Origin of the sequence: Pseudohongiella sp., assembly GCF_040877505.1 — a bacterium.
Classification (GTDB): Bacteria; Pseudomonadota; Gammaproteobacteria; order Pseudomonadales; family Pseudohongiellaceae; genus Pseudohongiella.
The window spans coordinates 115,343-173,013 of record NZ_JBBDNQ010000045.1 but is presented as its reverse complement, the minus strand read 5'-3'; the positions used below and the strand labels follow the sequence as shown (position 1 = coordinate 173,013).

The 57,671-nt window shown below is 55.4% G+C and carries 52 protein-coding genes and 1 tRNA gene (2 of these 53 running past the window's edge); 17 read left to right on the top strand and 36 right to left on the bottom strand.

Features of this window, described 5'->3' with window-relative positions; genetic code table 11:
• Positions 1 to 1,531, bottom strand: partial view of a DUF6351 family protein gene (locus tag WD071_RS16725; protein ID WP_368049543.1) — the 5' portion only. 809 nt of this gene lie to the left of the window's left edge; only the first 1,531 of its 2,340 coding nucleotides appear in the window; the start codon lies at positions 1,529 to 1,531; its stop codon lies beyond the left edge, outside the window.
• A gap of 362 nt (positions 1,532 to 1,893) precedes the next feature.
• On the opposite strand from WD071_RS16725, the gene WD071_RS16720 reads away from it, so the two are divergent.
• The 3 genes from WD071_RS16720 (at position 1,894) to WD071_RS16710 (ending at position 5,997) form a co-directional block, all read left to right on the top strand.
• The gene (locus tag WD071_RS16720; RefSeq protein WP_368049542.1) at positions 1,894 to 2,259 is read left to right on the top strand and encodes an energy transducer TonB; all 366 of its coding nucleotides are present in this window, start codon (positions 1,894 to 1,896) and stop codon (positions 2,257 to 2,259) included.
• 515 nt (positions 2,260 to 2,774) lie between these two features.
• The gene (locus WD071_RS16715; protein ID WP_368049541.1) at positions 2,775 to 4,640 is read left to right on the top strand and encodes a hypothetical protein; all 1,866 of its coding nucleotides are present in this window, start codon (positions 2,775 to 2,777) and stop codon (positions 4,638 to 4,640) included.
• A 202-nt stretch (positions 4,641 to 4,842) separates the two neighbouring features.
• Complete coding sequence (locus WD071_RS16710) at positions 4,843 to 5,997, top strand: hypothetical protein (protein ID WP_368049540.1); 1,155 nt, start codon at positions 4,843 to 4,845, stop codon at positions 5,995 to 5,997.
• 309 nt (positions 5,998 to 6,306) lie between these two features.
• Here the strand turns inward: WD071_RS16710 and WD071_RS16705 are convergent.
• From WD071_RS16705 to ffh, 15 genes are all read right to left on the bottom strand, one after another.
• A tRNA-Ser gene (locus WD071_RS16705) sits at positions 6,307 to 6,396 on the bottom strand.
• 115 nt (positions 6,397 to 6,511) lie between these two features.
• On the bottom strand, positions 6,512 to 6,727 hold the full coding sequence (gene csrA, locus WD071_RS16700) for a carbon storage regulator CsrA (RefSeq protein ID WP_368049539.1): 216 nt from the start codon (positions 6,725 to 6,727) through the stop codon (positions 6,512 to 6,514).
• 258 nt (positions 6,728 to 6,985) lie between these two features.
• Positions 6,986 to 8,215 carry an aspartate kinase gene (locus WD071_RS16695; RefSeq protein WP_368049538.1) on the bottom strand — a complete coding sequence of 410 codons (1,230 nt, stop codon included), beginning with the start codon at positions 8,213 to 8,215 and terminating at the stop codon, positions 6,986 to 6,988.
• An 85-nt stretch (positions 8,216 to 8,300) separates the two neighbouring features.
• On the bottom strand, positions 8,301 to 10,910 hold the full coding sequence (gene alaS, locus WD071_RS16690; RefSeq protein ID WP_368049537.1) for an alanine--tRNA ligase: 2,610 nt from the start codon (positions 10,908 to 10,910) through the stop codon (positions 8,301 to 8,303).
• A gap of 179 nt (positions 10,911 to 11,089) precedes the next feature.
• On the bottom strand, positions 11,090 to 12,154 hold the full coding sequence (locus tag WD071_RS16685; RefSeq protein WP_368049536.1) for an AI-2E family transporter: 1,065 nt from the start codon (positions 12,152 to 12,154) through the stop codon (positions 11,090 to 11,092).
• Positions 12,155 to 12,205: 51 nt separating this feature from the next.
• On the bottom strand, positions 12,206 to 14,470 hold the full coding sequence (locus WD071_RS16680; protein WP_368049535.1) for a protein-disulfide reductase DsbD family protein: 2,265 nt from the start codon (positions 14,468 to 14,470) through the stop codon (positions 12,206 to 12,208).
• A 124-nt stretch (positions 14,471 to 14,594) separates the two neighbouring features.
• Complete coding sequence (gene recJ / locus WD071_RS16675) at positions 14,595 to 16,310, bottom strand: single-stranded-DNA-specific exonuclease RecJ (RefSeq protein ID WP_368049555.1); 1,716 nt, start codon at positions 16,308 to 16,310, stop codon at positions 14,595 to 14,597.
• 82 nt (positions 16,311 to 16,392) lie between these two features.
• Positions 16,393 to 17,781 carry a threonine synthase gene (gene thrC, locus WD071_RS16670; protein WP_368049534.1) on the bottom strand — a complete coding sequence of 463 codons (1,389 nt, stop codon included), beginning with the start codon at positions 17,779 to 17,781 and terminating at the stop codon, positions 16,393 to 16,395.
• Positions 17,782 to 17,790: 9 nt separating this feature from the next.
• Positions 17,791 to 19,134, bottom strand: coding sequence for a homoserine dehydrogenase (locus WD071_RS16665; RefSeq protein ID WP_368049533.1), 1,344 nt, complete (start codon positions 19,132 to 19,134; stop codon positions 17,791 to 17,793).
• A gap of 103 nt (positions 19,135 to 19,237) precedes the next feature.
• Entirely contained in the window at positions 19,238 to 19,999 is a 762-nt protein-coding gene (locus WD071_RS16660) for a DsbC family protein (protein WP_368049532.1), read from the bottom strand.
• A gap of 199 nt (positions 20,000 to 20,198) precedes the next feature.
• Positions 20,199 to 20,564, bottom strand: a complete 366-nt coding sequence (rplS, locus tag WD071_RS16655; protein ID WP_368049531.1) for a 50S ribosomal protein L19 — start codon at positions 20,562 to 20,564, stop codon at positions 20,199 to 20,201.
• A gap of 60 nt (positions 20,565 to 20,624) precedes the next feature.
• Positions 20,625 to 21,404, bottom strand: coding sequence for a tRNA (guanosine(37)-N1)-methyltransferase TrmD (gene trmD, locus WD071_RS16650; protein WP_368049530.1), 780 nt, complete (start codon positions 21,402 to 21,404; stop codon positions 20,625 to 20,627).
• 48 nt (positions 21,405 to 21,452) lie between these two features.
• On the bottom strand, positions 21,453 to 21,980 hold the full coding sequence (gene rimM / locus WD071_RS16645) for a ribosome maturation factor RimM (protein ID WP_368049529.1): 528 nt from the start codon (positions 21,978 to 21,980) through the stop codon (positions 21,453 to 21,455).
• A gap of 35 nt (positions 21,981 to 22,015) precedes the next feature.
• Complete coding sequence (gene rpsP / locus WD071_RS16640) at positions 22,016 to 22,276, bottom strand: 30S ribosomal protein S16 (RefSeq protein WP_368049528.1); 261 nt, start codon at positions 22,274 to 22,276, stop codon at positions 22,016 to 22,018.
• 195 nt (positions 22,277 to 22,471) lie between these two features.
• On the bottom strand, positions 22,472 to 23,854 hold the full coding sequence (ffh, locus tag WD071_RS16635; protein ID WP_368049527.1) for a signal recognition particle protein: 1,383 nt from the start codon (positions 23,852 to 23,854) through the stop codon (positions 22,472 to 22,474).
• A gap of 213 nt (positions 23,855 to 24,067) precedes the next feature.
• Here ffh and WD071_RS16630 point away from each other — a divergent pair, with 213 nt between their 5' ends.
• Positions 24,068 to 24,868, top strand: a complete 801-nt coding sequence (locus WD071_RS16630) for an inner membrane protein YpjD (RefSeq protein WP_368049526.1) — start codon at positions 24,068 to 24,070, stop codon at positions 24,866 to 24,868.
• 62 nt (positions 24,869 to 24,930) lie between these two features.
• Complete coding sequence (locus WD071_RS16625; protein WP_368049525.1) at positions 24,931 to 26,226, top strand: HlyC/CorC family transporter; 1,296 nt, start codon at positions 24,931 to 24,933, stop codon at positions 26,224 to 26,226.
• A gap of 24 nt (positions 26,227 to 26,250) precedes the next feature.
• On the opposite strand, the gene WD071_RS16620 is transcribed toward WD071_RS16625, so the two are convergent.
• From WD071_RS16620 to pspF, 3 genes are read right to left on the bottom strand one after another with little or no spacing between them, the layout of a single operon-like run.
• Positions 26,251 to 27,084, bottom strand: coding sequence for a 4'-phosphopantetheinyl transferase superfamily protein (locus tag WD071_RS16620; RefSeq protein ID WP_368049524.1), 834 nt, complete (start codon positions 27,082 to 27,084; stop codon positions 26,251 to 26,253).
• Complete coding sequence (locus tag WD071_RS16615; protein ID WP_368049523.1) at positions 27,084 to 28,175, bottom strand: histidine kinase N-terminal 7TM domain-containing protein; 1,092 nt, start codon at positions 28,173 to 28,175, stop codon at positions 27,084 to 27,086. Before WD071_RS16615 ends, WD071_RS16620 begins: the two co-directional genes overlap by 1 nt.
• Positions 28,176 to 28,216: 41 nt before the next feature.
• Positions 28,217 to 29,272, bottom strand: a complete 1,056-nt coding sequence (pspF, locus tag WD071_RS16610; protein WP_368049522.1) for a phage shock protein operon transcriptional activator — start codon at positions 29,270 to 29,272, stop codon at positions 28,217 to 28,219.
• A 223-nt stretch (positions 29,273 to 29,495) separates the two neighbouring features.
• On the opposite strand from pspF, the gene pspA reads away from it, so the two are divergent.
• From pspA to WD071_RS16585, 5 genes are read left to right on the top strand one after another with little or no spacing between them, the layout of a single operon-like run.
• On the top strand, positions 29,496 to 30,152 hold the full coding sequence (gene pspA, locus WD071_RS16605) for a phage shock protein PspA (RefSeq protein WP_368049521.1): 657 nt from the start codon (positions 29,496 to 29,498) through the stop codon (positions 30,150 to 30,152).
• Between the two features lie 15 nt (positions 30,153 to 30,167).
• Positions 30,168 to 30,404: an envelope stress response membrane protein PspB gene (pspB, locus tag WD071_RS16600; RefSeq protein WP_368049520.1), complete on the top strand. Its 237-nt coding sequence runs from the start codon at positions 30,168 to 30,170 to the stop codon at positions 30,402 to 30,404.
• The gene (locus tag WD071_RS16595; protein ID WP_368049519.1) at positions 30,388 to 31,128 is read left to right on the top strand and encodes a PspC domain-containing protein; all 741 of its coding nucleotides are present in this window, start codon (positions 30,388 to 30,390) and stop codon (positions 31,126 to 31,128) included. Before pspB ends, WD071_RS16595 begins: the two co-directional genes overlap by 17 nt.
• Positions 31,129 to 31,134: 6 nt before the next feature.
• Entirely contained in the window at positions 31,135 to 31,488 is a 354-nt protein-coding gene (locus WD071_RS16590; protein WP_368049518.1) for a DUF3135 domain-containing protein, read from the top strand.
• 52 nt (positions 31,489 to 31,540) lie between these two features.
• Positions 31,541 to 32,122 (top strand): NUDIX hydrolase, encoded by a 582-nt coding sequence (locus WD071_RS16585; RefSeq protein ID WP_368049517.1) that lies wholly within the window; start codon positions 31,541 to 31,543, stop codon positions 32,120 to 32,122.
• Between the two features lie 12 nt (positions 32,123 to 32,134).
• On the opposite strand, the gene WD071_RS16580 is transcribed toward WD071_RS16585, so the two are convergent.
• The 3 genes from WD071_RS16580 to tadA form a co-directional block, all read right to left on the bottom strand.
• Positions 32,135 to 32,446 carry an NGG1p interacting factor NIF3 gene (locus WD071_RS16580; protein WP_368049516.1) on the bottom strand — a complete coding sequence of 104 codons (312 nt, stop codon included), beginning with the start codon at positions 32,444 to 32,446 and terminating at the stop codon, positions 32,135 to 32,137.
• A gap of 30 nt (positions 32,447 to 32,476) precedes the next feature.
• Positions 32,477 to 36,403, bottom strand: coding sequence for a phosphoribosylformylglycinamidine synthase (purL, locus tag WD071_RS16575; RefSeq protein WP_368049515.1), 3,927 nt, complete (start codon positions 36,401 to 36,403; stop codon positions 32,477 to 32,479).
• Between the two features lie 95 nt (positions 36,404 to 36,498).
• Positions 36,499 to 37,020: a tRNA adenosine(34) deaminase TadA gene (tadA, locus tag WD071_RS16570; protein ID WP_368049554.1), complete on the bottom strand. Its 522-nt coding sequence runs from the start codon at positions 37,018 to 37,020 to the stop codon at positions 36,499 to 36,501.
• A gap of 423 nt (positions 37,021 to 37,443) precedes the next feature.
• On the opposite strand from tadA, the gene WD071_RS16565 reads away from it, so the two are divergent.
• Together WD071_RS16565 and WD071_RS16560 are read left to right on the top strand one after the other, a co-directional pair.
• Complete coding sequence (locus WD071_RS16565) at positions 37,444 to 38,034, top strand: PRC-barrel domain-containing protein (protein WP_368049514.1); 591 nt, start codon at positions 37,444 to 37,446, stop codon at positions 38,032 to 38,034.
• Positions 38,035 to 38,068: 34 nt separating this feature from the next.
• Entirely contained in the window at positions 38,069 to 38,407 is a 339-nt protein-coding gene (locus WD071_RS16560) for a GlsB/YeaQ/YmgE family stress response membrane protein (RefSeq protein WP_368049513.1), read from the top strand.
• 30 nt (positions 38,408 to 38,437) lie between these two features.
• Here the strand turns inward: WD071_RS16560 and WD071_RS16555 are convergent, their stop codons facing one another.
• Positions 38,438 to 38,941 carry a DUF421 domain-containing protein gene (locus WD071_RS16555; protein ID WP_368049512.1) on the bottom strand — a complete coding sequence of 168 codons (504 nt, stop codon included), beginning with the start codon at positions 38,939 to 38,941 and terminating at the stop codon, positions 38,438 to 38,440.
• A 359-nt stretch (positions 38,942 to 39,300) separates the two neighbouring features.
• Here WD071_RS16555 and WD071_RS16550 point away from each other — a divergent pair, with 359 nt between their 5' ends.
• The gene (locus tag WD071_RS16550) at positions 39,301 to 39,480 is read left to right on the top strand and encodes a CsbD family protein (protein ID WP_368049511.1); all 180 of its coding nucleotides are present in this window, start codon (positions 39,301 to 39,303) and stop codon (positions 39,478 to 39,480) included.
• Between the two features lie 101 nt (positions 39,481 to 39,581).
• Positions 39,582 to 39,734: a hypothetical protein gene (locus WD071_RS16545; RefSeq protein ID WP_368049510.1), complete on the top strand. Its 153-nt coding sequence runs from the start codon at positions 39,582 to 39,584 to the stop codon at positions 39,732 to 39,734.
• On the opposite strand, the gene guaA is transcribed toward WD071_RS16545, so the two are convergent.
• Both guaA and guaB read right to left on the bottom strand, forming a co-directional pair.
• Positions 39,699 to 41,276, bottom strand: coding sequence for a glutamine-hydrolyzing GMP synthase (gene guaA / locus WD071_RS16540; protein ID WP_368049509.1), 1,578 nt, complete (start codon positions 41,274 to 41,276; stop codon positions 39,699 to 39,701). The genes WD071_RS16545 and guaA overlap by 36 nt on opposite strands.
• A 34-nt stretch (positions 41,277 to 41,310) precedes the next feature.
• Positions 41,311 to 42,780, bottom strand: coding sequence for an IMP dehydrogenase (gene guaB / locus WD071_RS16535; RefSeq protein WP_368049508.1), 1,470 nt, complete (start codon positions 42,778 to 42,780; stop codon positions 41,311 to 41,313).
• A 99-nt stretch (positions 42,781 to 42,879) separates the two neighbouring features.
• Between guaB and xseA the strand changes: the two genes are divergently transcribed.
• The gene (xseA, locus tag WD071_RS16530) at positions 42,880 to 44,130 is read left to right on the top strand and encodes an exodeoxyribonuclease VII large subunit (RefSeq protein WP_368049507.1); all 1,251 of its coding nucleotides are present in this window, start codon (positions 42,880 to 42,882) and stop codon (positions 44,128 to 44,130) included.
• Positions 44,127 to 44,831 carry a DsbA family protein gene (locus WD071_RS16525; protein WP_368049506.1) on the top strand — a complete coding sequence of 235 codons (705 nt, stop codon included), beginning with the start codon at positions 44,127 to 44,129 and terminating at the stop codon, positions 44,829 to 44,831. Before xseA ends, WD071_RS16525 begins: the two co-directional genes overlap by 4 nt.
• Positions 44,832 to 44,847: 16 nt before the next feature.
• Here the strand turns inward: WD071_RS16525 and WD071_RS16520 are convergent, their stop codons facing one another.
• Together WD071_RS16520 and rodA are read right to left on the bottom strand one after the other, a co-directional pair.
• The gene (locus WD071_RS16520) at positions 44,848 to 46,566 is read right to left on the bottom strand and encodes a methyl-accepting chemotaxis protein (RefSeq protein WP_368049505.1); all 1,719 of its coding nucleotides are present in this window, start codon (positions 46,564 to 46,566) and stop codon (positions 44,848 to 44,850) included.
• A 137-nt stretch (positions 46,567 to 46,703) separates the two neighbouring features.
• Entirely contained in the window at positions 46,704 to 47,849 is a 1,146-nt protein-coding gene (rodA, locus tag WD071_RS16515) for a rod shape-determining protein RodA (RefSeq protein WP_368049504.1), read from the bottom strand.
• A gap of 126 nt (positions 47,850 to 47,975) precedes the next feature.
• On the opposite strand from rodA, the gene WD071_RS16510 reads away from it, so the two are divergent.
• Positions 47,976 to 48,416 (top strand): DoxX family protein, encoded by a 441-nt coding sequence (locus tag WD071_RS16510; RefSeq protein ID WP_368049503.1) that lies wholly within the window; start codon positions 47,976 to 47,978, stop codon positions 48,414 to 48,416.
• 11 nt (positions 48,417 to 48,427) lie between these two features.
• On the opposite strand, the gene der is transcribed toward WD071_RS16510, so the two are convergent.
• The 9 genes from der to WD071_RS16465 form a co-directional block, all read right to left on the bottom strand.
• Positions 48,428 to 49,831, bottom strand: coding sequence for a ribosome biogenesis GTPase Der (gene der / locus WD071_RS16505; RefSeq protein WP_368049502.1), 1,404 nt, complete (start codon positions 49,829 to 49,831; stop codon positions 48,428 to 48,430).
• A 56-nt stretch (positions 49,832 to 49,887) separates the two neighbouring features.
• Positions 49,888 to 51,024: an outer membrane protein assembly factor BamB gene (gene bamB, locus WD071_RS16500; RefSeq protein ID WP_368049501.1), complete on the bottom strand. Its 1,137-nt coding sequence runs from the start codon at positions 51,022 to 51,024 to the stop codon at positions 49,888 to 49,890.
• 38 nt (positions 51,025 to 51,062) lie between these two features.
• Positions 51,063 to 51,731, bottom strand: a complete 669-nt coding sequence (locus tag WD071_RS16495) for a YfgM family protein (protein ID WP_368049500.1) — start codon at positions 51,729 to 51,731, stop codon at positions 51,063 to 51,065.
• Positions 51,732 to 51,848: 117 nt separating this feature from the next.
• Positions 51,849 to 53,147, bottom strand: coding sequence for a histidine--tRNA ligase (gene hisS / locus WD071_RS16490; RefSeq protein WP_368049499.1), 1,299 nt, complete (start codon positions 53,145 to 53,147; stop codon positions 51,849 to 51,851).
• Between the two features lie 8 nt (positions 53,148 to 53,155).
• Positions 53,156 to 54,289 (bottom strand): flavodoxin-dependent (E)-4-hydroxy-3-methylbut-2-enyl-diphosphate synthase, encoded by a 1,134-nt coding sequence (gene ispG / locus WD071_RS16485; protein WP_368049498.1) that lies wholly within the window; start codon positions 54,287 to 54,289, stop codon positions 53,156 to 53,158.
• 17 nt (positions 54,290 to 54,306) lie between these two features.
• Positions 54,307 to 55,200: a helix-turn-helix domain-containing protein gene (locus WD071_RS16480; protein ID WP_368049497.1), complete on the bottom strand. Its 894-nt coding sequence runs from the start codon at positions 55,198 to 55,200 to the stop codon at positions 54,307 to 54,309.
• A 9-nt stretch (positions 55,201 to 55,209) separates the two neighbouring features.
• On the bottom strand, positions 55,210 to 56,379 hold the full coding sequence (gene rlmN, locus WD071_RS16475; protein ID WP_368049496.1) for a 23S rRNA (adenine(2503)-C(2))-methyltransferase RlmN: 1,170 nt from the start codon (positions 56,377 to 56,379) through the stop codon (positions 55,210 to 55,212).
• A 57-nt stretch (positions 56,380 to 56,436) separates the two neighbouring features.
• A complete protein-coding gene (gene ndk, locus WD071_RS16470; protein ID WP_368049495.1) occupies positions 56,437 to 56,865 on the bottom strand; it encodes a nucleoside-diphosphate kinase in 429 nt (142 codons plus the stop codon).
• A 149-nt stretch (positions 56,866 to 57,014) separates the two neighbouring features.
• A protein-coding gene (locus tag WD071_RS16465; RefSeq protein WP_368049494.1) for an IscS subfamily cysteine desulfurase crosses the window boundary here: on the bottom strand, positions 57,015 to 57,671 show its 3' portion. Its footprint extends 510 nt past the window's final position; only the last 657 of its 1,167 coding nucleotides appear in the window; its start codon lies off the right edge, out of view; its stop codon occupies positions 57,015 to 57,017.

Genomic DNA, 57,671 nt, shown 5'->3' with positions numbered 1-57,671 from the left:
CGGTAATGACGCCTTCGCGCAGTGCCTGCAGGCCGTATTGCACCCCCACATTGTCCCAGGGCACACGCGCCCAGCCACGTTCATCAACGCCGTAGATATTGCGCAGATCATCATAGTGGGTCCACTTCACATCATTCATGATGCCGGGCGGGTGCATCTTGTCCTGCTCGCGCACCTGGCCATAATGCGGATTCATGGTCAGTGGCGTCAAACCGCGCCAGGCCGGAATACACTCATTGGAACCGGGCGCCGAACTGTAACCCAGCGCACGTTTGGCCTCTGCCAGCGGATCAGGCACGGCATCGGTGGAGTTGAACCCCAGCAACAGACTGCGCGCACGCGTCTCCTGCCAGCGCGGGTTATCACGATCAGTGACATCCATATAATGCTCAAGCAACTCACAGTCGCCAACATGAATGGTCTGGGTAACCATGTCGGGGTAGGAGTACTGCGGCACGCCGGCATCAATCAATCCGGGGTGGTTCTGCTGATAAACATATTGCTGAATGGCCCCGCCGGAACCCCCGATGGCAACCGTGTAATCGGGCTCACCGAAACGCTTGATGAAATGCTCTTTCACCATCAATGCGGTTTCACCGCCCAGTTGCAGGTTGTAATGCTCGCCGGTGCGGTTGCCTGACGAATACGCCACGGCATAACCTTGCGCCAGAGCCGCTGCCAGACGGGCGCGCTCCTCGCTGACCCGGCCCTGGAAATGTCCGACGCCAACTCCGCCCTCAAAGTGATACAACAGGCGACCGTTCCAGTGCGTGGTGCCGGTATCGTTGACATCAACAACACTGCCGTCGGTATCCGCTAGCATTGCGTAGCTGTACAAAAAGCGGTTAATGGTGCCGCGCTCCCAGCGCACAATAAACTCCACATCACGGCCATCGGACAAAACCGCGCGGGCCAGATCAGCCGGTCGGGTGCCGTCAGCAGGCATGGGGTGGTATTCACCGTCCGTGCTCAGGTAATGGTATTCAATGATGGGTTCAATCGAGCAATCTTTGCTGTAGCCAGTGACTGTCCCTTGGTCATCGTAGACCGGAAATCCCCATGGCTCATCATGGTCGACCAGAGGCTGCACGCCCCATTCCAGCACACTGCTGCAGACAAAGGGATACTGTTGCGGACCCGAGAACATCGGGCCGGTAATTGGGTGATTGACCAGTTCGATACTGCCGAGTTCGTCGCCTGCCGGGTTCGTCACCGTCACCTGATTGGCACCTGTCTGCAAGCCTTCAAGTAGCACCAGCAGATCATTGTCCGCTGACTCCTGACGCCGAACATACAATTGCTGCCCATTGGCTATGAACATGAGTTCAGATTCAGCCGGAGACGTAACCTTGAGCAGTACATTGCCGCCACTTACCTGGTCGGGGGCACTGGACACAACGGAGAGATGAAGTGGAACCGGTGTGTCTTCAACAATGGGAATGGCTGTCGGCGCGTCATTCGTTTCTGAACAGGCAACCAGGGTGGTGAAGGCTGCGATGCATGCAGCCAGAGGCAAGCGGCGTAACCTCATGACAGTTCTCCAGATTATTATTGTGCTTGTTTTTCTTACACTACCATGAATGCATTCATTATTGGAACGCTACTTTCATCAGTCCTAAATCAGTTGCTCACAACGGAATTCATTAAATCTTCAAGCTAATGACACGATCCTGTCAAATGGCTTTGGTAATATGCTGTCACTGATGAGTCATTGTTGTGCAACATGCATCTTTCTAGCGCACAGCCATGCATCACGGTACCCAGAGATAAATGCTAAATATTTGATATTTAAACAATAAAATAGTTGGCATTGCTTTTGCTTTATCTCTCATGCAAGTGAGTGACACCAGAAAACTCCAAAATCTACTTTAACTATATACCCGAGGTGAAAAAATGAAATTGATCTCTAAAGCCGCTTTGATCGCTGTTGTTGCCGGTAGCTCCATGATTGCTGGTGCAGCACACGCCCAGGAACCCGCCCTGTACAGCAGCAAAAACCTGCGTGCCATTGCCGAGTCTGTCCCTGAGTATCCCCGTCGTGCCGAGATCTCCGGTATCGAAGGTTACACTGTCGTTGAATTCACTGTGATGCCTGATGGCAGCGTTGCTGAACCGACTATTCGTGATTCAAGCTATCGTGAATTCACTCGCGCCACCATGGATGCAATCGAAGGCTGGAAGTTTGAGCCAGTTGTTGCTGATGCCGGCGAAGCCATTTCAGTTCGCTCTGCACTGCGTTTCAGCTTTGTTGGTCAGTGATCCTACCGGATCAAAACCAATGTAAAACCAACGACTGTCGCTTAAAACCCGTATCCGACAGTGCGTAATGGCCACAAGCCATAAAATAGTTAAATAACAACAATGACATTACGGGATTATTATGAAAACAACAGTAAAAAACGTAGATGAATGAGCCGGTAAACTGAAGGATCAGTTCCGGCTCATTTCATTACTGCCGAGCCCATCATCAACCACCCTGCTCCCTGCTCCCTGCTCCCTGCTTCCCCCTCTTTGCGCTCCCTCCCTGCCGCACCGGCTGAAATATCCTTATCCTGCTCCGTTTTCTCGCAACGTTCAAAAACACAAAATCCTGCCATCACTATGTGATCTGGCTCACGCCTCTCCCATCGTTACATAAACGTTACCCTGGACAGGTGAAACTTTTCCAATGCTCCGGCTTAATGACACCCCAGTCAGGTATATACCTGAGGCGATAGACAAAAAACAGTCAATGTAAATTGATGCAATAGTGTCATTACCTGGAGCAATATCAAATGCTTAATCAAAAATATGTTGCCGCAAGCATGTCTTTACTTGTTTCCGCCCTGTCCCTTCCTCTTTCAGCCGCTCCCGGCGCAGAAGGCATCCTTGAAGATGCCGGCGCCGCGTCGACGAGACCTGCTATGGACCAGAGCGCCATTCAAGCCTTCATGCCAGAACGCGGACTGTTCACCTTCCCGGCCCCTTACAATACGCAGGCCGTCAGATTGACTAACAGCAGTCACTGCGCCAATCAGGATTGCGTGAATTATGCAGGTTATTCATACTGGCGCAACATGAACAACCACGTGGGCAGGCAGTCCATGCTCATTTTTCTCGGCCTGGACCAAAGCCGGGGCGGTCAGGGACCAAGCCTGTTTGAACTCAACAAAAGCAGTGGCGAGATCAAAGACCTGGGGGCACTGTTTCCGCCAAGCAACCATCTGAGCTGGGCGACCGGGGAAGGATGGTATTTCAGCGCTACGATGCCAACAAAACTTTATATCAATGACGGCCCACGTATCGTTCGCTTTGACGTGATGACTGAGCAGATGGAAACAGTCGTCGATATCACCGACCAACTGGGTGACGGGTTCTATCTGACACAGATGCACTCCAGCGATAACGACCGGTCTCACTCAGCAACAGTGCGCGACGACAGCAATTATCAGGCGCTGGGCTGTATGGCCTACGAAGAAAACAATAACCGTTACCACTTCTACCCGATCGAGCAGGATTTTGATGAATGCCAGATCGATCGCAGCGGAGAATGGCTGATCATCAAAGCCAACCTGGACGGCAAGTACGGCGAAGACAACCTGATCGTCAATCTGCAGACCGGCCATGAGCGCGTGTTGCTTGACCAGGATGGTGCCGCCGGACATTCCGATGTTGGTCACGGCTACATGATCGCAGCCGACAACTGGGCTGAAAACGCGAATACCTGGAAGCTCTGGGATTTTAATCAAAGTGTGCTGCAGGGCAAGCGTGTTTATCACAACAGTGACTGGACAGTCACCGCCCCAAACCACCTGTCTCACACCAACGCCCGCCCAGGTACGCCGGCTGAGGAGCAACATGCCTGTGCCAGCAGCGTCAATCGCAGCGTGGGGCCTCACGCCAATGAAATCATCTGTTTTAACCTGGACGGCAGCGGAACTGCGCTTGCGGTAGCGCCAGTGATGACCGACCTGAATGCTGCCGGAGGCGGTGACAATTATGCCAAGGCGCCCAAGGGGAATCTTGATGTCACCGGCCGTTATTTTCTGTGGACAAGCAATGCCGGCGGCTCTCGTCTGGATGCCTTTATTGTTCAGATACCGGACGAATTTTTAAAAGTCGATAACGGTAACAGCCAGACGACTGGGACGCTGTCCCCATCAGTACCGGAAACGGCACTATCAGACGGCTCGATGCTTTGGCATGAGACTCGCAATGTACAGGTCTCAGCCAACTCTCTGGTCAAATCATCAGGGTGCAATGGTTGTGCTGACGCCGGTGCAATCTCGGCACAACGTGTCTCTCACGGCACGGCACGCCTGGAATTCACCCCAAGCGCATCTGAGCCGTTGTTGTTTGCTGGTTTGACCCGCAATCAGTCCATTGTGCCCGGCAAGAACCTGGACTTCAGTTTACGCTTCCAGCAAGGGGTCGCTGAGGTCAGGGAACTGGGTGTGTACAGGGCTGATACCCGATTTTCTCCCGGGGATCGATTCATGATCGTCGTAAAAGACGGTCACGTGCAGTATTTGCATAATGACCGTGTTTTTCACACCAGCGCGGTGACTGCACAATACCCACTGGCCGCGGGTGTGGCCTTGAACAGTTCGGGTGCGACACTGACAGATCTGCGATTTATTGTCGCTGAATCACCCAACTAACACCATGATGACCTGCAGCCTGTAACCGGTCAGACTCGAGATCAACTGGAGAACTGACCGGGCGGGCTGACATGCCCTGCTTTGCAGGGCGCCCATATCACCCCCTGTGCACCATGTCGCAAAATATTGGGTCATTGTATACAGCTGCGTCAATCTCGTGTTTGAATAAGACTCATATTCAATTCACGGAAAAACGATCACCATGACACGGAATATCAACAAGCAAGTCGCAATAAAGGCCATGCTGTACGGCGCTGTTTTTTCAACAACAATCCTCTCCGCCCATGGCGCAGAAAGCACTTCCATCGAACACTATGCCAGTTTCGAAGAGACCACCGGCGAATTATCAGTTCCATGTATATCATTTCTCGGCGACGCGTTCCGCGGCACCCTGCAACTGGGCTTTCGGGAAGGGTTTGGCGAATACGTCCGACCAATTGCGGCAGATTCGATTACCGGCAATATCCCTGACAACGTCACCTGCGTGGAAACCCAGGCATCACTGACATCAGATAATTACCGTGCCGACTACAAAAGCCTTCCCCTGTTGCAGAACGGTGTTGATACCGGACTGCGCTTTGATGTGCAGACACTGGTCGACACCAGTGACCCCTTTCTGGATTTTCGTATCATCGGACTGTATGACTCTGAATGTGTGGTGACGGCGCCGCCGACAGCGCTGGAACTGGATCCGTTTTATACCAAGTACTGCAACGCCAACGGATTGCCGGTGATTTCCTCAGACCTGGTACCCGACGCAGCTCTGCACTCGGTAAGACGGGAAGTCCTGGAAATGACCTCTGCGCGCCCGGATGTGCTGGCTGAGATGATCAAGAATAAGGTCAGGGTCGCGATCATGGCCACCACGGAAGTGACAACGGACATCCCGGAACATTCCGATCTGAACGAGGCGGCACCGGCTACTGACTGGGACAACCGGGCACGGGGATTGGGGGCAACAGTGTTCCGCCCGGCCAGCTCGGCGGCAGAAGAGAATGTCATGTGCTACAGCAATGATCGTTATCTGGGCGAAGACATTAACATCCATGAGTTTGCCCATTCAATGGACCTGACCGGGCTGCGTCTCGCGGATAATTCCTGGGAACAACGGCTTACTGACACTTATCAGGCCGCCATGAATGCGAACCTGTGGCAAAACACATATGCCGCGACCAATAAGGAGGAGTACTTTGCCGAGGGCGTGCAGTCGTGGTTTGATGTCAATCTTCAGGCCATCCCCAGTGACGGTATCCATAATCAAGTGAATACCCGTGCGGAGCTGGAGGATTATGACAAGGGGCTTTATGACCTGGTGGCGAGCGTGATGCCTGCAAACTGGTCGCCGTCCTGCCCTTAATAAGCAGCAGCTTGCTGCGCAAGCTGTCGACCCTCTGATCGGGTTCGCATCCCTCTCCGTGTTTTAACGTGGATACATTTTTGCTGGTTGTGCCACGAACACGGGTGGGGATCTTTAATATGGCGGAGAGAGGGATTAAGAAAAACAGCTTAGGGCTGTTTTTCCCCTGTCGGGCTTCGCGCTGGCGCGCTCGTTGCAGCTTGCTGCGCAAGCTGTCGACCCTCTGATCGGGTTCGCATCCCTCTCCGTGTTTTAACGTGGATACATTTTTGCTGGTTGTGCCACGAACACGGGTGGGGATCTTTAATATGGCGGAGAGAGAGGGATTCGAACCCTCGATAGGGATTAACCTATACGCCCTTAGCAGGGGCGCGCCTTCAGCCACTCGGCCATCTCTCCAAAATCGGGCGCAATCATAGCACAACTCGGAAAAAATGGCAGGGCTGAAACAGGTTTTTCAGACTTGAATTTCCAATTGCTTGTATCACTGCAGCTTTTGCGCTTGAATCAGGACTTATTCCGTGTCCGAGCTGCGACTGTCATTGGCTTCACCACTGGCAGCATCTTTCTCTTTCTGAATGCGCTGGTAAATTTCTTCGCGATGCACGGCAACGTCTTTGGGCGCATTGACGCCGATTCTTACCTGATTACCCTTTACACCGAGCACGGTAACAGTGACATCGTCACCAACCATCAAGGTTTCACCAATTCGGCGAGTCAAGATCAACATGATGTATCTCCTTTTCCATTCATGATATCCATGTAACATCCCTTTCAGCTGAATCAGCTCTCTGTCTTCGCGCTGCCTGAAAAGTATTCACGGAAATGCTTTATTTCACTGCACTGTAAACACCGTTTGTCACCCTCCTTACCAGAGACCGGCAAACGAACCATTTGCAGTCATTTGCCCCAAAACAAATCACCACCGTTCTTTCCTGGCGTCGGCCTGACCTCAGAGCCAGACCGGCGCCTCAAAGCGCTGCGCCATCTAAGCCGCAGCGTCACCCCCAAGCCCGAATGCCGCGTGCAGCGATCGCACGGCCAGCTCCAGGTATTTTTCCTCTATCACCACCGAAATCTTGATCTCGGAGGTTGTTATAATTTGTATGTTGATCGATTCATCAGCCAGCGTCTTGAACATCTTGCTGGCGATACCGGCATGTGACCGCATACCGACTCCAACCAGCGATACCTTGGCGATTTTCTTGTCGAAGGACACGTTTTTCGCGCCAATTCGTTCAGCGATTTCCGCCACCAGGGTTCGAGTCTGTTCGCTGTCCTGACGTTTCACGGTAAAGGTAATATCTGTTGTGCCATCGGCCGATACGTTCTGCACGATGACATCCACCTCAATACCAGCATCGCTGACCGGGCCCAACACCTGATACGCCACACCGGGCACATCAGGCACGCCGGAAACAGTGACTTTGGCCTCATCGCGGGTGAATGCAATACCAGAGATAATCGGTGCTTCCATTTCTATGTCATCCTCCAGACTGATCAGTGTTCCCGGATCATCTTCAAAACTCGACAGCACCCGCAGCGGCACTTTGTACTTGCCGGCAAACTCAACAGACCGTATTTGTAGTACTTTCGCTCCAAGACTGGCAAGCTCCAGCATCTCTTCAAACGTGATACTTCGTAACAACCGGGCGTCTTCAACCACTCTGGGATCTGTTGTATATACGCCTTTCACATCGGTATAGATCTGACATTCATCTGCCGCCAGGGCCGCCGCCAGGGCCACAGCCGAGGTATCCGAACCCCCGCGCCCCAAGGTGGTGATATTGCCGTTTTCATCCACGCCCTGGAAACCGGCCACGACCACGACAGATCCGCTGGCGAGCTCACCCTTGATACGCTCGGAGTCAATCTCGCGGATGCGCGCGCGAGTGTGCGACTCGTCGGTCAGAATTCTGACCTGAGACCCGGTAAATGATCGCGCCGGGCAATTCCGTTTGTGCAGGGCCATGCACAGCAGAGCAATAGTCACCTGCTCGCCGGTCGACACCAGGACGTCCAGTTCTCGCGGTGTCGGCCGGGTCTGAATTTGTTCGGCCAGCGCAATCAGGCGGTTAGTCTCGCCACTCATGGCCGACACCACCACAACGATATCGTGACCGGCTGCGCGGCTGGCGACTATCTTGTCGGCCACCGCCTCGATACGCTCAACCGTGCCGACCGAGGTACCACCAAACTTCTGAACAAAGAACGCCATAGTTGCTGTTTATTGGAAAAGTGCGTGATTAAACAAAATCGGCCCGCCGAATGCAATAGCTGAAACCGTTCAGAATTAAAAAATGTCAAGTGAACTTGGTCACAAAATCCGACACCGACTTCAGTGCCGCTGGCAGACCCGCGGGTTCAGTGCCCCCGGCCATCGCCATATCCGGACGTCCCCCGCCTTTGCCACCGACCTGTTGCGCCACCATATTGACCACATCACCGGCTTTGATCTTCGCGGTCAGGTCCTGTGTTACACCGGCAACCAGACTGACTTTGTCGCCTTCAACACTGGCCAGTACCACCACAGCGCTGCCCAGCTTGTTTTTAAGCTGGTCAACCGTGTCGCGCAAGGTCTTGCTGTTGAAACCGTCCATTTGCTTGACCAGCAGCTTGATACCATTGATCTCTACCGCTTCCGCCGCCAGATCGCTACCGGCCGCACTGGCCAGCTTGCCTTTCAGCTGCTCAAGTTCCTTTTCCAGCGCACGGTTGCCGGCAACCAGTTGCTGAACGCGGTCAACCGCGCCGTCAGCACCGGTCTTGAGTGTTTCGCAGATCTGGCGCAAAACGGCTTCTTCACGTTCGACATAGGTCAGTGCGCCCATACCGGTAAGCGCTTCCACTCGGCGAACTCCGGCAGCAATGCCTGTTTCTGCCACCAGTTTGAAAAGGCCGATATCGCCGGTGCGCTGCACATGCGTGCCACCACACAATTCGGTAGAGAACTCACCCATGGTGACCACACGTACCTGATCACCGTACTTCTCACCAAACAATGCCATGGCGCCTTTTTCCATGGCCTGGTCAATAGACATGACTTCTTTTTGCACCGCATGGTTCTGCAGAATCTGGGCATTAACCAGCATCTCGATACGACGCACCTCATCATCGCTCATCGGCGCACTGTGCGAAAAATCAAAGCGCAGACGCTCAGCATTAACCAGCGAGCCTTTTTGGGTGACATGATCCCCCAGCACCGTACGCAGCGCAGCATGCAGCAAATGCGTTGCCGAGTGATTGAGCATGATGGCATGACGATTCTCCGCCTCAACACTGGCCGCCAGGCGGTCGCCCACCTTGATGCTGCCTTGTTTCAGCACACCCTTGTGCAAAACATGTTCGCCCTGCTTCTGCGTATCGGACACCTGGAACAGTGCCAGAACTTTGTCTGCCTGCCGGATTTCCAGCACCCCGCGATCGCCGACCTGACCACCGGACTCACCGTAAAACGGACTGGTGTTCAGCAGGATTACCGCTTCGGTATTACCAATGAGGGCATTAACCGACTTTCCGTTCTGATATATCGACAACACATCGGCTTCGGCAAGCAGTTTGTCATAACCGACAAATTCGGTACCCGTATCACTGTCAATACTCAGTTTTTCTACTGCGTTGAACTGACTGGCGGCACGCGCCTGCTGACGCTGCCCTTCCATCGCCTTGTTGAAACCGTCCATGTCCAGTGTCAGTTCGTGCTCACGCGCCACATCAGCGGTAAGATCTACCGGGAATCCGTAGGTGTCGTACAGACGGAACACGGTATCACCGGGCAACACCGTACCCGACAGTTGAGCAATCGCCTGATTCAGAATCTGCATGCCGTTCTCCAGCGTGCGGGCAAACTGCTGCTCTTCTTCTTTCAGGACTTTTTCAACTCGCGTCTGTTCTTTTTTCAGCGCCGGATAGGCAGCGCCCATCTCCTTGACCAGAGCGGCGACCAGGCGATAGAAAAACACGTCCTTGACGCCCAACTGGTAACCATGTCGGACTGCTCGTCGGACAATACGGCGCAAGACATAACCGCGACCTTCATTGGATGGGGTCACCCCATCAAGTACCAGAAAGGCGCAGGAGCGGATGTGATCGGCGATCACGCGCAGAGAAGTATTGCCGGTGTCGGTAATGCCGGTGACATCGCCGGCCGCTTTTAACAGATTCTGGAACAGATCAATTTCATAGTTGCTGTGCACGTGCTGAAGCACTGCCGCCAGACGTTCCAGGCCCATGCCGGTATCCACCGACGGCCGGGGCAGCGGAATCAGTTCGCCACTGGGTTGCCGGTCGAATTGCATGAATACCAGGTTCCAGATTTCGATATAACGATCGCCATCTTCATCCGGGCTGCCCGGCGGGCCACCTGCCACATCAGGGCCGTGATCGTAGAATATCTCACTGCATGGACCACATGGGCCGGTGTCACCCATAGCCCAGAAATTGGATTCATCGCCCAGCCTGACCACACGCGAGGGATCAACACCGACTTCATTAATCCAGATGGCAGCGGCTTCATCATCGTCTTTGTAGACAGTGACCCAGAGCTTGTCCTTGGGCAGACCCAGTTCCCGGGTCAGAAACTCCCAGGCAAAGGCAATGGCATCGTTCTTGAAGTAATCGCCAAAACTGAAATTACCCAGCATCTCAAAAAATGTGTGGTGACGCGCCGTATAGCCGACATTCTCCAGGTCATTGTGTTTGCCCCCAGCGCGCACACAGCGCTGCGAACTGACGGCGCGTTTGTATGCCCGTTGATCGGCGCCCAGAAAACAATCCTTGAACTGGACCATGCCCGCGTTGGTGAACAGCAAGGTAGGGTCATTGCCTGGCACCAGCGAGCTGCTGTCGACAACTTCATGCCCACGGGACTTGAAGTAGTCAAGGAATGTCTGGCGTATATCATTACTTTTCATCGGGGCTTCCGTTAACAAATTCATTGATCAATAACCGGGATCGTCGACAGCCATGAGCGCGCTGGCAACAAACAGCCTTGAGCGCACTGAAAACCAGCCATGAGCGAAAGCCCACAGCCTGAGACGACCACATATGGCCGCAGATTATACTCTTATAGCAGCTTATTTACAGAACCGTGTTATTCCTCGGTAATATCTATTTTACCGTTACTGGACAACAGGATAGCAATCGGGCGCGTCTTCGGGAAATGCGATAAAACTATGGTGGTGATAATCAGAAACGGCACGCACAGAAACATGCCCGCCACACCCCAGATATAACCCCACAAGGCCAGATTGAACAGGATGACCACCGGACTGAGGTTCAGGGATGTGCCCATCAAGCGGGGCTCCAGAATATTGCCAATACACACCTGCAGGGCACCAATGGACAACAGCACGATCAGTGACAGCGCAATGCCTTCATTGGACTGAGCCAGCGCAATCGTGGCCGGGAAGATAGTGGCTATGATGGAGCCCACGGTAGGAATGAAATTCAACAGGAAAATCAGCACTCCCCAGACCTCGGGGAAGTCAACACCCAGTGTTCGCAGCACCAGATAACTCAGCACACCGGTCAGCAGACTGGTCAACATCTTGATGCTGATGTACTTCTGCACGTCCTTACGCACCCGATTGATAATGCGCCGCACGCTGCGCTCGCGCGCTTCGTTGCCGACCAGCGCGGACAACTTGGCGTTAAAATTGCCCTGCTCCAACAGCAGGAAACCAACATAAATGATGATCAGCACACCGTCGGCCGCCAGTCCGGTAAAGGTCAGTGCGGTGGCGGTAATCAGCGCCGATATATCCAGCCATTCGGTGACCATTTGCGCCATGCCGCCAGCCGGCAGACTGTCAGCAAACGGGAATGCGAGCCAGTACGCCCTGAGGTTGGCTTCATAGTCCCTGGCGACACTGCCCAGATCGTTGAGGCTGCCGCTGATGAACTGCACGATAACCGACACGGCGACAAGAAACATCAAAATGGAGGCTATGAAACATAAAGGGCGCGGTATGTAGAAGCCCCTAACTTTGATACGGGCGAAGCTGGCGGCCAACACATTAATAAGGAACCAGAATACGATGGCGATTACCAAGGGCAGAAACAGGTTCTGCCCCACCACCAGCAGGTAGATGGTCAACGCCACCAGCGCGGCGCTGAAGGTAAAGTTCATCAATGATCGTTGCGGCTTGACGTCCATTCGGCGCTCCCTGGCACAATGACAAGCATCAGGCTAACCATAGCCGCAACATCATAAACTGGCAAAGGCATCCAGTACGATAGTGGGTGTCAATAACTGCGGCAAAATCATCGGTTCGGCCGACGGATCACCCGGATACAGGATATAGAGCGGAACGCTGGGCCGGTCGAACTCATCCAGCACCCGACTGATTTCCGGGTCCTGGTTGGTCCAGTCACCCTTCATGTAGGTGATCCCACTGTCGCGCATGGCCTGTTGCACTCGTTGCGTGCTCAAGGTGGTCTGCTCGTTGGCCAAGCAGGTAATACACCAGGCTGCTGTCATGTTAACCAGTACGGGGGTGCCAATGTTGCGCAGTTCTTCCACGCGAGCCGAAGCGAACGGTTCGAAATCGGCCTCATAGTCGTTGCCACTCATGTCCACGCCTGAGTCGGGGTTGCCCATGCGCGGTTCCAGCAATGGCATACGGAGCACTGACAGCGCCACTACGATCAATACCAGGCCCACCACGGTATTGGCACGTCGCCAGCCATCAGACGCGTGACTGCCTTTTTGCATTAACCATAACGCCAGCGCCAGTAACAGTGCCGCCGAGGCGACCGCCACCATGCCATTGACACCAACCTGCACGCCCAGCACCCACAACAACCACAACGCCGCCGCGTACATCGGGAACGCCATGAACTCTTTGAAGGTCACCATCCAGGGGCCCGGCTTGGGCATGTGCTTCATCAGTGCCGGGCTAAAGGCCAGCGCCAGGAATGGCAACGCCATGCCCAGGCCGAGGAAGGCAAACACGATCATCGCCACCAGCCATGACTGTGCCAGCGCAAAGCCCAGCGCGGCGCCCATGAACGGCGCCGTGCAGGGACTGGCAACCACCGTCGCCAGCACACCGGTAAAGAACGACGATTTGTAACCCTTTGAAGTGGTCAGACTGTCACCGACTCCCATCAGGCGCGTACCAAACTCGTAGACACCGGACAGACTCAGGCCCATGACAAAGAACAGGAAGACCAGCAGCGCCACAAACCAGGGTGACTGCAGCTGGAACGCCCAGCCCACCGCCTCACCGCCTGCCCGCAATACCAGCAGTACTGAGGCCAGCGCCATGAAGGTCACGACAATACCGGCGGTGTAGGCCAGACCATGCATTTTTTTCTGAGCGCTGCTGGCGCCGCCCTTGGCCGTCAGATTCAGTACCTTCAACGACAAGACCGGGAACACACAGGGCATCAAGTTCAGGATCAAACCGCCCAGCATGGCAAATACAATGATGGTCAGCAGGCTGCGCTCACCACCCACAAGGTTGCCCGGACCGGCCTGTTCGCTGGCCACTGCTGCTATTGCGGCCAGACCTTCCGGGGTAGCCACTTCGGCAGTGATACTGTAACCAGTGACCTGACCATCCGCGTGTTGCACCGCCAGCAGACCATCGACCTGTTCGAGATCAGTGAGGACCCGGCGCGGCTGCTCATGGGTTATCTGCACGACGCCCGGCATGATGCTGACATCGCGCAGCGGGCCCGGATCCAGCACCCTGCGCTGCTCCGGGAAGAACCAGACTTCCTCAGCGTCGGCAAAGGCCTGATTATTGGAGTTGAAGGAAAAACTGACCCGGTCACCCGCCATGGCAAACAGGCCTTCAATGGTGTGCTCGTCAGTGGGCAGCGTGTCACGGGTCGCTGCGAACCGGTCGGCCCATTGTGGATCAGGGCGAAGCTCACCCTGTGTCACTGGCACAGCCAGGCTGATTTCCGCATCTTCGATCAGGCAGATCAGGTCACAGACCTGCCATTCGACGTGGGCGGTCATCGCAAATTCATCGCCAGCGAAATCGGCAGGCACCTCAACGGGCACCATCAGCAGCACTTCACCTTTATAGGAAAAAGTGACCAGGTCACTGCCGGGGAACGGCAACCAGGTCGGGATTGGCCAGTGAATATCGCCGGCCTGCGCACCGTCGGGCAAGTCCCAGCTGTGGATGAAGGTTGCATCACCGCTGTCACCGGGCCACTTCGAGTAAGTATGCCAGCCTTCAGTCGGGTCCAGACGAATGGCGGTCCACAAGGTTTCACCGGGGACTACGTTCTGTGACTCAGCAATCAGTTCGACATCAATCTCGTCACCCTGATATACACCGTCGACATACTGGGGCTCACCGCTGTCGTTCAGGCCACTTTCCTGCGCCTGCGCGGTTGCCTTCAGCGCGGGCCACGCAGCCACTAACACCAGCAAAAACGCCATGACCAGGAGCCGTACCCGTCGTACGTCTGAATCTGACAGATTGCCTAGCCACTGAAACGTATGCACCATGTGAACTCTCCGGACAGGTGATTATTTTTTTAACATTATCAAATTGTTGTTGCCCGATTGTAGCGCCTGTCACACGCCGATGGCAGCCCTGATTGTGATAAAAAGTAACAAACTGTCAATAGGGTCAGGTGGCGGGCTGCAAATGCTCGACCAGCAACTGTAGCTGCCGCTGCCCTCTGAATTCATTTACGTCCAGTTTGTACACCAGTTGTACCCGCCTGATGCCCGGATCCGGCCATACTGCAGTGTCTACATTGAAGGCAATCGCATCCAGCAATATCTGGCTGCCTTCGGGCATCAGAGTCATTTTTAAATGCCTCTCGCCTACCACACGCTGACTGACCAGCTCAAATTTGCCGTCGAACATGGGCTCTGGGAACCCCTGGCCCCAGGGGCCGGACTCGCGCAATATTTCCGCGGTCCCCAGGCACATCTGCTGTTCATTTATGGCGCCATCGGTCAGCATGCGTTTCTGCAGGGCTTCAGCATCGAGCAGGATGTCTGCGGCAGCAACAAATGCCGCCTCGAACTCAGCCAGCCGGGACTTGTCCAGACTGAGCCCGGCCGCCATGGCATGACCGCCAAAACGGCTGATGAGTCCTGGATTCTGCGTCGCAATCTGGTCCAGCAGATCCCGGATATGCAAACCGGGCACCGAACGCGCAGAGCCTTTGATTTCGGTATTGGCCTCTGTTGTGGTGTCGGCATCGGCGAACACAACGACCGGGCGGTGGAACTGTTCTTTCACCCGTGAGGCCAGTATACCGACCACACCCTGATGCCATTGGGCATCATACAGACACAGCGCCGCAGGCATGTCCTGTTCCGCCGCCAGCTGTTCCTGCATCAGCTTCAGCGCAACCATGGCCTGCTCGCGCATATCGCCTTCGATACGCTTGCGCTCATCATTGATCCGGTCCAGCTGCGCTGCCAGTTGCTGCGCCGACGCTGGGTCGTCGCTGAGCAGGCAGGCAATGCCCAGTGACATGTCTTCCAGGCGACCGGCCGCATTCAATCGTGGCCCCACGGCAAAACCCAGATCGGCAGCAACCAGCGACCGGTAATCGCGGCGCCCCTGCACCAGCAGAGCCAGAATGCCATGACAGGCCCTGCCTTGCCGTATGCGCCGCAGCCCCTCACTGACCAGAATCCGGTTGTTGTGATCAAGCGGTACCAGATCGGCAACCGTGCCCAGCGCAACCAGGTCCAGCAAATCAGCCAGTCGGGGTTCGGGTATGGATCGGGAAACAAACCAGTTTTTTTCGCGCAGCACAGCGCGCAAACCCAGCATCAGGTAAAACACCACGCCGACGCCGGCCAGGGCTTTGCTGGCAAACGGACAGCCGGGCTGGTTGGGGTTGAGAATGGCATCGGCAGCAGGCAGGGTCTGCCCTGGCAGGTGGTGATCGGTAATCAACACGGCAATACCGGCAGCCTTCGCCATGGCGACGCCTTCATGGCTGGAAATGCCATTGTCCACGGTAATGATCAGACGGGGTTCACGGGCTATGGCCAGCGGGACTATTTCCGGGCTGAGCCCGTAGCCGTAAGTAAAGCGGTCGGGCACGATAAAGTCGAGGTTGGTGAAGCCCATCAGACGCAGCGCCCGCAATACCACGGCGCAGCTGGTGGCACCGTCGGCATCAAAATCTGACACCACCAGAATACGACCCTGTTGCTGCAGTATCTGCCACAAAAGCTGTGTGGCCTCATCCATGCCCTTCAGACTGGACGGGGGCAGGAGCCCGGCCGGCGTCAGTGTCAGCTGCGCGGGATCACTGATGTTGCGACTGGCAAAGATCCGGGCCAGCAAGGGATCAGCCGCAGCACCCGGTCCCATCAATGCCGTGAGTGCAGCATCAGAAGGAGTCGGGCGTCGCTCTATCAGCATCGGTTAAACCTTGCCTGAGGTACCAGGTGGATCACAGTTGTGACTGCATGAAACCGGTCACGGCATTAATATCGTTATCCAGCACATCGTAGCGTTCTTCGCGCTCCATCAGATCCTGCAAATGTTCAGGCAAGGCTGGGTATTCCAGGCCGGCTTTTTCAACAGCGTCCGCAAACTTCACCGGGTGTGCTGTTGCCAGCGTAATCATCGGCACGCTACGGTCCTTGTTGCACTGGCGTGCGGCGTGAACACCAATGGCGGTATGCGGGTCGATCAGAAACCCGCTGTCAGCGAAGACTCCGGCGATCACCCTGCAGGTGGTTTCGTCATCGACGCCCAGGCTGCTGAACAGCTCGCGGGCACGCTGCCACTGTTCCGGCTTGAGGCTTTGCGGCTTTTTGTCCAGTCCGGTAACAAAGGCGGTGACCGCATCGGCATCTCGGTCAAACAGGTCGAACAGATAACGCTCGAAGTTGCTCGATACCATGATATCCATGCTCGGCGACAATGTGTGTTCGAGCTCACCCAGAGAATACTCATTGTCACTGATCAGACGATGCAGGATATCGTTGCGATTGGTGGCAATCACCAATTGCTTCACGGGCAGTCCCATTGAGCGCGCCAGGTAACCCGCATAGATATCACCAAAGTTTCCGGTTGGCACCGAAAACGAAACCGGCCGCAGCGGTCCACCCAGGTTCAGAGAGGCATAAAAATAATACACAATCTGCGCCATGATTCTGGCCCAGTTGATCGAGTTGACTGCCACCAGTTGGCGATCGGAAGGCAGGAAGGACTGGTCGCCAAAGGCCGCCTTGACGATGCGCTGACAATCATCGAAATTACCGCGTACAGCAATATTGTGCACATTGTCGCCAGGGATGGTTGTCATTTGACGGCGTTGCACATCTGACACCCGTTTGTACGGATGCAGAATAAACAGATCAATATTCGCACAGTGCCGACAGCCTTCCAGCGCCGCTGACCCGGTATCACCGGAAGTAGCGCCCAGTACTGCAACCTTCTTGTTGTCGCGGGTCAGTACATAGTCCAACAACCGACCCAGCAGTTGCAAAGCGAAATCCTTGAACGCCAGCGTTGGACCACAGTACAACTCCAGCACCCATTCATTGGCATCGAGCTGACGCAATGGCGCCACTGCTTTGTGAGTAAAACCCTGGTAACTTTCGGTGATGATGCGCTGCAGAACATCATCCGGAATTTCACCGTCAATAAATGGCTGTATAATTTTGAATGCCAACTGGTCATAGGGCAAACCGGCCCAGGAAGCTATTTGTGCTGAGGAAAACTGCGGCAGCGATTCCGGCACATAAAGGCCTCCATCGGGCGCCAGTCCGGTCAACAGCACCTGCTCAAAGTTGCAGGCCGGCGCTTTACCGCGTGTACTGATGTATTTCATTGTCCGACCTCAACCATGCTCGCCATCGAACTGTTCCACGCGTATGCGCATGATTTTTCCGTCTATCTCGTCCAGCCCTTCAAGCACGGCGAGCGCCACATCCATTGTTGCTTCATTGATTCGACTGGTCAGCAACACGACTGGCACAATGCCTTTTTCGAAATCGCTGCCGTGCGGCTCTTTTTGAATGACCGCCTCAATATTAATGCCGTAATTGGTCAACACCTGGGATATTTTTGCGAACACACCGACGCGGTCGCGAGCAGAAATTCGCAGATAATACTCGGATTCGATTTCGGTGATATCAAGAATCTTCAAGTCACTGCGCAAGGCAGTAAAGGCCAGTGGCGGAATGCTGGCGCCCTGACTTTCATCACGGCCGGCGCGCGCGATATCAATAATGTCAGCCACCACAGACGAAGCCGTAGCTTCGGCACCGGCGCCCGCGCCGTAGTATAGCGTGCTGCCCGCTGAATCGCCTTTCACCACGACGGCATTCATCACGCCGTTAACACTGGCAAGCAGAACCTGCTCGGAGATCAGCGTCGGGTGAACACGAAGCTCAATGCCGGTTTCAGTGACGCGGGTGATGCCCAGATGTTTAATGCGGTAGCCCAATTCCTCGGCATACTCGATGTCGGCAGTCGTGATGTGGCTGATGCCTTCAGTAAATACCTGCTCAAACTGCAAGGGGATACCGAAGGCATTGGAGGCCAAGATGGCAAGTTTGTGCGCCGCATCAATGCCCTCGACATCAAAGGTTGGATCGGCCTCTGCGTAACCCAGTTGTTGTGCCTCTTTGAGCACCTCCGGGAAATCACGTTTGTGCTCACCCATTTCAGTCAGGATGTAGTTGCTGGTGCCATTGATGATACCGGCCAGCCACTGTATTGAGTTGGCCGCCAGGCCTTCACGCAATGCTTTGATGATGGGGATACCACCGGCCACCGCGCTCTCGTAAGACACCACAACACCTTTTTTGCGGGCGGCTTCGAAGATGGTATTGCCATGCACCGCAATCAGGGCCTTGTTGGCAGTGACAACCTGTTTACCGTTCTCAATGGCCAGCAGCACCAGTTCCAGTGCCGGCTCGTAGCCGCCAATCAGCTCTACCAGAATATCGACTTCGGGGTCATTGGCAACGTCAAATACATTGGTACTGACCCGGATGCCACTTTTCGCCAGTTCGGCTGCCGGATGACGGGTCGCCACGTGGACGATCGTCAGATCCATGCCGACACGGCGGGTAATCTCTGCCTTCTTGCTGTTCAACAAATGATAGGTGCCGCCACCGACAGTACCCAATCCACAAATACCAATACGCAAAGTCTGTTTGCTACGATCCTGGCTCACATGTCCCTCTCACTGGCTGTACCCCGCACACGTTCATGTACGGTGAATTTTTAATTTATTAGAATGCCGGACGCTGATGTCCCGGTCGTTATTGGCCCGGCCGTTACTGTCCGAGGACCGTCGCTGTCAGGCGATCCACGTCCATGTAACCAGGGATTACCGTTCCGTCGGGCAGCACGATGGCCGGTGTACCGGTAATGCCGATGCGGTTACCCAGGCTATGGTGGTTCAGGACCGGGTTCTGACAATCACGCTCGGGCAGGTTCTGACCGTTTTTGGCTTGCGTGATAGCGCGATTGCGATCGTCAGAACACCACACGGAAATCATCTTGGGATAGGCTGTCGACTCCAGCCCGCCTCGCGGATACGCCAGGTAGCGCACGCGGATACCGTTGGCATTGATGGCCTCGACATCATGATGCAGCCGGCGACAGTAGGTGCAGTCTACATCGGTGAACACGCTGATGGTGGCCCGGGTCTCACCGTCGGGCGCAAAAATCACCATCTGATCCTCGGGCACACCGGCAAGCAGGTCCCTCACCTGGCCTTTGCGGGTTTCCGCTGTCAGGTTGACCAGGCCTTGCGGCTGGGTCATGTACATTTCACCGGCAATCATGAAGCGGCCGCTTTTGTCGCTGAACAGAATCTCACCGGAACTGAGAATAACCTCAACCACATTCGCCATCGGCGTTTCAGTGACACGCTCCACACGCAACTGGCCCTGTGAGGCTGCGCCCAGACTCTCATTGATGGTCTCGCGCAGGCTGGTTTCCCAGTCGCCCTGTGCCTGCGCGCCTCCGGTAACAGCGATGCTCAGAACCAATGCAAATTGAGACAGCATACGCCGGGCCGAAATTATGGTCATACCTGTGTTACTCCGCTATGCGTGTATGTTAGCTGTGAAGATACCAAGACTTTACCATGACCGGTCACCGACAATAAACTTCCGGACCCTTTTGTGGCCACGCGTTGGCAAAAAAAAAGGGGCGCTAAGCTCCCCTTTTTTTGTACTGCTCTGGTATCGCCCCGATCATGGTCATGAACTGACCGCGATCGTCGGCAAATCAGCTGACTTTCTTGTCCAGCTTCTCGGCGATACGGGCAGAACGACCTGAACGCTCACGCAGGTAGTACAGTTTGGCCTGTCGCACATCACCACGACGCTTCAGAGTCACACTGTCGATCAGCGGGCTGTAGGTCTGGAAGGTACGCTCAACACCAACGCCGTGAGAAATTTTACGAACCGTGAATGCTGAGTTCAGGCCGCGCTTGCGAACAGCAATAACAACACCTTCATAGGCCTGCAGACGCTCACGATCACCTTCTTTGATCTTGACCTGAACAACAACGGTATCACCCGGTGAGAACGCCGGCATCTCCTTGTTCATCTGCTCGTTTTCAATCATCTCGATAATTTTGCTGTTGCTCATTGCCGTACTCCCGGTTATTGATACCCCTCAAGCCTGCTTCACGCCGCGTTTCGCGGTCAATCAGTCAGCTGAGGTACCGTATTCACTGATAAATTCATTCAACAAAGCCTGCTGTTCCTGATCAAGTTGCTGTTGCTCGATCATGTCAGGCCGTTTCAACCATGTCCTGCCCAGTCGCTGCTTTAACTGCCAGCGCCTGATCTGTTCGTGGTTGCCGCCAACCAGTACCTGCGGTACCGGCAAGCCCGCAAACTCCTGCGGACGCGTAAAACGCGGACAATCCAGCAAACCAATGCCTTGTTCTCCCGGCCCTTGCGCCAGTGGGGCAAAAGAGTCCAGTCCTGCCGAATCCTCATGTCCCAACGCGCCGGGCTGGTACCGGATAATCGCATCCAGCATCACCATGGCGGGCAATTCACCGCCACTGAGGACGTAGTCTCCAACTGACCACTCCTCATCAATCTCAGTCTGCAGCACGCGCTCGTCAATGCCCTGATAACGGCCACACACCAGTACCAGATTGGTTCGCGCGGCCAGCTCTGTCACCCCGGTCTGATCCAGTCTGCGCCCTTGCGGGGACAGGTAAATCACCGTGGGTGCGGCCGACTGCCAGGCTCTTGCCTGTGCTATCGCCGCACACAGCGGGCCGGTTTTCATCAACATGCCGGCACCGCCACCAAAAGGCTTGTCGTCCACGGTACGATGCCGGTCTGTCGCGAAGTCACGAGGACTGTGACACGACACCTGCATCAGACCGTTACGACAGGCCCGACCGGTTACACCATACTGCGTAACCGCCGTAAACATTTCCGGAAACAGCGTGACAATGCCAACCTGCATGTGCGCGTCTCCGTGCTGGTCAATCAATTTCCTTTACTTTCCTTTACTTTACACAAGGTAATCTGCTTCCCAGTCGACCACGATTTGGTCAGCTGCCAGATCTACCTTGATCACCACCCGCGCCGGCAGCCAGGGGATGAGACGTTGCTCGTCGTCCACACTGCCGGTATCAGGCGCTACCACCATGACATCGTTGGCACCGGTCTCAAACAGGCTTTCCACCCGACCCAGCACAGTACCGTTCTGGTTGACTACCTGCAGGCCGATCAACTGATGCCAGTAATAATCATCACCGTCCAGGTCCGGCAGCGCATCCGGGGTCACGCTCAACTCCAGACCGGTCAGTTCTCGCACAGCCTCGGGCGTATCAAACCCGATAAAATGGGCGATCAGACCTTTACCCTGGGGTTTGCCGGCATCCAGTTCCAGTTCAACTTCTTCGCCGTCGCGTATGGCGAAAAAGCGCTTGTAACTGAATATGTTTTCTCTGGGCTGCGTAAAAGAAACCAGTTTTACCCAGCCTTTAACGCCAAAAGGCGACGCCACACGACCCAGCCGGATGCCTGACTTGTTCAAGGCCACCGCCTCTCGACTCTTATCGAAACCGTCGATCAGGCCTGAGTGCTGGCAGCCTGGGCTGCTTCACTGATCAGCTTGGCAACGCGCTCACTGGGCTGTGCACCCTGACCAGACCAGTAACCAATGCGATCCAGATCGATACGCAGGCGCTCTTCAGCCCCACGAGCTGTCGGGTTAAAAAACCCTACGCGCTCAATGAAACGACCGTCACGTGCATTACGCGAATCAGTAACCGTGATGTGGTAAAAAGGCTTTTTCTTGGCGCCGCCGCGAGCCAGTCTGATTGTGACCATAGACTACATTTCCTAATGTTAGCTTCGTACAAAAATAGAGTATTCCCGACACAGTGCCGGAAAAAGTGCGGTATTCTAAGCGAAATGACCGCTTGTGGGAAGGAATGTTTGCAGTATTTTTACTGAAAGACCATCGATTCTGCGCTTCCGGTCCCGCGTCCGGCTTTGACCATCACACTTGCCTGGTCGCCAGCATCAGAACCGGGGCGGCCCTCCGGCACCGGGAAACCCACCCTGCCCACGCATACCGCCCAATCCGCGCATCATATTGGCCATGCCGCCGCCTTTCATTTTCTTCATCATCTTCTGCATTTGTTTATGCTGCTTCATCAGACGATTCAGGTCCTGAATCTGTGTCCCCGACCCCTGACATATGCGCCGTTTGCGCGAGCCATTGAGCATATCGGGATTGCGCCGTTCACGCGGGGTCATGGAGTTTATAATGGCTTCCATGCGCCCGAACTGGCCGTCATTGACTTTGGCTGCCGCACCGGGCGGTAACGCGCCCATGCCAGGCATCTTGTCCATAATGCTGGCCATGCCGCCCATGCTTTTCATCTGCTGCAACTGTTCACGGAAGTCTTCCAGGTCAAACCCTTTACCCTTCTGAAACTTGCCTGCCAGTCTGGCTGCCTTGTCCTTGTCGACCTTGCGCTCGGCCTCTTCAATCAGCGACAGCAGGTCGCCCATGCCCAGGATGCGCGAGGCAATCCGGTCAGGGTAGAATGGCTCCAGGGCATCGGTTTTTTCACCCATACCGATAAATTTGATGGGCTTGCCGGTTATATGACGCACCGACAGGGCCGCACCACCACGTGCATCACCATCGGCCTTGGTCAGCACCACACCGGTCAGTGGCAGAGCATCATTAAAGGCGCGTGCAGTGGTGGCAGCGTCCTGACCCGTCATGGCATCCACCACGAACAGGGTCTCAATCGGGTTCAGCAAGCGGTGCAGATCACCGATTTCCGCCATCATCTCGGCATCAACCGCCAGGCGACCGGCGGTATCCACCAGCAGCACATCAACAAAACTCTTGCGCGCTTCCTTTACCGCTGCCTGCACGATGTCCTGCGGTTTCTGTGACACATCCGAGGCAAAGAATTTAACGCCCACATCGCTGGCCAGCGTCTCCAGCTGCTTGATGGCAGCCGGGCGATAAACGTCAGCACTGACCACCATGACTGACTTTTTACGCGACTCCTTGAGCCAGCGCGCCAGTTTGGCGACCGTTGTGGTTTTACCCGCGCCCTGCAGGCCGGCCATCAGCACCACGGCAGGCGGCTGCGCACTGAGGTTCAGCTCTTCATTGGCCGACCCCATGACCGCTTCCAGTTCGGCCTGCACGATCTTGATAAAGGCCTGCCCGGGGCTGAGGCTCTGGGACACTTCCTGGCCAACCGCACGCAGTTTGACCCGCTCGGTAAAGTCCTTGACCACGGGCAATGCCACATCGGCCTCGAGCAAGGCACGGCGTACCTCACGCAACGCTTCTTCAATGTTGTTTTCGGTCAGGGTGGCTTTGCCGCTGATCTTGCGGAGCGCCCCGGAAAGGCGTTCGGTTAAGCTATCAAACATCTGTGATATGCCCCCAGGTAATCACGGTCTGCAAAACAACAAACCGGTTGGCAACTGTAAAGCCCGCTATTATCACCCTGATGGCGGGCAGCTACAATAGCCAGCTCACTGGCAGGGCCACGGGCGGTAGCGGAAAAAACACTTCAACGCATGCACCAGTTGTGCGACACTTTGCGCGTCAACGCACACCACGTGGAGCCATACAGAGAACTCATGCCAATTACGACGCTGTCAGGATTAGTTGCCGTCGCGCTTTACCTTATCAGCCTCATGTTCCAGGGACAGGCGATCAAAGCCAGAACCGCGCGCTCCAGACTTCAAGGCCGGGTACTGGTAACCGGTCTTGCGGCAGTCATCGCTCATACTGCCAGTGCCTGGACGCTTATTGCGCGCAGCGATGGTTATCACTTTGGCATTATCGAAATCAGCACCCTGATTTTTGCTGTCATAGCACTGTTTGCCATCACCAGCAGCGCGCGGCGGCCATTGGGGAACCTGATTGTTGGCGTATTTCCGTTCGCAGCGCTGGTCATCGTTCTGTCTCTGCTGATCGACAGCACCTACCCGCCGCAGGCGATTGGTGCCGGCATTGCCAGCCATATTCTGCTCTCCATAGTGGCATACAGTCTGTTCACACTGGCCGCCGTACAGGCTGCATTTCTGGCTTTCCAGAACTACCAGTTGCGCCATCGACATGCCGCCAGCGTCATCAAGCGTTTCCCCCCGCTGCAGGACATGGAGCGCTTGCTGTTCGAGCTGATCTGGGTTGCGCAGGGCCTGCTGAGCCTGGGCATTGTCGCCGGTTTTGTATTTGTAGAAGACCTCGGCGCTCAGGGCCTGCCCCACAAAATGTTCTTTTCGTTGCTGGCCTGGGTGGTATTTGCAGTGCTGCTGTGGGGGCGCCACCAACTGGGCTGGCGTGGCAACACCGCCATTCGCGGCACCCTGGCGGGCTTCATCTGCCTGTTACTGGGTTTCTACGGCTCCAAGTTTGTGCTGGAATTCATTTTATAGTTACGGCCACAATCTACGCTTACCTACACATCTCAACTTAACCCAAGGAGGTCACCGTCCTGATGGACGCTGAATCGTCGCCCGTTCCATTCCTCACCGGCCTGCTGATTTTTCTGGTCATTGCCTCGGCCTACTTCTCCAGCTCGGAAACGAGCATGATGAGCCTGAACCGCTATCGCCTCAAACACCTGGCGCGACAGAAGCACGCCGGTGCCCTGCGGGTCAGCAAACTGCTGGAGGCTCCGGACAAACTGCTGGGCGTGATTCTGATCGGCAATAACTTTGTCAATCTTCTGTCCGCCTCTATCGCAACCACAATCGCCATTCAGCTCTTCGGCAACCCGGAAACGGTGCTGACCACAATTGTGCTGACGCTGGTGATTCTGATTTTTGCTGAAATCACACCCAAAACCATTGCCGCGCTGCACCCCGAGCGCATCGCTTATCCGTCAAGCCTGCTGTTGCTGGTTTTGCTCAAAGTCCTCTACCCGCTGGTGTGGATGGCGAACCGGGTGTCCCATGTATTGATCAGGACACTGGGCATCAAACCAGAAGCATCGTCAGACCACCAACTGAGTCCGGAAGAGTTACGCACGGTGGTGCATGAATCCGCCCAGCTGATTCCCAAACAGGGCCAGGGTATGCTGCTTAATATTCTGGATCTGGAAAAAGTCACGGTCAACGATATCCTGGTACCTCGCAGCGAGATTATCGGCATTAACATTGATGATGATGTCTCTGACATTCTCGATACCATCAGCAACAGTCAGCATACCCGCATGCCCATCTACCAGAAGGAAATCGATAACATTGTTGGCGTGCTGCATATGCGCAGCCTGGGCAAATTCCTGCGCAGCACTGAGATAGAGCGCGAAGACTTTCTCAAAGAAGCGGATGAGCCTTATTTCATACCCGAGAGCACCCCACTGCATACACAGTTGTTCAATTTTCAGTCGAGCAGAAAACGGCTGGCGTTTGTTGTGGACGAGTACGGCGTTATCAAGGGCATTGTTACCCTGGAGGATATTCTTGAGGAAATAGTCGGCGAGTTCACTACTGACATGGCCGACAACAGCCGCGACATTCATCCGCAGACCGATGGCAGTTTTTTGATCGATGGTACTGCAACCCTGCGCGACATCAATCGCACACTGGACTGGGATCTGGACTCGGAGAATGCCAAAACCCTCAACGGCCTGTTGGTCGAAGCACTGGAAACGATTCCCGAGTCGGCCACCGGCATTCAGGTTGGTCAATATTATGTTGAAATCATGCAGGTCAAAGACAACCTGATCAAGACCGTGCGTATGTGGCGCGCGCAGGAGCGCACCGACAGTCAGGACATAGACGAACAATAAATTCCGGGCAGACGACCCAGAGACCTAGAGCGCACAATCATATTCCGGCGTACAGTCCAGCGCGCTCACCTGGTCGGGCCAGGACAATTGGCGTACCCTCAGCTCAGAACTGCTGCAGGGCTTTTCTGCACAGCGCCAGGTTACTGCGATACGCAACCCGGACAGCGTGGCTGACCACAGTCGCCAATGGCGGTGCGGAGGCGCCTCCTGCGGCGCGGGATAGAATCTCAGGCCTTCTTCAAAATCAAATTCAAAATCACGCAGAGCCCGCGCCAGCCCCTGACCATTGGCTTTGACACAGGCCTCTTTCAGGGTCCAAAGACGCAAGAACCGATCCTGCCGCTGCACCGGGGGCAGTGCCTGCAATGCCTGGAACTCCGCCCCGGAAAAAAACCGTTCCGCTAAAGCAATGGCATCAAGCTGCCGATCCAGCGATTCGATGTCAACACCCGGTTCCCCGTTGGCGGTAAACACCAGCACCAGCATGTCATCAGTATGCGACAAATTGAATGCGGGGGCGGAGACCGGCCCCAGCACACAGGGTCTGCCCTCAGCACTTCGCCCGATCTGCCACTCAGCCGGTCCGATGTCGGGCCGGTAGGCTGACAGCAAGCGCCGGAGCACAGCGCGGGTCAGCAAAAACATGGCACGGCCTTTCGCGAGTCGACGGCCATTCAGGCGCTCCCGTTCCGCCACACTTAGCCAGGCACCCGCAATCCGTTCCACATCAGATTCTTCCGTCACTGCCGGGACCAGCCAGACATCAACCCGGACCGGCGGCAGATCAAGACCGGACAGTATTGTCGACCCGGAATTGGCACACGAAGAAACTGCGTCCGCAGCCGACTGTTGCGGCATCACACGTCATCCCGTTCGCTGTCGGCATCCCCGATCAGGCGAGTGATTTCATCCAGTGCTCGTTGTACCTGCGTGACATCATTAAGCAAAACCAGGTAACCAATCTCTTTGTGGCCAGCGCTGCGAACCGGCATGCTGGTCACATCGTACTGACGGTCACCGGCCCGCGCCGTCAACCGCCCCTGCCAACCGGTATCAATCACCGACACATCCACACCGCTGAAATACTTCAGCAGCACGTCCGCGACCTGAAGCCCCTCCAGATCCGCCAGGGTCTCACCGGTCATCGCCATAAACGCCGGATTCACATCAGATATCTGATGGTTCTCGTTGGCGACAACCACCGCGATGTTGATATTGTCGAACACCAGGTCGCGCGCCACCGGTGTCAGCGACATAAAATGGTACTGGTGCCGGGCTATTGTCACCAGAATCGCGCTGAGCACAAAAAACAGGGATGTCGGATCAAAACCACCGGCAACATCAATGCCTGCCACATACAACATATTGGGCACCACCGGCATCAGGGCGGCGATACCGATCAGCAATGACTGCCCGCGATAAACCTGAGCCTGTTGCATACTGGTATTGAGCAGTAGAAACGAACCGGTCAGTGTATAGAGGTAGCTGCAGGCGATTAACTGCAACCAGAATCCGACACCATAGTCCAGGTCCAGCAAAAGATAACCATTGCGCTCGATCAATGCGGCGCTGGTGTACAGGAGCTGATGCTGATCCAGCGTCATTATCATGGTGAGCGAACATATCGGCACCACCAGCAATACCAGCAAAAGCCGCTTGCTTAACCAGCGTTCGTAGCCGGCAAAACAGACAGCGAACAACAACCACGAGGTGATGGCTAAGATAACACCCAGATAAACCAGACGTTGAAACCCCAACTGCCAGGCCAGTGTTGTGCCCATGTTGGCGACCAACTCGCCAAAGGTCCAGAGCGCAAAACTCACCATGACCATCACCCACAACTTGCCACTGCGGGTATGCGCCTGACCGATGCTGAACACAGCCAGCGCGCAGGCCATCAGGCAGGCGACAAGATAAAGGTAATTGATGGGCGGAAACTGCAATTCCATAATGATCCTATTCCATCGACAAAGCTGGCTCTGACATCAGGTCAGGACAACAGGTCATATTTGCGCAGGTACCCTCGCAACTGGTGATAACTCAGATTCAGATGGGTGGCGGTTTTACGCTGATTAAACTGACAATGCTCCAGCGCCTTGCGCAACAGGTCGGTTTCGTAGTCCTGTATGTGTTGACGGAAATCCAGCGCCTGGCCATCCCAGTCGACCGATGCTTTTTCCGCAGCTACCGTTTCACCGCTCGCTGCTGCACCGTTATCCGCCTGCTCACCGGCCGCCGGTGATGCCGGAACACCATCCCGGACGGGTGATACCGACGGCCGGTAAGGGGATTCAAACGGGTTGAATACCAGCCGGGTCACGGTTTTATTGGGATGCTGATAAACCGCCCGTTCAATCACATTTTTCAGCTCACGGATATTTCCCGGCCAGCTGTAGCTCAGCAACTGACGCTGCACCAATTCCGAAAAGCCGGCAAAAAAATCCTCGCCCATCTCCTTTACCATACTGATGGCAAAATGTTCGGCCAGCACCAGGATATCCTCTTTTCGCACGCGCAGCGGCGGCAGTGTCACCACATCAAATGCCAGACGGTCGATCAGGTCCTCACGAAATTTACCGGCACGCCCCAGCGCGGGCAGGTCCTCATTGGTGGCAGCCACCAGGCGCACATCAACTTTCAATGTCTGGTTGCCGCCCAGTCGTTCGAACTCGCCGTACTCGATGACACGCAGAATCTTCTCCTGTACGGGCATGGCGGTATTGGCCAACTCATCCAGGAACAGGGTGCCGCCATCGGCACGCTCAAACAGCCCCTTTCGCTGCCCGGTAGCACCGGTAAAGGCGCCGGCTTCGTGCCCGAACAACTGTGCCTCCAGCAAGGCATCACTGAGCGCAGCACAATTGATTTTCAGGAAATTGTTCTGCCAGCGCGCCGACAGGTAATGCAGGCGCGAGGCAATAAGTTCTTTGCCCGTACCCCGTTCGCCCACGATAAGTACGGGTTTATTCAGCGGCGCTACCTGAGAAACATGCTCCTGCATCTCGAGAAAACTGGCAGACTCGCCTATCATACGGGGAAGTGACACATCAGACGGCATGTTAAGTATCTCAGCTGGACTCTAAACCAATATGTCGCGGAAAATACCACTTATTAACTCAAACAACCAAGCGCCAAAAGTCATGCAAACCAAAAGCAAATTTTATATTGTTATTTTTCAATAACATAGATAAATAATAAACTATTGGCACAGTTCCTGCTCCTTCTGCTTGGACCCGATCCACCTAACGCCAATTTTTGAGGTAATAAACATGGGTATCTTCTCACGATTAAGCGACATCATTAACTCCAATATCAGCGCAATTCTGGACAAGGCTGAAGATCCGGAAAAAATGATTCGTATGATGATTCAGGAAATGGAGGAGACTCTGGTTGAAGTTCGCAGCAGCACCGCCAAGGTCATTGCTGAGAAAAAGACCGTTGGCCGTCGCATCGAACAACTGGGCCGACAGGCTGCCGACTGGGAAGAAAAAGCCGAGCTGGCTCTTAAGAAGGAACGTGAAGATCTGGCGCGAGCCGCATTGATCGAAAAATCCGGCGTATTGACCACTATCCAGATGCTGGAAGACGAACTGGCCAAGCTGGACGAGACGCTGAACAAGCTCAGTCATGAGATTGAACAGCTGCAGGCCAAACTGACCGATGCCCGCGCTCGCCAGAAGACACTGCTGATGCGCACAACCGCTGCTCAGTCACGCGTCAACGTCAATCAGAAGTTGCACAGTTACAGTATTGACAATGCGATGAACAAATTTGAGTATTACGAGCGCAAGATCGACCAGATGGAAGGCCAGGTAGACAGCCTGAACATCAAACAGCGCGGCCTCCAGGATGAGTTCGAGGAACTGGCCAATCAGGAAAAAATCGATCAGGAACTGGCGAGCATCAAAGCCAAACTCAACAAATAACAAAGGACAAGGCCCATGGAATTCTTCGAATTTATCATCGCGTTGGTCGCCGTCGGCGGCACGTTCGTGACGATCTGGGTTGCCTTGCTGTACCGCCGCAAAGAAAAGAAGCTCCCTGCGGCGGAACAGGCCTACAATCTGAGCCAACTCAGCGAACTGGCCAACAGCATGAATCAACGGATTGATACGCTGGAATCGATACTGGACGCCGAAGTGCCAGGCTGGAGGGAGCAACATGAACAGCAACGCTGAAGACGACACTGTTTATCGCAGGCCCCGCGCGCCGCTGACACTGGACCGGGAGAACCGCAAAGTACTGGGTGTGTGTGCCGGTTTTGCCCGCTACCTGGAGGTACCATCGGCACTGGTCCGGGTCATCTACTGCGTCGCCTGTCTGGCATCACCGTTCCTGATCATCGTGTACTTTGTCATGTACTGGCTGCTGGACGATGAAGAGCGACCGGCGCGCATCAAGGCGGCCATGGGTGGCGCCTCATACAAAAGCCGAAAGACTGAGCAGGCTGTGCCGCCGGAGCCCGATCCCGAGGCTTCTGACGCTGAAACATCCAGTCCGCGCTTCGATCTGAGAAAACCTTTGTATCGCAGCCGCCGCAATGCCCGGGTGGCTGGCGTATGCGCCGGTATCGCAGATTACCTGGGTATCAGTACATTTATCGTCAGAACAGTCACCTTCCTGTCACTGTTCATCCTGGGCGCCGTTACGGTATGGGCCTATGTCATTTTCTGGATCGTGCTTGACAAGGAGCCTAAAGTTCGTAAAGTAACAAGGCAGCGTGCCGGCCAGCAAGGCGGCGACCAGGGCCAGACCATTGACGATACTGACGAGCCGGACAACCGTCCTGATATCGATTCATGCAGTCATGCCTTACGCGGCGCAGAAAAACGACTGCAAAACGTGGAAGCGTTCATCACATCCAAGCAGTTCAGGTTGCATTGTGAAATCAACAGGATTTAACCGCTTATGGGCGATTTACCTGACTTTGATACCCTGCTTGCCATGCACCGGGATAATCCGGAGTCGCTGGAAAAACTGCGACGCCGGTTAACCCGCAAGATTCTGCGTTCGGCCCCCGACAGCACACGTCAACGCCTTGAAGGGCTGCAGTTCCGTATCGACATGGAATTGCAAAGGGCCAGCAACCCGACCGCACGCTGTATTCGTCTGTCCGGCATGATGCACGATTCTTTTTCCCGTCTGAACCACTGTCTGCAGCATCCGTTTGACGAAGTTAATGCGCGACAAAACCGGCCCAAGGCTGATATCCTGCCAATGATTCAGCGCCATCAGCGCACAGATTCCTCGAAACCGCACTAGGGCCCCACCTGCTTGCAAAGGTCGGTCGGCAGCCCCCACTGACAGAGACCGCATGAAATTTTGCCACTATTGTGCTGGCCCGGTGACTCACCATATACCGCCCGGCGACGACAAATTGCGTTATTGTTGTTTAAGCTGCGATGTTGTGTTCTACCAGAACCCGAACAATATTGTCGGCACCCTGCCGGTGACCGGCGATCAGGTTCTGCTTTGCCGCCGCGCCATTGAACCGCGCAAAGGTCTGTGGACCCTGCCGGCCGGGTTTATGGAAAACGGTGAGACCACATTGGAAGGCGCTATTCGCGAAACCCGTGAGGAAGCCGGCGCGGAACTCAATCTGAGCGAAGACAGCCTGTATACACTGTTCAATCTGCCCAATATCAACCAGGTATACCTGTTCTTCAAAGGTGAGCTGGCCAGCAGCGAGTTCAGCGCTGGCGTTGAAAGCCTTGAGGTCAAACTGTTCACGGAAGCAGACGTGCCCTGGGATGAAATCGCGTTCGCTGTGGTCAAATCGACGTTACAGCAGTATTTTGACGATCGCAGAAAGCAACATTTCCCGGTACGCATGTACGATGTACGCTACTCGGCAGAAAGAAAGGCGGAGATTACGCTGATCAGTGAAAGTCGCTAATGCCAGCAGGCATCACAAATCTGCGAGCAGGATCACATCGTAAGCCGGTTCCTCATAGGGGTGGGCAAGCCTGAGCGCTGCAATAGCCGGCCGGATATGCGTCTCGTCACAAACCAGCTCGACTTTGTATTCCAGCACCCGGGTCAGGGTATCGTGTTCGCCCAGGAATGGACTGGCACCCGCCAGAGGTCGAAACTGCCCCTGCCCGGCAGATTGCCAACAGCAACTGTCGTAGTCACCAATACGGCCTCCACCGGCGGCAAACACCGCCTGTTTAACCGTATCCAGATAATCCTCAGGCACGTAAAAGCAAAGTTTGTACATCGTTGCCTCTCGTTATGGCAGCCTGGTCGTCTACTTCAGCCAGGCCCTGGCATTGCGGAACATGCGCATGGTCGGTGCGTCTTCCTGCCACTCGTCAGGCCGCCATGAATTCTGCACGGCGCGGAACACACGTTCGGGGTGCGGCATCATGATAGTGGCACGACCATCCCTGCTACACACGCCGGCGATACCCGCAGGCGAGCCATTGGGGTTCTCCGGATAGTGCTCAGTCACCGCACCATAGTTGTCTGCGTATTGCAGCGCGATGCCGGCGCCGGCTTTCAATTGCAATTGATCACTGCTGCCGACAAAACGTGCGCGACCCTCGCCGTGCGCAACCGCCACCGGGAACAGCGAACCCTTCATGCCCTGCAGAAAGGCCGAAGGCGATTCCGGCACGGTCAGCAGGCTGACCCGCGCCTCAAACTGTTCAGACCGGTTGCGCTCAAAGCGAGGCCAGTTGTCGGCGCCCGGGATAAGTTCGTGCAGCAGGGACATCATCTGACAACCGTTACAAACACCCAGTGACAAGGTGTCCTTGCGCTCAAAAAATGCGGCGAACTGCTGTCGCAACGGCTCATTGAAGAGTACTGATTTGGCCCAGCCGCCGCCGGCACCCAGCACATCCCCATAAGAGAAGCCGCCGCAGGCAGCCAGTACGTTGAACGCCGCCAGATCGACAGCCCCCCGCAGAATATCGCTCATATGCACATCAACAGCGCGGAATCCCGCGCGATCAAATGCCGCCGCCATTTCCACATGACCGTTGACGCCTTGCTCGCGCAGTACCGCAACAGCAGGGCGTACGCCGGTATTAATAAACGGTGCGGCAATATCCTGGTTAGCGTCATAGCTCAGACGCGCCTGCAGGCCGGGATCCTTTTTATCCTGCAACCTCTCAAATTCCTGCCTGGCACTTTCAGGGTTGTCCCTGAGCGCCTGCAACTCGTAACTGGTGCGCGCCCAGAGCTGCTGGCAAGCCACGCGTGTGCGCTCCAGCAACAGTCGGCCAGTGTCGAGCACGCGGATATTCTGATGGCTGGCAGGCTCGCCGATAACACTGGCGCAATCGGACAGGCCGTGCTCCTCAATGATACTCAGCACCTTGTTCAGATGATTTCGCGGGACCTGTAATACAGCGCCAGGCTCTTCGTTGAACAGCACATCAATGGCATGAGTATCCGGGTGCAACAACTCAGCCAACTCAATATCCAGCCCGCAGTGACCGGCGAACGCCATTTCCGCCAGGGTCACCATGACCCCACCGTCGGAGCGATCGTGATAGGCCAGCAGAAGATCCTGGGCGTTCAATTGCTGCACAAGATCAAAGAAGTTTCTCAGATCCCGGGCACTGTCCAGATCCGCCGGGATGTCACCCAGTTCACGGTAAACCTGGGCCAGAGCTGACCCGCCCATGCGATTGCGGCCGCGGCCCAGGTCAATCAGCAACAGATCGGTTTCACCTTTGTCGGTACGCAGTTGTGGCGTCACCGTGCGCCGGATATCGAGCACCGGTGCAAAAGCCGAGATCACCAGCGACAAGGGTGAGGTATTACTCTTTTGCTCGCCTCTTTCCTGCCATACCGTGCGCATGGACATGGAGTCCTTGCCCACCGGAATGCAGATGCCCAGATCCGGGCACAGCTCCATGCCCACGGCGCGCACGGTTTCATACAGACGCGCGTCTTCGCCCGGATGACCGGCAGCGACCATCCAGTTGGCGGACAATTTGATATCACGAATATCGTTAATACGGGCACAGGCTATATTGGTGATCGCTTCAGCCACGGCCATGCGGCCCGATGCGGGCGCATTCAACAGCGCTACCGGCGTGCGCTCGCCCATGGCCATGGCTTCGCCGCAATAACTGTCAAATGCGGCAGCGGTGACCGCTGCATCGGCTACCGGCACCTGCCAGGGCCCCACCATCTGATCGCGACTGACCAGACCCGTCACGGTGCGATCGCCAATGGTGATCAGGAAACTCTTGCTTGCCACCGCAGGCAGGCTGAGAACACGCTCCAGGGCCTCTTCCAGCTCGATCTGCGCCGTATCCAGTGCCACCGGTTCGATTGTTTCACTGCGCACCTCTCGGTGCATGCGCGGCGGTTTGCCAAACAACACTGACATCGGCAGGTCTATCGGCAGATTATCAAAATGTGAGTCCTGCAACCGTATAACGTCTTCGTCGGTGGCTTCACCGACGACCGCATGCGGGCATCGCTCGCGTTGGCAGATGGCTTCAAATTCCGCCAGCCGCTCCGGCATCACGGCCAGCACGTAACGTTCCTGTGCCTCGTTGCACCAGATTTCCAACGGCGACATACCTGATTCGGCATTGGGAATGTTGCGCAGTTGAAACACACCACCGCTCTCGCCATCTTTTACCAGCTCTGGCAAGGCATTGGACAACCCGCCGGCACCCACATCGTGGATAAAGGCGATTGGGTTGTCATCACCCATTTGCCAGCACTGATCAATGACTTCCTGACAGCGACGCTGCATCTCCGGGTTCTCGCGCTGCACCGAAGCAAAGTCCAGCTCCGCAGCGCTGGCTCCGGCGGCCATGGACGAGGCGGCACCACCACCCAGACCTATCAGCATCGCCGGACCACCCAGTACAATCAAGTGGGCACCGGGCTTGAAGGCATGCTTTTGTACATGCTGCTCACGAATGTTGCCCAGACCACCGGCAATCATGATGGGCTTGTGATAACCGCGGACTTCATAGCCGTCAACCGAGGGCACCGATTCTTCATAAGTACGAAAGTAGCCGCACAGATTGGGGCGACCAAACTCATTGTTGAAAGCCGCAGCGCCGATCGGGCCCTCCAGCATGATATCCAATGCAGAAACGATGTGCGCGGGTCGACCGAAGTCCTCTTCCCAGGGCTGCGGCAATTCAGGAATACGCAAGTTGGAAACGCTGAAACCACACAGACCGGCTTTGGGTTTGGCACCGGTGCCGGTAGCGCCCTCATCACGGATTTCGCCGCCGTTGCCGGTAGCCGCCCCCGGGAACGGCGCTATTGCCGTGGGGTGATTGTGCGTTTCCACCTTCATCAGAATATGGATAGGTTCCTGGGTGTAGCCGTATTCATGACTTTGCGGCTGTGGAAAGAACCGGCCGCCGTCACTGCCACACATCACTGCGGCATTGTCCTTGTAGGCCGACAGCACCTTGTCCGGGGATTTTTTATGAGTATTGCGGATCATCGCAAACAGGGACAAATCCTGATCGATGCCGTCCAGTGTCCAGCTGGCATTAAAAATCTTGTGTCGACAATGCTCGGAATTGGCCTGCGCAAACATCATCAACTCAATGTCGGTCGGGTTGCGTTTCAGGCGCTGAAATGACTCAAGCAGATAGTCCATTTCATCATCAGCCAGCGCCAGCCCCATGCTCTGGTTGGCAGACTGCAGCGCAGGTTTGCCCTCTGTCAGCACATCAACCGTTGCCAGTTCGGCGGGTTCCGCGTGAGTGAACAGACAGGCCGCCTCATCCACATCAGCCAGCACTGCCTGTGTCATTTTATCGTGCAGGTAACTGTCCAGCATCAGCAGCTCTGCATCGGACAAGGGTTTCTCTACCACGATATCCCAGACAATGCCGCGTTCCAGGCGTGAGATGGCAGCAAGACCGCAATTACGCACAATATCCGTGGCCTTGCTCGACCAGGGCGAAATCGTGCCCGGCCTGGGCACCACCAGACGTGTTATGCCCTGCGCTTCACCAACCAGGTCGTCCTGCTCTATACCCTCGCCCTGACCCAGACCATAGGCCAACAACTGCCCGAGCATCTCCAGTTCATCTGATGAGGGGTCCCGCTCGCATTCGGCGATGTGCACGAAATGAGAGGCCAGCCCCTGCACAGCGGGCAGCTCGCGCTGCACATTGCGCAGCAGTTTACGAAGTCGGAAGTCGGAATGAGCGGTGCTGCCAGTGAGAACAAGCATTGTGTCTGATAGCCTTAAAGTCAGTCGAGCCGGAAGAAGAAACCTGCGAAATTCGGGGCGTTATGATACGCCATTTGCCTGCAAAAATCAGGCAATTATTGCGACCCTGTGGCACTGCCTGATGACGATGCCGGATCCGCGCGGCTTTTGCGACGCAGGCGGAAAAACTGCTTCATCAATTCGCTCGCTTCCTGCGCCAGCACCCCGCCGTTGACCGCCAGTTGATGATTATAGACACCATTCTCCAGCAATCTCTGCCCACTGGTAATGGCGCCGTAACGCGGCTCAGCGGCACCATACACCACCCGGTCAATGCGAGCATGGATGATGGCGCCCAGGCACATGGTGCAGGGCTCAATGGTGACATACAGCGTGCAGCCGGGCAGTCGGTAGTTTTCCAGAGTCTGGCCAGCCTCACGTAGCGCACAGATTTCTGCGTGCGCCGAAGGGTCATGACTGCCGACGGGCTGATTAAAGCCCTTTCCCACAACCTGTCCGTTCTTGACGATAATAGCACCCACCGGAACTTCTCCCTGCCTGCCGGCTTCGAACGCGAGGTTCAGTGCTTCACGCATGAAGATGCTGTCATCTGTATCAGCAGCAATCGCCGGAGACATCCCGGATACTGGTCGGGGTTGATCGCTCATGGTCTGTTCCTGACGTGACACGGCCGAAATCCGCTGACTGGTTTCACCGACTTTAGCAAGTGCCGCGATTTTAACAATGCACCTGGAGAATTGCACCAGTTTTGGCTCGCAACTCGACCTCAATTATCGGTTCTGGTACCTGAAATAATATCGTGCAATCCCCCACTAAAATCCACCGCTGTTACATCTTTCCACTACTTTCGCGCCGACATGGTGCGTCAGCGAACCGACCACGCCTGACCCCTGCCGTAAGTTGGTTCCTATTCTGGATTCTATATTCAATTGGATTCAGTTTCCTTTCCGGTAATACCACTGGAGAAGCAAAGTCTAAACGAAGCGTTTACAAAGGACATTTTGTCCGACTTATACATACTCGTTTCGAAGGAGTTACAGATGAATAAATTACATTCGATCGCCCTTTTTACAATGCTCACGCCTGCCATCACGTTGAGTTCTGGACTTGCACTTGCTCAACAAACTTCCGGTCAGAATCTTGAGCGCGACCAACAAACCCAGCATCAGAGCAGCCAGGGTGCCCAGCATTCCGGTCAGTCTGATAACCAGTCTGCTGCAGCGCGATTGGCTGCCGACGGACGTAACGACATGGAGCACAGGGGTTTTATGGACGCAGCCCCCACTAACGGCATGCACATCAGCAACCTGATGGAAGCTGAGGTCAAAACTTCAAATGACGAAGAAGTCGGTTCGGTCAACGACCTGATTGTTGATGAAGATGGGCAAATTGTTGCCATTGTCATTGGTGTCGGCGGATTTCTGGGCATGGGCGAGAAAGATGTCGCCATTGGCTGGGATGATGTCACCATGGGGCGCGATTCTGATAACCGCAGATCGGCTACCGGCACGACTGCGACAACATCGTCAACTGACCGCACCGTCACCGGCTCATCCGATGATTACGACCTGCGCATCAGCATGACCCGCGAGGAATTACGTTCAGCACCTGAATTTGAGCGCAATGAGTAATTCTTTGTCCGCCACTTAGTCGACGAATGAGTCAATGGCAGCAGCGAAAGCCGCTGCCATTGACGTCAACAAAACAACGTATCAAATTAATCTGGAGGGAAAAACTATGGGTATTATTGTGTGGTTAATCATGGGTGGCGTGGTCGGCTGGATCGCCAGCATAATCATGGGCAACAACGCTCAGCAGGGTATCCTTCTGAACGTGGTTGTTGGTATCGTCGGCGCAGTGATTGGCGGATGGCTGATTGGGCCTTTGTTAGGGGCGGGTTCAATTAACGACGGTATCACCATCATGAGCTTTGTCATATCGCTGATCGGTGCAGTGATTCTGCTCGCCATCGTCAATGCCTTTCGACGCAGCTCGGCAAGTTGAGGGGTTGATCTGGACGTCTGGCGAGAATGACTATGGTGTGTCTACACCCCTAAAACTGGACCCATTCCCGCCAGGCCGAACGACGCTGAATGAGCCGTCTGTTTCCAGAATGACGGCACCAACCTTATCCATTGACTCAATCCCATTCGAGCGAACTGCGGCTCGCACTTCGTCTTCAGTTACCCGTGCCTGCCGCAGCGCGGCAGATAGAAATTCTCCACAGTAAAACAGCATCAACGGCTCTCCTGTAGCCATCCGCCGCACCCATCGCGAACGCACGCTGGACCAGGTCACAATAAACTGCAGACCGATCAGCAAGGCGAACGCCAGTATGCCCTCGGCCAGTGCAACATCCTTGGCGAGCAGAACAGTGGCCAGAGTAGAGCCCAGAGCGACTGTCACGATCAGATCGAAGGCATTCATCTTGGACAGTGTTCGCTTACCCGACAGGCGAAGCAAAAAGATGAGCGCAACGTAGGCCAAAACCCCGACGACCAATGTTCGCAACAGGCTGTCCCATCCATCAAATAGCATTTCGTCGATCCTGTCGTCGAGTGATTTAGAAAATCAGAGCTAGCAGTCTGCAACACTTGATTTCTCTATCTTTGTGCACCTTAAAAACATTGTCGGTGCGATAGCGAACGTTAGGGCCAGTGTGCAGCTGGAGATTTTTTGAAATCCGAGAAATGAAAAAAACCTACCCAGGATATTCAAAAATCTCAACACAGGTTATTTACCCATAAATCTATAATTTATTAATTTAAGTTCGCCACCATACAGACTCCGCCACTAAATTAAATCATCTTGAGAATTCAAAATGCCTTCGGATGAATCCATCAGAAGTTCGTGATCCGAGGCAAAATACGCAGGCCTCATAAACTGGAGATCAAAGCATGAACAAGAATGAAACCAAAGGACATACAAAAGAAGTGAAAGGCAAGACCAAGGAAGTGGCTGGCAAAGTAACCGGCGACAAAAGCACTGAGGCCAAGGGCAAAGTGGAGAAAAATGTCGGCAAAGGCCAGGCCAAAGTAGGCGAGCTCAATGGAGAGGCAAAAAAGGCAAAGAAATAATTTAATACCGGGACTGGAAATCAGGTGACAACAATCGGAGACGAAAAAAGCGACTTTTTAACGCCTTTGAACTCCGCCTGTTTCGCTACACAGCGCTTCTGTTGTCCCTGGTTTCCCCGGTCGGCATGATCGGCATGATCGGCATGATCGGCATGATCGGCATGATCGGCATGATCGGCATTGTCAGCATGGTGCTTGCGGTTCCACTGACCGCGACTTTACTCCCACTCAATCGTCGCCGGCGGCTTCGATGAAATATCGTAAGTCACCCGCGACACATCAGTGATCTCATTGATGATGCGGTTGCTCACGGTTTCCAGCAACTCATAAGGCAGATGCGCCCAGCGCGCCGTCATGAAATCGATGGTTTCCACCGCGCGGATGCTGATCACCCAGGAATAACGACGGCCATCGCCGACCACGCCGACCGATTTCACCGGCAGGAACACGGCGAAGGCCTGGCTGGTCTTGTGGTAGTAATCAGCCTTGTGCAGCTCTTCAATAAAAATCGCGTCAGCGCGGCGCAGCACATCGCAGTATTCTTTTTTCACCTCGCCCAGGATACGCACGCCCAGGCCAGGGCCGGGGAACGGATGGCGATACACCATGTCGTAAGGCAGGCCCAGCTCCAGACCAATGCGGCGCACTTCGTCCTTGAACAGCTCGCGCAGCGGCTCCACCAGTTTCAGCTTCATGTGCTCCGGCAAACCGCCAACATTGTGGTGAGACTTGATGACATGGGCCTTGCCGGTACGCGAGCCAGCCGACTCGATAACATCAGGATAAATGGTACCCTGCGCCAGCCAGCGCACGTTGTCGATTTTTGCTGCTTCCTGATCAAACACTTCAATAAAGGTATTGCCAATGGCCTTGCGTTTCAGCTCGGGATCGCTGACGCCTGCCAGGCGATCTAGAAACATGTCTTCAGCATCGACACGGATGACTTTGACACCCATGTTTTCAGCAAAGGTGGCCATCACCTGGTCACCTTCATTCAGCCTCAACAGGCCGTTGTCCACAAATACACAGGTGAGTTGATTGCCAATCGCCTTGTGCAGCAGGGCCGCTACCACCGAGGAATCCACACCACCGGACAGGCCAAGCAGAACATGGTCGCTGCCGACCTGTTCACGCACCACCCTGATGGCATCGTCAATAATATTGGCCGAAGTCCAAAGTGCTTCACAACCGCAGATTTTACGTACAAAACGTTCCAGTATGCGTTGCCCCTGCAGGGTATGTGTCACTTCCGGGTGGAACTGCACACCGTAGAACTGACGCGATTCATCTGACATGGCGGCAATGGGTGCACTGCCGGTTTCCGCGCTGACGACAAACCCCGGTGGCACTTTGATGACCTTGTCGCCATGGCTCATCCAGACATCGAGTTGCGGCACACCGCCCTCCGCCATCCGGTCTTCAATACCTTCGAACAGGGCACCGGGCGCGGGCAGATTGACTTCGGCATAACCAAACTCGGATTTGTCCGACGCTTCAACCTTGCCGCCGAGACGTTCGGCCATGGTCTGCATGCCATAACAAATGCCGAGCAAGGGCACGTTCTGGGTAAACAGGTAGTCAGCGGCCTGTGGTGAGTCTGCCAGCGTTGCCGTCTCCGGGCCACCGCTGAGGATGATACCCTGAGCCGCGAAGGCTTCGACTTCTGCCTGGGTACACTGGTAGTCCCAAATCTCACAATAAACGCCGAGTTCGCGAACCCGGCGGGCGATCAGTTGTGTGTACTGCGATCCAAAATCCAGAATCAGAATTTTCTGGCTGTGAATATTTTGACTCATGCGTGGCAGGCCTTGTTCATGACAGAGAGTACTGTCAGCTCATACGATAGTTGGGTGCTTCCTTGGTAATGCTGACATCATGCACATGACTTTCCTGCATGCCGGACGCGGTGATTTTGACAAACTCGGGCTTGGTCCGCATCTCGTCCATGGTGGCGCAACCGGTGTAACCCATGCTGGAGCGCAGACCACCCATCAGTTGATGCACAATGCTGGACATCGTACCTTTGTAAGGCACCCGGCCCTCAATACCCTCAGGTACCAGTTTTTCAACACCGGACGCAGCGTCCTGGAAGTAGCGATCACTGGAACCCTGACTCTGGGACATGGCACCCAGCGAGCCCATGCCACGATAAGCCTTGTAGCTTCGACCCTGGAACAGCTCTACTTCACCGGGCGCTTCTTCAGTACCCGCAAGCAGACTGCCAATCATCACCACGTGGGCACCGGCAGCAACCACCTTGGCGATATCACCGGAAAAACGAATGCCGCCGTCAGAAATCACACAGACATCTGTGTCCTTCAGCGCTTCAACGACGTTGGAAACCGCCGTGATCTGGGGCACACCCACGCCCGTGACGATGCGCGTGGTGCAGATAGACCCGGGGCCAATACCGACTTTCACGGCATCCGCACCGGCTTCGGCGAGATCCCGCGCGGCCTGGGCAGTGGCAATATTACCGCCAATAACCGCCAGTTCCGGGTACAGACCCTTGATGCGGCGCACCATATTCAATACGCCGGCGGAATGTCCGTGGGCAGTATCGACCACAATAACGTCTACGCCTGCTTCGGCCAATGCATTCACACGATCCTCTGTGTCGGCGCTGGTACCCACCGCGGCGGCAACGCGCAGGCGACCCTGCTGATCCTTGGACGCATTGGGAAAATCTTCCGACTTGCGGATATCTTTCAGCGTGATCAAGCCGCGCAGTTCAAACTCATCATTGACCACCAGGATTTTTTCAATCCGGTGCTGGTGCAGCAACTCTTTGATCTGATCATGACTGGCATCTTCCTTCACGGTCACCAGGCTCTGCTTCGGCGTCATAATGGTTTCGACCTTGGCGTTGAGATTGGTCTCGAAACGCACGTCACGACTGGTGACGATACCGACCAACTGACGGCCGACGACCACCGGCATGCCGGAAATGTCGTTCTCCCGCATCAACGCGACCAGATCACTGATGCGCGCGTCAGGCGAAATGGTGATCGGGTCTTTCACGACACCACTTTCGTACTTTTTAACCTGCCGCACTTCGCGCGCCTGTTGCTCGATGGTCATGTTTTTATGTATGACACCGATCCCCCCCTCCTGTGCCATGGCAATAGCAAGACGCGCTTCGGTCACGGTATCCATGGCGGAAGACATCAGGGGGATATTCAGGGCTATACTCGCAGTCAAACGCGTTTTCAGGCTGACAGCTTTGGGGAGTACAGATGAGTGGGCGGGCAGAAGCAGGACATCGTCGAATGTCAGCGCCTCTTCAGCAATGCGTAACATAAGTTTTCACCTATCCACAAAAAGCGGATTATACAGATCTGACGGCCATTGGTAAACCAGCGTCTATGATACGTTCACGGGCTGGGTTAAGATGCAGGCATGAACCCGGATATACCACCTTTTCAACCAGTCAGTGCGCGTGTAGCCAGCAGCGAAAATCGCGTACTGAGTGTCAGCAGTCTCAACCGGATGGCCCGGGACCTGCTCGAAGACTGCTTTCCGGCAATCAGTGTCGAAGGCGAAATTTCCAATCTGGCCACCCCCGGCTCGGGCCACTGGTATCTCACGTTGAAAGACGACGGCGCCCAGATCCGCTGCGCCATGTTCCGCAACCGCAATATGTCGGTGCGCTTTCGGCCTGCCAATGGCATGCAGGTTGTTGTGCGCGGCAAACTCAGCATCTACGAAGGTCGTGGCGACTATCAACTGATCCTGGACAGCATGCAGGACGCCGGCGCAGGTGCACTGCAGCGCGCCTACGATGAACTGAAAGCGAAACTGAGCCACGAAGGCCTGTTTGATACCGCCCTGAAAAAGCCCCTGCCCGACCATTGTCAGCATGTCGCCGTTATCACCTCACCAACCGGCGCCGTGATCAGGGATATCATCAGCGTCTTCCGCCGACGTTATCCGGCCATGCGGATCACCGTTTTACCGGTCCCGGTGCAGGGGCAGGAGTCTGCGCCGGCAATCATTCAAGCCCTGCAGATCGCGCAACGACGGCAGCAGGCGCTGGGCATTGATGTGGTGCTGCTGGCGCGCGGCGGTGGTTCGCTGGAGGATCTGCAAGCATTTAATGATGAATCGGTGGCCCGGGCGATTCATGCCTGCAGCCTTCCGGTCGTCAGCGCAGTTGGCCATGAAACCGATATCACCATTGCCGACTTTGTTGCCGACCTGCGCGCGCCCACCCCCTCGGCCGCTGCGGAACTGTTGAGTCCCGATCAGGCCCAGTTGCGCCTGAGTCTGCAGAACCAACACAATAAACTGTTACGCCTGATGCAGAACCTGCTAAACCAGCGCAGCCAGCAACTGGACTGGTTGCGCAAACGGCTGCAACATCCGGGGCGCAGGCTTCAGGAACAGGGACAGGTGCTGACACAACTGGACAGCCGCCTGCAAAGAGCCATGTTGCGCTTTTTGGAACAGCGCCGTGGCAACCTGCAGATGCTGGCACGCAACCTGGAAAATATCAGTCCGCTGCAAACCCTGCAGCGGGGCTACAGCATCACCCGCACACCTGAAGGCAAACTCATCAGTACATCGTCCCAGGTCAAGGCCGGTGATGATATTATCAGCACCCTGGCAAACGGCCAGATTGTCAGTACCGTCAAGGAGATCAAGGCATGAACAAGCGCGAGCAACAGCGTCTGATTCGCGAACAGAAGCAACAGCAGGCTGAGAAACAGGCAAAGATACGCAAAAACATGAGCCGTCTGGCCATGGTTGTGGTTATCCCGCTGGTGATCATCAGCGTCATTTACGGTCTGATGGGCCAGGGCGAAATCTATCCGCCAGACCAGATCAGCGAAGTGGATCATGTCAAAGGTGGTGGCGATGAAGTGACGCTTGTGGTGTATGCGGATTTTCAGTGCCCTGCCTGTGCCACCGAGCACCGTGTCATGAGCCAGGCCTGGCCCCGCATCGCGCCGAATGTGCAACTTGTCTTCCGTCATTTTCCGTTGACCTCGACACATCGCTTTGCATGGACAGCCGCCTTGTACGCTGAAGCTGCCGGCCGGCAGGGCAAGTTCTGGGAAATGCATGATCAGCTGTTTCTCAACCAGGCTTACTGGTCTTCCCTGAGCGAGGCGGAAGGCGAATTTGACGGATATCTTGAGCAACTGGACCTTGACGTTGCACAGGCCCATATCGATATGCAGGACGAGAGTCTGTTACAGAAAGTCCGCAATGATCAGCGCGGCGGCACCAGTGCGGGTGTACGCTCAACACCTGCCCTGTTCGTCAATGGTCGCCTGACACCGGTACCGCAGAATCCGGTTGACATGATTGCCCTGGTCAACCGTGCACGTGAGGGCGACACCAACTAGTCCGGCGCACGCGGTGCTAGGCATCGAGCCCCAGGCGCGATGCCGGCAGTCCCATGAACAGACCACCCCAATATTTGCCACCAATATGCACGGGTACCGAGAGATTGAACATCACTTCGCCGGTATCCCGCAGATAACTTTGCAGGCGGAAGCGCCCCATGTAAGGAATGTCCCGGCTCTGGAAGAAACGCATGTGGCGGCTCCTGGCCAGATCAACCGCCGGGTCGCCAGTGGGCTCCTGTGACAGCTCACTGCGATGCACCGCAACATAGCCTTTGCTGTCCAGCGGCAGGCAGTAAAGCGCGCCGTCCTCCTCTTTTGCCCAGGCATCTATCAGGTGCTGGCAGGCCTTCTGAAATGCACGTGCATAGCTGACGTCAAATTTGATCGGATTGGTGCCCTTGATGGCCTGGTGATTGCGGTCAAACATGTCCACCCCTGAGGCCGTCAATTCCGCCATCGCCGGCTCCAGACGATCACGCCGTTGTTCCAGAATTTCCAGCACCTGCTCCAGCGGCCCGCGCCCGATGCGGAATTGACACAGTTTGTGCAGGGCTTGGTCAGTAGATTCCAGCAAAATATGCGTCTGGTCGTTATTCTTTTCCATGTCACTGCGGATACGGCCGCCCAGATCACGAATTTCATGGCTGCGGCTGCGAATATCCTGATTGTTGACTGACAGTTGTTCAGCAGCAGCACTCACCTGCAAAAGATCCGAATGGGTAGACTCAAAACCGTTAACCATTTGTTTGAACTCACCCGCCGACTTGTCAATGGCCTCTCCGGCCTGGCCGGTTTCGCTGATCATGCGCTCGGTGCCACTGGAGGTTTTTGAAACCACGCCAATCATCTCTTCCAGTAACGCTCCGATCTCGTCGGCAGAGCCGCGCACCTTCACCGCCAGATCCCTGACTTCGTCGGCAACCACGGCGAAACCACGGCCCTGTTCACCCGCCCGGGCAGCCTCAATCGCCGCATTCAGCGCCAGCATATTGGTCTGCGCCGCGAACCCCTGCACCGTGCCCAGAATGGCGCGAATATTTTCCGAAGTGGTTTCGAGTTGTTCCACAGTGCCGTGAAATTGCTGCATCATGCCACCAACAGTCGCGATCTGACTATTGGCACGCACCAGATCTGCCACCGCATCACGGGCAGTGGACAGATTGCGCGAATTGACATCAGCAATGTTGTTGGTCCAGCGCGACAACTCTTCGATGGCGGTGGCAGTTTCCTCACTGGAGCGATAAATGATCTCGGAGTAATCCTCCTGCTTGCCCGCATCCCGGCTGGCCTCTTCGGCAATTTTCCGACCCTGGGCAGAACTCAGGCTGACCTTGATAGTATGGTGACGAAGATCGTCCAACGCAGTGCGCAGCCGTTCCATGAACTGGTTAAACAGGCGCGCGGTCTCACGTGAGGTTTCGTCTCCCACCACCGGCATGACCGACGACAGGTCACCCTGGGCATCATTGACATTGCGCAGCACACGCATCAAACCGGTATTGCTCATATGGGTGGATGTCAGGCGCCACAGCATAAACAGAACAATACCCGCTGCCGCCGCCAGTACTGCCAGCACACGCAGGCCTCCGGTCGTGAGCGTAAAAAGGCATACCGACAGCACCAATATCAGCACCAGCATGGCCGGCACCAGAGCTGGCGCCAGACCAATATGCCATGACACTGATTCGGCCCGGGACCGGTTTTGCTCAACTGGCGATGACTGACTCAGCATTTATTGCGTTCCCCCTCGGCGACCGCTGCCAGATCTCTGGCGACGGCGCATCCAACGTTGCCCTGCCATGTGGCATCTGTATTAAAGAATTAGCGGCACATTGGCGGACAAACTTGAGGGGATGCGCGCAAATCGCGTCAGTGCGGCAGTAGCCGACGGTGGGTGTGAATTGACATCAGTATGCCGAAGCCGGCCAGCAGCGTTATTGCCGATGTACCGCCGTAGCTGACCAGCGGTAATGGCACGCCGACAACCGGCAGTATGCCTGACACCATGCCCATATTGACGATTACATAAATGCAGAAAGTCAGGGACAGGCTGACGCCGAGCAGACGACTGAAGGTTTCCTTGGCCTGCCAGCTGATAAACAGGCCACGGCCGACAATAAAGACATACAGCGACAGTAAAACAACAATCCCGAACAGACCAAACTCCTCGCCAATCACGGCGAGAATAAAGTCGGTGGAAGACTCCGGCAGGAAGTCCAGCCGCGACTGCGTGCCGTTTAGCCAGCCTTTGCCCATCAGACCGCCTGAGCCCATGGCGATCGTGGACTGGATAATATTCCAGCCAGCGCCCAGGGGATCGGCTTCGGGGTTGAACAGGGTATCCACTCGCCGACGCTGGTAAGGCTCCAGCACGAACAGATACATCAGCGGAATGGCAATCACGGTCAGCAGTCCGGCCATCGACAGGATTCGCCACGACAGGCCGGCAAAAAACAGCACAATCAGACCCGACATACCCACCAGTATCGAGGTGCCCAGGTCCGGCTGAGTGGCAATCAGGAAACTGGGCACACCGATAATAATCAGGCTGATGACGATATCGTGCCACCTGGGCGGCAGGACCACTTTGCTGAAATACCACGCAGCCATCACCGGCAAGGACAGTTTCATCAGCTCGGACGGCTGAAACGCGCCGACGCCCGGAACCGATAGCCAGCGCTGAGCGCCGTTCACGACGGTGCCAAAAAACAGCACCAGCACCAGCAAGACCGTAACCACCGCAAACGCCGGGGTTGCCCAGTATCGAAAAGTCCGGGGTGGTATCTGGGCGATGATCAGCATGGCGACGAAACCAATACCAAGCCGGATGGACTGACGGACAACAGTATCCATGTCCTCGCCACTGGCGCTGTACAGCACAAACAGCCCCAGGCAGCAGACAGTCAGCGCACTGATCAGTAATGGAATATCGATATGTAAACGCCAGGCGAGTGTGCGCTCTTGTGTTCCCAGTTCAAACCGGGGGTGGATCGCTCGTCGCATCAACTCGGACATAATGACGTTTTGGTGGCCCAGGATTTTCGGTGATTCAGGAATATGCGAAGGGTAGCGCAAGCATCGTTTTAAGTCTATGCTCCGCCTTGGCAGTACACTCTAATCCTATCTTAAGGAGGAACTATCATGTCGATACTCGGCACAGCAGACCGGTGCGTGAACAGCATTGCAAACAATACTCAAACTCTGTCATGGACTCTGCTACGGATACTCAGCAGCGCAATGTTCATGACTCACGGCTGGCCCAAAATGTTTGGCGAGCAGGCTCAACCCTTTCTGGGTGGCATGGGCTTTTTCGGCATTGATCTGGGTGTGAACATGTTATGGGTAGCAGGAGCCATCGAATTATTCGGAGGCGGCTTGCTGGTGCTGGGCCTGTTTACCCGTTATGTCGCCCTGCTGGCCGCCATCCTGATGGTCATGGCCTACCTGACGGCGCATCCGGCCTGGTTTCCAACGCTGAACAACGGGGAATTGGCTGCGATGTATTTCCTGGTGTATTTTGCCATCTTTGCCTTTGGCCCCGGCAAGGTGAGCCTGGACAGCATCATCCGCGGCCAGAGATGATTGACGGCTGATCAGTCACCGCGCGACTTTGATATTTTGCGGTTCTTGCTGATACGCCGCTTCTGTGCCACCTGTCGCCCTGACAACCCCTTTTCATGCTGTACATAGGGGTTGTCATCGCTACGCAGTTCGATACGGACCGGCGTGCCTTCCAGTTTCAGTACCTTTCTGAAAGTCTTTTCCAGATAACGTTTGTAGGAATCCGGCAGCTTATCGGTCTGCTTGCCGTGAATAACAATAATGGGCGGATTCTGTCCACCGGCATGAGCATAACGCAGTTTGATACGTCGGCCATTGATCATGGGAGGAGAGTGATCGAGCACTGCGTCCTGCAGCGTTCTAGTCAGCACATTGGTGCCCAGATCCCGTTTCGCGGAATCGTAGGCGACATGAATGGACTTGTATAAATCACCGACGCCGGTGCCATGCAGAGCAGAGATAAAGTGTATGGCGGCGAAATCGACAAAGGCAAAACGTCGACGGATTTCGCTTTTGATACGCTCTTTCTGCTCCGTGTCCATGCCATCCCATTTGTTCAGGGCAATCACCAGCGCGCGGCCAGTATCAATCACGTATCCCAGCAAGTGCAGGTCCTGCTCAACAATCCCGTCACGGGCATCCACCACCAGAATAACGACATTGGCATCCTGTATCGCGGTCAGTGATTTGACCACAGAGAATTTTTCCACTGTCTCCGTGGTTTTACCGCGTCGCCGAATACCTGCCGTATCTATCAGGGTGTAACGATGGCCATGGCGTTCGAAGGGAATATAGACACTGTCGCGGGTAGTGCCGCCTTCGTCGAAGACCACAACCCGCTCTTCACCCAGCATCCGGTTCACCAGCGTGGATTTACCCACGTTGGGGCGGCCGGCAATGGCAATGCGAATACCCTCGTCTGCGCGCTCGGTCTCCGGCAACGGCTCGGGAAAACCGGCCAGCACAGTATCCAGCAATTTCTTGATGCCACGTCCCTGCGACGCCGTGATGGGGAAAACCTGCTCAATGCCCAGGCCAAAAAAATCACCCATGGCGACATTTTCATCAATGCCGTCAACCTTGTTGACCACCAGAAAAGCCGGTTTACCCAGTTTGCGCAGATGCTCCACGATCTGGGTGTCGCCCGGGTTGAGCCCGGCACGGCCATCCACCAGCAGCAGGACGATATCGGCTTCTTCGATAGCCAGCAGCGACTGCGACACCATTTCAAAGTCTATGCCTTTTTCGCCGCCTTCCAGACCACCGGTATCAATCACGATATAGGGTTTTTCACCGCCCTTGCCTTCACCGTACTGGCGATCCCTGGTCAGTCCGGCAAAATCCGCCACAATCGCGTCACGGCTGCGGGTAAGCCGGTTAAACAAGGTGGATTTACCCACATTAGGTCGCCCAACAAGGGCCAGTACGGGTTTCATAGACGTTCCAGATAATGCACGCGGCGACCACGCCGCGCAGTGTCAATCAGGGGTACTCAGGGCAGGCTGTAAGCTGACAGCCGACCGCTGTTGCCGTACACATAAATGCGCCGGCCTTCAGTGACGATCGGCGCGCGAACGCCATTGCGATCCACACGCGTGCGGGCCACAAAACGACCATCGATCTGCGACAGGATATGCAGATAACCTTCAAAATCGGCCACCGCAACAAAGTTGTTGAATGTCGCCGGACCAGTCGTACGGCGCAACCTTAAAGAATCATTTTCCCATACAGTGCGTTCGGTGTTGTTTTGTACGGCATACACATGGCTGAAGTTGTCGACCCAGTATATGTTGCCCAGACCCAGTGCCAGGTTGTGGTAGGTTGAACCCGGCAGTCCCCAGACAATACGACCACTTTGCACATCCAGCCCCATCAGGTTGCCCTGATAGCTGCCCATGTAAACCACATTGCCATCGATAATGGGATCACCATCGATGTCGATAATCCGCTCGATGTCATACCGGCCCTGTGGTACTGCGATACGCTCTTCCCAGACCAGGGCACCGCTACCGACATCAACACCCGACACCATACCGCTGCTGAATCCGGCAATGACAAGGTTACCCGAGATCACCGGTTTGCTGTTGCCGCGCAGGGACAACGCAGGCACTGTGGTTTGATACACCCAGCGTTGCCGACCATCGACCGGGTCCAGCGCAATCAGCCGACCATCGATGGTCTGCACTGCCACCACACGGCCGTCGCTGGCCGGTGCTGCCAATACTTCGCTACTGACACTGGTTTCCCACAACAGGTCGCCACTGCTTTGCTCCAGCGCAAAAACCCTGGCATCCCGCGTGCCCAGCAATACCATGTTGCCGCCGACACCAACGCCGCCGGTAATGGTTTCGCCGGTACGCTCGCGCCACAATACCTCGCCCGTGTTTTTGTCGATGGCATTGACCTCGCCATTTTCCGACGCGGCAAATATCGTGTCGCCGGCAATAATGGGTTGCAGACGATTGTAGCGCCGACCCTGTCCGTCTCCGACATTAACAGTCCAATTGCGGACGAGTGAAAACTCTTCGTCAAAATCGACCAGTTCGGCCGGTTGCTCAGTCTCGTCACTGGAAAAAATACTGCAGGCGCCCAGCGAAACAGCAATGGCAAGCGAAACAATCGTTTTCATTACATACGTCATAAGTACATGCTCGGCGACTTGCGCGGTCAGAGGCTGCCTTGCAGCTCAGTGAGTTTCATTTGCAGAATCGGGTTTCCGGCGGCGGCGGCCTGCGCAGACTCATAAGCGGCCAGCGCCTGCTCACGCTGCCCTTGTGCCAGGTAAATATCACCGCGCAGTTCATCGAACTCCGCACTCAGTGCTGACGGCTCAACGCCACTGATGACACTCATGGCCCGGTCGGGTTCGCCATTGGCCAGCAGAACACGACCCAGACGCAATTGCGCCAGCATGACCAGTGTCGCGTCAGTGCTGCCAAACAACCCGCTTTGAGTATTGTCCAGAAGCCATTGAAGCTCCTGTTCTGCTGTTGCCAGATCGTCAGCTTCTGCCGCCAGACGGGCACCAAACAGCGCGCCATACAGCGCGTAGACACTGTCAGCGTGGTCAGTTTTCAGCCGTGCCACCAGTGCCTGTGCCGATTCACGGTCTGCTTCCGGGACCATTTCACCAGGCGGTGTCACCATCAATTGCGACAACTGATCGTAGACTGCAGAAGCCTCGGCTGCAGAACGCGTCTGACTGGCCTGCCATGCCTGCCAGCCGAAATAGACCAGTGCCACGGCGACAATACCCATTGCCAGAGAGCGGCCGCTTTCACGCCACCAGCGTTTAATTGACTCTAAACTTTCTTCTTCTTCCGTACTTAAAGCCACAAACAGCTCCTGTCTGAAATTACCGATCATTATTGATTCTGCGTCAACGCAGCTATCGCCATTTTGTCTGATTCACAGCAGGCAGGCATCGTGTCGCACTGCCCGATCCGTGTCAAGTCAGGCCGGAGCCGACGTCTGAGCCAACGCCTTGAGCAGCGCCGCGTCAAGATTTTGCAGCGTGACTGCCTCGCTGCTGCCCTCCTCATCCAGCTGACGCACACGCACAGTCTGCTCCCCGGTGTCCGGTGGCGTATCCACGATCACCGCCACCCGGGCCCCGCTATTATATGCTTTCTTGAGCTGGCTGTTGAACTTGCCGCCGCCGCAATGGCTCATCAGGCGCACGTCAGGCAATCTGGCCCGCAGCTCCTCGGCCAGTTTCAGGACCTGGTCAGCGACAGCAGCATCGGAAGCCAGCAGGTACACATCCAGCACCTGATTGACGGAATCAGGCACCTGCCCGATCGTTTCCAGCAACAACACCAATCGCTCCATGCCAAACGCCAGGCCAACGGCGGGGGTACCGCGACCGCCCAACTGCGACACCAGCGAATCATAACGGCCACCGGCGCAGACAGTCCCCTGCGCACCCAGTTCATCCGTTATCCACTCGAATACCATATTGTTGTAGTAATCCAGCCCTCTGACCAGACGTGGATTTTCAACAAAATCGACATCATTGGCACGCAGCAGCTTTTTCAGTTGATCGTAATGCGCCACCGTCTCCGGGCTGACATACTCGACCAGGGAGGGCGCATTGACCAGCAGTGCCTGCGTCGCTGGCACCTTACTGTCCAGCACCCGCAGCGGGTTGCTGAGCAAGCGCCGCTGGCTGTCTTCATCCAGATCAGCTTCATGCTGTTGCAGGAACGCTGTCAACGCGGCGCCAAATGCACGTCGATCCGCTGCCGTGCCTATATTGTTGATTTCCAGGCGCACATTTTTGCTCAAGCCCAGTTCACGCCATAACGCGACCGAAATCAGGATAATTTCCGCATCAATATCGGGACCGGCCATGCCAAAGCTCTCGATACCGACCTGATGAAATTGTCGATAACGCCCTTTTTGCGGGCGTTCATGGCGAAACATGGGGCCGCGATACCATAACCGTTGCTGCTGGTTGTACAGCAGACCGTGTTGCTCGGCCGCACGCACACAACCCGCAGTGCCTTCCGGGCGCAGGCTCAACTCATCGCCATTGCGGTCGGCAAAGCTGTACATTTCTTTTTCAACAATATCAGTGACTTCACCGATAGAGCGCTTAAACAGCTGCGACTGTTCCAGCACCGGAAAACGAATCTCGCGATAGCCGTAGGACTGCACCAGTGCTTGTGTTACCTGTTCAACGTACTGCCAGGTGGGAGTTTCCGTCGGCAGAATATCGTTCATGCCGCGGATAGCCTGTATCTTGCTCATAAAATATCTCAGTCCTTTCCCCGTGCAATGATGCCACTCGGGGCCTGCTCGGCTTCCAGCTTCAGTTTCTCGGCCACGCGCGAACGCACCATCGCTTCCAGTTCGTCTACCAGGCGTGCATTGTCGATCTTGTGGTGTGGTTTGCCATTGATGTAGGCCAGATTGTTCGGGGTAGCGCCGGTCAAACCAATTTCTGCCACTTTGGCTTCGCCGGGTCCGTTAACGATGCAGCCAATGACAGCGACATCAACCGGTGTAATGACATCTTCCAGACGCGCTTCCAGTTCGTTGACAACAGAGATGACATCAAAGTTCTGCCGCGAGCAACTCGGGCAGGCCACCAGGTTGACGCCTTTGCTGCGCAGCCCAAGGCTTTTCAGGATATCAAATCCAACACGTATCTCTTCCACCGGGTCGGCGGCCAGCGAAATCCGTATGGTGTCGCCAATACCATCCATCAACAGGGCGCCCAGACCAACCGCAGACTTGACTGTCCCTGAGCGCAGGCCGCCTGCTTCGGTAATGCCCAGGTGCAAGGGTTGATCAATTTGCCCCGCCAATGCCCGGTAGGCTTTCAGCGTCATGAAGATCTCGGACGCTTTTAAGCTGATTTTAAAATCCTGGAAATCGAGTTTGTCCAGAATATCGATCTGCGTCAGCGCAGATTCGACCATCGCTTCCGCGCAAGGCTCGGGATACTTGCGCAACAATACTTTGCCCAGGGAACCGGCGTTGACACCTATGCGCAAAGGGATACCTTTGTCGCGAGCCGCATCGATAACCGCGCGAATACGTTTTTCACTGCCGATGTTACCCGGGTTGATGCGCAGACAGTCAACGCCATACTCGGCAACCTTCAGGGCTATCTTGTAATCAAAATGAATATCGGCCACCAGCGGCAGGCTGACGCGCTGTCGGATTGCCCTGAACGCTTCGGCAGCGTCCATGGATGGCACCGATACCCTGACGATATCGGCACCGGCATCAGCCAGTCGCTGAATTTGCGCAACGGTTGCCTCGACATCGCAGGTTTCGGTATTGGTCATGCTCTGCACCGAAATCGGGGCACCGCCGCCGACAGCGACATTGCCCACCATGATGCGGCGCGATTTGCGGCGGGTAATTGGAGATGATGTCAGCATAGTGAACTCACAACTACTTACAGACCGATATTCAGCCGCACCGAACCATCCAGCTTGATATTGCGGCTGAAGTCGATCTGGCGACCGTTAAAATTCAATGTCACACCTGGCGCGTTATCCAGAGCGATGGAGAACGGTGCTGTGCCGGCAATCGTCAATTGCTCGCCAGCCAGGTGCATTTCATGGTGCGATTCATCACCACCGCGGTGCTCAATTTCAACACCACTGTCTTCTGCAAAACTCAATTGTAAACGATCATCTCCCGGCCAGGACACCAGCGCGCCATCGGCCCGATCATCGAAACCAGCCGACAATTCGGCTGAATTCGCGTCAGCACTGGCAAACGTCCCGGCACTGCCTTCTTCTGCGGGTGCCACATCAAACACAGGTATGGTGTCGATAGTGCCAGCGGGCTCGGCAATTCCCTGCTCTGCTTCCGTAACGGGCGTATCCGGGCCGTCACCCGTACTCAGCAACCACAACACTAGTGCAACAACAACAAAGGCAATGCCGGAAACAATGATCCACGGCCGATTTTTATCCATGCGCCGACGGGCATGGCGTTTTATGGCCTCCTCCTTCCGCGCCAGTTTATGGGTGGTGAATTCCCGATAGATGTCCAGCATCTGCTCGGGATCCAGCCCCAGAAGTCTTGCATAGGAGCGAATGTAACCTTTGACAAAAACATCACCCGGCAGTTTGTCGTAACTGTCGGATTCCAGCGCGCGCACATAGTGCATGGTCAGGTTCAACTCATCTGCCACATGCTGCAATGACAGCTCCAGGGTTTCACGCTGTGCCAATAACAAGCTGCCGGGTCTTGTGCGTGCGCTGTCGACTACAGTCTCCGGTTCAACTGTCGATTGCTCAGCGATATTCTCTTCACCCGTACTGTTGTTGTCATTGCTCATAAACGTTCTCTAGGACCCGGTCTGGCGGGCGATGATGTCACTGCTTTCGACCGCTGCCCGGCGATAACGTTCACTGCGCCGGGTCTGATCTGCGACCTCACCAATCAACTGTCCACACGCAGCGCCAATATCGTCGCCCCGCGTGGTGCGTACCGTCACCGTGTATCCGGCTTCCAGCAAAATCTGCCGGAAATTGGACACCGACGAATTGCTCGGGCGGCGGTAGTCAGACTGCGTAAACGGATTAAACGGAATCAGATTAATTTTGCACGGAAAGTCCTGCAGCAATACCGCCAGCTCGCGGGCATGCTGTCGGTGATCATTGACACCGGCGATCAGCGTGTACTCTATGATCGGAACGCGCTTGTCGGGCAGGCTCGCCATGTAGTCAGACACACTGTTGAGTAACATCTTAATCGGATATTTGCGGTTCACCGGCACAATCTGATTACGCAGCTCATCATTCGGTGCATGCAGGGAAATAGCCAGTGACGCATCGGTATAGTCTTTCAGACGATTGATGGCCGGCACGACACCTGCCGTGCTAATGGTGACCCGGCGCTTGGACAGACCATAGGCATTGTCTTCCATCATCAGGCTCAGGCCATCCATAACATTGTCAAAATTCAGCAGTGGTTCACCCATGCCCATCATGACAATATTGCTGACCATTCGGTTCATCTTACCTTCACCACGTTTTGCGCTGGCAAACCCACCCAGACGATGATTGGCCCACCACAACTGGCCGATGATCTCCGCTGTAGTCAGGTTGCTGTTAAAACCCTGTTTGCCGGTTGCGCAAAAACTGCAGTCCAGAATACATCCTGCCTGCGAGGAAATACACAAGGTACCGCGGGTAGCCTCGGGAATAAACACCGTTTCCACCCGACTGCCGCTGGCTACTTCAACAATCCATTTGTAACAACCATCGCTGGCGAGGTGTTCTTCAATGATTTTCGGCAACCTGACCTCAGCGTCCGCCTGCAGCTTGTCGCGCAGGCTCTTGCTGACATCGGTCATGGCGGCAAAATCGGTCACCCCGCGTTGATGAATCCACTTCATAACCTGCACGGCGCGGAACGGTTTTTCATCCATAGACTGAAAATAAGCCTGCAATTTTGGCAGACTCATGCCCAGTAAATTGATTTTCTCAACCGGCTCGTTAATGTCGTGGCTCATATCGTCACTCCTGGTCGACCCCGGTCAGTTGACCGGGGTCATGCCCTGGCGCTGCACTCAGCCGCGCGGACAGATTTCTTCAGCTTTGAAGAAGTAATCAATTTCACGCGCAGCTGATTGCGCGGAATCAGAGCCGTGCACGGCATTGGCGTCAATAGAGACCGCAAAATCAGCACGAATCGTGCCTGCTGCAGCATCAGCGGGATTGGTAGCACCCATGAGATCACGATTCTTTGTTACCGCGCCCTCACCTTCCAGCACCTGCACCATCACCGGGCCCGATGTCATGAACGCGATCAGGTCTTTAAAGAAACCACGTTCTTTGTGCTCAGCGTAGAAACCACCGGCTGATTCGTCAGTCAGTTGAACCATCTTGGCAGCAACAACGCTAAGACCGGCCTTCTCGAATCGGGAGTAGATCTCACCGATCACATTTTTGCCGACCGCATCTGGTTTGATAATTGATAAAGTTCGTTCATTAGCCATTGTTTAGCTCCACAACCTGTTACTGGTGTAAAAGGCGCGCATTATACTGGCTTATGGGCAGGTAATTCTACAGCAGTGCACCGGAACAATGCGCGATGACGGCGCAATTGCCGCAATTAACCTTCGATATCGGGCACGTTAAGGTCTTTTCACGCTTGAGCCCGATCTGGCTGCCGCAGGCGCCCCAGGGTCCGGCTCAGACTATCCAGCGCGATATCGATGTCCTGTTCGGTGCTGAACCGACCAAAAGACACACGCAGGGCGCTTTGCGCCATGTCATCAGACACACCCATGGCTTTGAGCACGTACGACGGCTCCATCGTCGCCGACATGCAGGCAGAGCCTGAGGAAACAGCAATCTGCCGTAGTGCCAGCAACAAGGATTCGCCGTCGACACCGGCAAAACCCAGATTGACAATGCCCGGCACCCCACCGTCCGTCTGTCCGTGTAACTGCCAGCCTGGCAGGTCCGCCAGCCCGTTGAACAGCCGTTTTCGCAGTTTCAGCAGTCGCTGGTATTCATCCGGCAAACGTTCTTTGGCCAGCCGGAACGCCTGCCCCATACCCACCAGTTGGTGTGTAGGCAGTGTTCCCGAGCGCATGCCGCGCTCATGACCGCCGCCATGAATCTGAGCCGCGAGACCTGCGCGCGGATCACGCCGCACAAACAGGGCACCGGCGCCTTTGGGCCCATAGACCTTGTGAGCCGACAAAGACATCAGATCAACAGGCAGATCGGCCAGATTGATGGGCAGCTTGCCCGCACCCTGCGCGGCATCCACATGGAAAAGAACGCCGTGCTCGCG

Bases quoted from the DNA above. Each gene is read 5' to 3' on its own strand.
- WD071_RS16695 (WP_368049538.1), bottom strand. From the start codon at position 8,215: ATGGCGTTCTTTGTTCAGAAGTTTGGTGGTACCTCGGTCGGCACGGTT.
- WD071_RS16630 (WP_368049526.1), top strand. From the start codon at position 24,068: ATGCCAATTACGACGCTGTCAGGATTAGTTGCCGTCGCGCTTTACCTT.
- WD071_RS16590 (WP_368049518.1), top strand. From the start codon at position 31,135: ATGGGCGATTTACCTGACTTTGATACCCTGCTTGCCATGCACCGGGAT.
- ndk (WP_368049495.1), bottom strand. From the start codon at position 56,865: ATGGCTAATGAACGAACTTTATCAATTATCAAACCAGATGCGGTCGGC.
- purL (WP_368049515.1), bottom strand. From the start codon at position 36,403: ATGCTTGTTCTCACTGGCAGCACCGCTCATTCCGACTTCCGACTTCGT.
- WD071_RS16660 (WP_368049532.1), bottom strand. From the start codon at position 19,999: ATGACCATAATTTCGGCCCGGCGTATGCTGTCTCAATTTGCATTGGTT.
- WD071_RS16680 (WP_368049535.1), bottom strand. From the start codon at position 14,470: ATGGTGCATACGTTTCAGTGGCTAGGCAATCTGTCAGATTCAGACGTA.
- WD071_RS16615 (WP_368049523.1), bottom strand. From the start codon at position 28,175: ATGGAATTGCAGTTTCCGCCCATCAATTACCTTTATCTTGTCGCCTGC.
- WD071_RS16710 (WP_368049540.1), top strand. From the start codon at position 4,843: ATGACACGGAATATCAACAAGCAAGTCGCAATAAAGGCCATGCTGTAC.
- WD071_RS16550 (WP_368049511.1), top strand. From the start codon at position 39,301: ATGAACAAGAATGAAACCAAAGGACATACAAAAGAAGTGAAAGGCAAG.
- WD071_RS16625 (WP_368049525.1), top strand. From the start codon at position 24,931: ATGGACGCTGAATCGTCGCCCGTTCCATTCCTCACCGGCCTGCTGATT.
- WD071_RS16620 (WP_368049524.1), bottom strand. From the start codon at position 27,084: ATGCCGCAACAGTCGGCTGCGGACGCAGTTTCTTCGTGTGCCAATTCC.
- WD071_RS16585 (WP_368049517.1), top strand. From the start codon at position 31,541: ATGAAATTTTGCCACTATTGTGCTGGCCCGGTGACTCACCATATACCG.
- ffh (WP_368049527.1), bottom strand. From the start codon at position 23,854: ATGTTTGATAGCTTAACCGAACGCCTTTCCGGGGCGCTCCGCAAGATC.
- der (WP_368049502.1), bottom strand. From the start codon at position 49,831: ATGAAACCCGTACTGGCCCTTGTTGGGCGACCTAATGTGGGTAAATCC.
- csrA (WP_368049539.1), bottom strand. From the start codon at position 6,727: ATGTTGATCTTGACTCGCCGAATTGGTGAAACCTTGATGGTTGGTGAC.
- rodA (WP_368049504.1), bottom strand. From the start codon at position 47,849: ATGTCCGAGTTGATGCGACGAGCGATCCACCCCCGGTTTGAACTGGGA.
- WD071_RS16510 (WP_368049503.1), top strand. From the start codon at position 47,976: ATGTCGATACTCGGCACAGCAGACCGGTGCGTGAACAGCATTGCAAAC.
- ispG (WP_368049498.1), bottom strand. From the start codon at position 54,289: ATGCTGACATCATCTCCAATTACCCGCCGCAAATCGCGCCGCATCATG.
- rplS (WP_368049531.1), bottom strand. From the start codon at position 20,564: ATGAGCAACAGCAAAATTATCGAGATGATTGAAAACGAGCAGATGAAC.
- WD071_RS16715 (WP_368049541.1), top strand. From the start codon at position 2,775: ATGCTTAATCAAAAATATGTTGCCGCAAGCATGTCTTTACTTGTTTCC.
- WD071_RS16525 (WP_368049506.1), top strand. From the start codon at position 44,127: ATGAACAAGCGCGAGCAACAGCGTCTGATTCGCGAACAGAAGCAACAG.
- thrC (WP_368049534.1), bottom strand. From the start codon at position 17,781: ATGAAATACATCAGTACACGCGGTAAAGCGCCGGCCTGCAACTTTGAG.
- WD071_RS16565 (WP_368049514.1), top strand. From the start codon at position 37,444: ATGAATAAATTACATTCGATCGCCCTTTTTACAATGCTCACGCCTGCC.
- tadA (WP_368049554.1), bottom strand. From the start codon at position 37,020: ATGTCTCCGGCGATTGCTGCTGATACAGATGACAGCATCTTCATGCGT.
- guaB (WP_368049508.1), bottom strand. From the start codon at position 42,780: ATGTTACGCATTGCTGAAGAGGCGCTGACATTCGACGATGTCCTGCTT.
- trmD (WP_368049530.1), bottom strand. From the start codon at position 21,404: ATGCAGGTTGGCATTGTCACGCTGTTTCCGGAAATGTTTACGGCGGTT.
- WD071_RS16560 (WP_368049513.1), top strand. From the start codon at position 38,069: ATGGCAGCAGCGAAAGCCGCTGCCATTGACGTCAACAAAACAACGTAT.
- pspA (WP_368049521.1), top strand. From the start codon at position 29,496: ATGGGTATCTTCTCACGATTAAGCGACATCATTAACTCCAATATCAGC.
- xseA (WP_368049507.1), top strand. From the start codon at position 42,880: ATGAACCCGGATATACCACCTTTTCAACCAGTCAGTGCGCGTGTAGCC.
- alaS (WP_368049537.1), bottom strand. From the start codon at position 10,910: ATGAAAAGTAATGATATACGCCAGACATTCCTTGACTACTTCAAGTCC.
- WD071_RS16685 (WP_368049536.1), bottom strand. From the start codon at position 12,154: ATGGACGTCAAGCCGCAACGATCATTGATGAACTTTACCTTCAGCGCC.
- WD071_RS16595 (WP_368049519.1), top strand. From the start codon at position 30,388: ATGAACAGCAACGCTGAAGACGACACTGTTTATCGCAGGCCCCGCGCG.
- WD071_RS16555 (WP_368049512.1), bottom strand. From the start codon at position 38,941: ATGCTATTTGATGGATGGGACAGCCTGTTGCGAACATTGGTCGTCGGG.
- rpsP (WP_368049528.1), bottom strand. From the start codon at position 22,276: ATGGTCACAATCAGACTGGCTCGCGGCGGCGCCAAGAAAAAGCCTTTT.
- bamB (WP_368049501.1), bottom strand. From the start codon at position 51,024: ATGAAAACGATTGTTTCGCTTGCCATTGCTGTTTCGCTGGGCGCCTGC.
- WD071_RS16480 (WP_368049497.1), bottom strand. From the start codon at position 55,200: ATGAGCAATGACAACAACAGTACGGGTGAAGAGAATATCGCTGAGCAA.
- recJ (WP_368049555.1), bottom strand. From the start codon at position 16,310: ATGGGACCGGGTGCTGCGGCTGATCCCTTGCTGGCCCGGATCTTTGCC.
- WD071_RS16720 (WP_368049542.1), top strand. From the start codon at position 1,894: ATGAAATTGATCTCTAAAGCCGCTTTGATCGCTGTTGTTGCCGGTAGC.
- pspB (WP_368049520.1), top strand. From the start codon at position 30,168: ATGGAATTCTTCGAATTTATCATCGCGTTGGTCGCCGTCGGCGGCACG.
- guaA (WP_368049509.1), bottom strand. From the start codon at position 41,276: ATGAGTCAAAATATTCACAGCCAGAAAATTCTGATTCTGGATTTTGGA.
- hisS (WP_368049499.1), bottom strand. From the start codon at position 53,147: ATGAGCAAGATACAGGCTATCCGCGGCATGAACGATATTCTGCCGACG.
- rlmN (WP_368049496.1), bottom strand. From the start codon at position 56,379: ATGAGCCACGACATTAACGAGCCGGTTGAGAAAATCAATTTACTGGGC.
- WD071_RS16520 (WP_368049505.1), bottom strand. From the start codon at position 46,566: ATGCTGAGTCAGTCATCGCCAGTTGAGCAAAACCGGTCCCGGGCCGAA.
- WD071_RS16580 (WP_368049516.1), bottom strand. From the start codon at position 32,446: ATGTACAAACTTTGCTTTTACGTGCCTGAGGATTATCTGGATACGGTT.